This window comes from uncultured Holdemanella sp., from assembly GCF_934772795.1.
GTDB lineage: Bacteria > Bacillota_I > Bacilli_A > Erysipelotrichales > Erysipelotrichaceae > Holdemanella.
The window spans coordinates 1-44,861 of record NZ_CAKVMR010000010.1; the positions used below are offsets into that span (position 1 = coordinate 1).

Annotated in this window: 40 protein-coding genes; 30 read left to right on the top strand and 10 right to left on the bottom strand. The window is 29.7% G+C overall.

Annotated elements, in window-relative coordinates; genetic code table 11:
- Positions 1-99: 99 nt before the first annotated feature.
- Together Q0F04_RS03310 and Q0F04_RS03315 are read left to right on the top strand one after the other, a co-directional pair.
- On the top strand, positions 100-438 hold the full coding sequence (locus Q0F04_RS03310) for a hypothetical protein (RefSeq protein ID WP_295750137.1): 339 nt from the start codon (positions 100-102) through the stop codon (positions 436-438).
- 17 nt (positions 439-455) lie between these two features.
- A complete protein-coding gene (locus Q0F04_RS03315; protein WP_295750139.1) occupies positions 456-776 on the top strand; it encodes a hypothetical protein in 321 nt (106 codons plus the stop codon).
- A gap of 59 nt (positions 777-835) precedes the next feature.
- Here Q0F04_RS03315 and Q0F04_RS03320 read toward each other — a convergent pair whose 3' ends face one another.
- Positions 836-1,249 (bottom strand): hypothetical protein, encoded by a 414-nt coding sequence (locus Q0F04_RS03320; protein WP_295750141.1) that lies wholly within the window; start codon positions 1,247-1,249, stop codon positions 836-838.
- Between the two features lie 28 nt (positions 1,250-1,277).
- On the opposite strand from Q0F04_RS03320, the gene Q0F04_RS03325 reads away from it, so the two are divergent.
- Positions 1,278-1,595 (top strand): hypothetical protein, encoded by a 318-nt coding sequence (locus tag Q0F04_RS03325; protein ID WP_295750142.1) that lies wholly within the window; start codon positions 1,278-1,280, stop codon positions 1,593-1,595.
- A 52-nt stretch (positions 1,596-1,647) separates the two neighbouring features.
- Here the strand turns inward: Q0F04_RS03325 and Q0F04_RS03330 are convergent, their stop codons facing one another.
- Both Q0F04_RS03330 and Q0F04_RS03335 read right to left on the bottom strand, forming a co-directional pair.
- On the bottom strand, positions 1,648-2,952 hold the full coding sequence (locus Q0F04_RS03330; RefSeq protein WP_295750145.1) for a helix-turn-helix domain-containing protein: 1,305 nt from the start codon (positions 2,950-2,952) through the stop codon (positions 1,648-1,650).
- Between the two features lie 282 nt (positions 2,953-3,234).
- Positions 3,235-4,539 carry a helix-turn-helix transcriptional regulator gene (locus tag Q0F04_RS03335; RefSeq protein ID WP_295750148.1) on the bottom strand — a complete coding sequence of 435 codons (1,305 nt, stop codon included), beginning with the start codon at positions 4,537-4,539 and terminating at the stop codon, positions 3,235-3,237.
- A gap of 583 nt (positions 4,540-5,122) precedes the next feature.
- Between Q0F04_RS03335 and Q0F04_RS03340 the strand changes: the two genes are divergently transcribed.
- The 6 genes from Q0F04_RS03340 (at position 5,123) to Q0F04_RS03365 (ending at position 11,099) form a co-directional block, all read left to right on the top strand.
- On the top strand, positions 5,123-6,037 hold the full coding sequence (locus tag Q0F04_RS03340; RefSeq protein WP_295750150.1) for an ATP-binding cassette domain-containing protein: 915 nt from the start codon (positions 5,123-5,125) through the stop codon (positions 6,035-6,037).
- A gap of 1 nt (position 6,038) precedes the next feature.
- Entirely contained in the window at positions 6,039-6,824 is a 786-nt protein-coding gene (locus tag Q0F04_RS03345; RefSeq protein WP_295750153.1) for an ABC-2 family transporter protein, read from the top strand.
- 3 nt (positions 6,825-6,827) lie between these two features.
- Positions 6,828-7,619, top strand: coding sequence for an ABC-2 family transporter protein (locus Q0F04_RS03350; protein ID WP_295750156.1), 792 nt, complete (start codon positions 6,828-6,830; stop codon positions 7,617-7,619).
- Between the two features lie 137 nt (positions 7,620-7,756).
- The gene (locus Q0F04_RS03355; RefSeq protein ID WP_295750159.1) at positions 7,757-8,635 is read left to right on the top strand and encodes an ABC transporter ATP-binding protein; all 879 of its coding nucleotides are present in this window, start codon (positions 7,757-7,759) and stop codon (positions 8,633-8,635) included.
- A gap of 4 nt (positions 8,636-8,639) precedes the next feature.
- A complete protein-coding gene (locus tag Q0F04_RS03360) occupies positions 8,640-9,731 on the top strand; it encodes an ABC transporter permease subunit (RefSeq protein WP_295750161.1) in 1,092 nt (363 codons plus the stop codon).
- A gap of 12 nt (positions 9,732-9,743) precedes the next feature.
- Entirely contained in the window at positions 9,744-11,099 is a 1,356-nt protein-coding gene (locus tag Q0F04_RS03365) for an ABC transporter permease subunit (protein ID WP_295750163.1), read from the top strand.
- A 202-nt stretch (positions 11,100-11,301) separates the two neighbouring features.
- Here the strand turns inward: Q0F04_RS03365 and Q0F04_RS03370 are convergent, their stop codons facing one another.
- The gene (locus Q0F04_RS03370) at positions 11,302-12,951 is read right to left on the bottom strand and encodes an RNA-binding domain-containing protein (RefSeq protein ID WP_295750166.1); all 1,650 of its coding nucleotides are present in this window, start codon (positions 12,949-12,951) and stop codon (positions 11,302-11,304) included.
- Between the two features lie 399 nt (positions 12,952-13,350).
- On the bottom strand, positions 13,351-14,667 hold the full coding sequence (locus Q0F04_RS03375; RefSeq protein ID WP_295750168.1) for a helix-turn-helix transcriptional regulator: 1,317 nt from the start codon (positions 14,665-14,667) through the stop codon (positions 13,351-13,353).
- Positions 14,668-14,872: 205 nt separating this feature from the next.
- Here Q0F04_RS03375 and Q0F04_RS03380 point away from each other — a divergent pair, with 205 nt between their 5' ends.
- Both Q0F04_RS03380 and Q0F04_RS03385 read left to right on the top strand, forming a co-directional pair.
- On the top strand, positions 14,873-16,375 hold the full coding sequence (locus Q0F04_RS03380; RefSeq protein WP_295750170.1) for an ABC transporter ATP-binding protein: 1,503 nt from the start codon (positions 14,873-14,875) through the stop codon (positions 16,373-16,375).
- A 2-nt stretch (positions 16,376-16,377) separates the two neighbouring features.
- The gene (locus Q0F04_RS03385; protein WP_295750171.1) at positions 16,378-17,736 is read left to right on the top strand and encodes an ABC transporter ATP-binding protein; all 1,359 of its coding nucleotides are present in this window, start codon (positions 16,378-16,380) and stop codon (positions 17,734-17,736) included.
- Between the two features lie 517 nt (positions 17,737-18,253).
- On the opposite strand, the gene Q0F04_RS03390 is transcribed toward Q0F04_RS03385, so the two are convergent.
- Both Q0F04_RS03390 and Q0F04_RS03395 read right to left on the bottom strand, forming a co-directional pair.
- Complete coding sequence (locus Q0F04_RS03390; protein WP_295750173.1) at positions 18,254-19,651, bottom strand: ATP-binding protein; 1,398 nt, start codon at positions 19,649-19,651, stop codon at positions 18,254-18,256.
- Positions 19,652-20,106: 455 nt separating this feature from the next.
- The gene (locus tag Q0F04_RS03395) at positions 20,107-21,369 is read right to left on the bottom strand and encodes a hypothetical protein (RefSeq protein ID WP_295750174.1); all 1,263 of its coding nucleotides are present in this window, start codon (positions 21,367-21,369) and stop codon (positions 20,107-20,109) included.
- Positions 21,370-21,514: 145 nt separating this feature from the next.
- Between Q0F04_RS03395 and Q0F04_RS03400 the strand changes: the two genes are divergently transcribed.
- The 18 genes from Q0F04_RS03400 (at position 21,515) to Q0F04_RS03485 (ending at position 41,571) form a co-directional block, all read left to right on the top strand.
- Positions 21,515-23,146, top strand: coding sequence for an ABC transporter ATP-binding protein (locus Q0F04_RS03400; protein WP_295750176.1), 1,632 nt, complete (start codon positions 21,515-21,517; stop codon positions 23,144-23,146).
- 91 nt (positions 23,147-23,237) lie between these two features.
- Positions 23,238-24,335: a helix-turn-helix transcriptional regulator gene (locus Q0F04_RS03405; protein WP_295750178.1), complete on the top strand. Its 1,098-nt coding sequence runs from the start codon at positions 23,238-23,240 to the stop codon at positions 24,333-24,335.
- 133 nt (positions 24,336-24,468) lie between these two features.
- Positions 24,469-26,088, top strand: a complete 1,620-nt coding sequence (locus Q0F04_RS03410; protein WP_295750180.1) for an ABC transporter ATP-binding protein — start codon at positions 24,469-24,471, stop codon at positions 26,086-26,088.
- 929 nt (positions 26,089-27,017) lie between these two features.
- A complete protein-coding gene (locus Q0F04_RS03415; protein ID WP_295750181.1) occupies positions 27,018-28,736 on the top strand; it encodes a helix-turn-helix domain-containing protein in 1,719 nt (572 codons plus the stop codon).
- A gap of 113 nt (positions 28,737-28,849) precedes the next feature.
- Positions 28,850-30,325, top strand: a complete 1,476-nt coding sequence (locus tag Q0F04_RS03420) for a 6-phospho-beta-glucosidase (RefSeq protein ID WP_295750183.1) — start codon at positions 28,850-28,852, stop codon at positions 30,323-30,325.
- Between the two features lie 32 nt (positions 30,326-30,357).
- Positions 30,358-31,704, top strand: a complete 1,347-nt coding sequence (locus Q0F04_RS03425) for a PTS transporter subunit EIIC (RefSeq protein WP_295750185.1) — start codon at positions 30,358-30,360, stop codon at positions 31,702-31,704.
- A gap of 1 nt (position 31,705) precedes the next feature.
- The gene (locus tag Q0F04_RS03430; RefSeq protein ID WP_295750187.1) at positions 31,706-32,569 is read left to right on the top strand and encodes a Nif3-like dinuclear metal center hexameric protein; all 864 of its coding nucleotides are present in this window, start codon (positions 31,706-31,708) and stop codon (positions 32,567-32,569) included.
- A gap of 3 nt (positions 32,570-32,572) precedes the next feature.
- Positions 32,573-33,082 carry a glucose PTS transporter subunit IIA gene (locus Q0F04_RS03435; protein ID WP_295750188.1) on the top strand — a complete coding sequence of 170 codons (510 nt, stop codon included), beginning with the start codon at positions 32,573-32,575 and terminating at the stop codon, positions 33,080-33,082.
- 409 nt (positions 33,083-33,491) lie between these two features.
- Complete coding sequence (locus Q0F04_RS03440; RefSeq protein ID WP_295750189.1) at positions 33,492-34,166, top strand: LytTR family transcriptional regulator DNA-binding domain-containing protein; 675 nt, start codon at positions 33,492-33,494, stop codon at positions 34,164-34,166.
- The gene (locus tag Q0F04_RS03445; protein WP_295750191.1) at positions 34,163-34,303 is read left to right on the top strand and encodes a hypothetical protein; all 141 of its coding nucleotides are present in this window, start codon (positions 34,163-34,165) and stop codon (positions 34,301-34,303) included. The genes Q0F04_RS03440 and Q0F04_RS03445 overlap by 4 nt, the downstream gene beginning before the upstream one ends.
- Positions 34,293-34,409 carry a type II toxin-antitoxin system HicA family toxin gene (locus Q0F04_RS03450; RefSeq protein ID WP_295750217.1) on the top strand — a complete coding sequence of 39 codons (117 nt, stop codon included), beginning with the start codon at positions 34,293-34,295 and terminating at the stop codon, positions 34,407-34,409. Before Q0F04_RS03445 ends, Q0F04_RS03450 begins: the two co-directional genes overlap by 11 nt.
- Before the next feature lie 35 nt (positions 34,410-34,444).
- A complete protein-coding gene (locus Q0F04_RS03455; protein WP_295750193.1) occupies positions 34,445-34,846 on the top strand; it encodes a type II toxin-antitoxin system HicB family antitoxin in 402 nt (133 codons plus the stop codon).
- Positions 34,847-35,033: 187 nt separating this feature from the next.
- Positions 35,034-36,386 carry an AAA family ATPase gene (locus tag Q0F04_RS03460; protein WP_295750194.1) on the top strand — a complete coding sequence of 451 codons (1,353 nt, stop codon included), beginning with the start codon at positions 35,034-35,036 and terminating at the stop codon, positions 36,384-36,386.
- 124 nt (positions 36,387-36,510) lie between these two features.
- Complete coding sequence (locus Q0F04_RS03465) at positions 36,511-37,185, top strand: LytTR family transcriptional regulator DNA-binding domain-containing protein (RefSeq protein ID WP_295750196.1); 675 nt, start codon at positions 36,511-36,513, stop codon at positions 37,183-37,185.
- Positions 37,182-38,336 (top strand): hypothetical protein, encoded by a 1,155-nt coding sequence (locus tag Q0F04_RS03470; RefSeq protein ID WP_295750199.1) that lies wholly within the window; start codon positions 37,182-37,184, stop codon positions 38,334-38,336. Before Q0F04_RS03465 ends, Q0F04_RS03470 begins: the two co-directional genes overlap by 4 nt.
- A 100-nt stretch (positions 38,337-38,436) precedes the next feature.
- A complete protein-coding gene (locus Q0F04_RS03475; RefSeq protein ID WP_295750201.1) occupies positions 38,437-38,922 on the top strand; it encodes a hypothetical protein in 486 nt (161 codons plus the stop codon).
- 37 nt (positions 38,923-38,959) lie between these two features.
- The gene (locus Q0F04_RS03480; RefSeq protein WP_295750203.1) at positions 38,960-39,601 is read left to right on the top strand and encodes an ABC transporter ATP-binding protein; all 642 of its coding nucleotides are present in this window, start codon (positions 38,960-38,962) and stop codon (positions 39,599-39,601) included.
- Complete coding sequence (locus Q0F04_RS03485; protein WP_295750206.1) at positions 39,598-41,571, top strand: ABC transporter permease; 1,974 nt, start codon at positions 39,598-39,600, stop codon at positions 41,569-41,571. Before Q0F04_RS03480 ends, Q0F04_RS03485 begins: the two co-directional genes overlap by 4 nt.
- 81 nt (positions 41,572-41,652) lie before the next feature.
- On the opposite strand, the gene Q0F04_RS03490 is transcribed toward Q0F04_RS03485, so the two are convergent.
- Complete coding sequence (locus Q0F04_RS03490; RefSeq protein ID WP_295750208.1) at positions 41,653-42,687, bottom strand: PDDEXK nuclease domain-containing protein; 1,035 nt, start codon at positions 42,685-42,687, stop codon at positions 41,653-41,655.
- A gap of 459 nt (positions 42,688-43,146) precedes the next feature.
- On the opposite strand from Q0F04_RS03490, the gene Q0F04_RS03495 reads away from it, so the two are divergent.
- The gene (locus Q0F04_RS03495; protein ID WP_295750210.1) at positions 43,147-44,211 is read left to right on the top strand and encodes a Fic family protein; all 1,065 of its coding nucleotides are present in this window, start codon (positions 43,147-43,149) and stop codon (positions 44,209-44,211) included.
- A 41-nt stretch (positions 44,212-44,252) separates the two neighbouring features.
- On the opposite strand, the gene Q0F04_RS03500 is transcribed toward Q0F04_RS03495, so the two are convergent.
- Positions 44,253-44,558, bottom strand: coding sequence for a type II toxin-antitoxin system RelB/DinJ family antitoxin (locus Q0F04_RS03500; RefSeq protein ID WP_295750212.1), 306 nt, complete (start codon positions 44,556-44,558; stop codon positions 44,253-44,255).
- Positions 44,559-44,666: 108 nt separating this feature from the next.
- Positions 44,667-44,861 (bottom strand): helix-turn-helix transcriptional regulator (locus Q0F04_RS03505; RefSeq protein ID WP_295750215.1); only part of this gene is annotated, 195 nt, incomplete at its 5' end.

The window sequence follows — 44,861 nt, forward strand, 5'->3', positions numbered from 1 at the left end:
GAAACAACTTAAAGATAAATACAAATAAATCAAGGTAGTTGTATTTGTATCAAAATGTTGATTTTTGACACTACCAACAAAAGAAGGAGGAAAAGACTTATGAAAAAGAGAACGATGTATATTTTATGTTTATCTGCAGTTGTAGGAGTTTGTACCTTTAAAGCATTTGCAGCAAGTTATCATGAGCCTATCCAAGTAGAAAGTTCTACTATAGATGTTGATGCTGATTCAGAGGTACAGGCTCAACAATATGTGGATTTTAAATTTAAAGGATTGAAGAATAGTCAGCATATTATTCTAGTAAAAGGTGGTGGCTATTTGCTTAATGAAGATGGTTCTGATGTGGATAAATCTGATTTACAGGATGGGGATCGAATTATCACAGTTAAGCAGGCAAAAGAAATTGAAAAAGCATCATATTTAGAGAATGAAGATTAATGGATGGGGGTGAAACAATGAAAAAGATTCGACTATTGATTCCTTTGTTTATTGGTTTAGTTGCTGTTACAGCTTATCCAGCTTTCGCAAGATCGAGTGAAGAACCGGTCAATGTTGAAGAAGTGAATGAAACAAATGAGGATGTAGGCTATTTTCCTGGATGTGATGATGATGAAAAAGTGATTCCATTAGGGGATGGCTTTCTAGGTGGAGAAGCTTACTTACAAAATGGGGATGAAGAGCTCTACTTGAATAGTGAAACGGATTCAAGTGCAATTACTGTTAAAGAAGCAAAGGAAATCTTAAAAAGCCGACAGGCAGAGTCTGACAATCAATAATTTAGGCTAGCAATGTAAAATACCATACACATGATATGTATGGTATTTTTTTTGAATCCTTATTCGTTTTTGTCGTTAAGATTATTGATGTTACCTGTGATAACTGTGAATTTTTCTTCGGAGTTGTTTGATTCTTTTTCGTCATTCAATTTTTTTGTAGTGCTTTTACCTGTGTTTCCATCAATTCTTTTTCTGACGTTTCTCTGTATTTCTTGAATGAGATTGGGATCATATATTTGTGATTTCTTGTTTAAAGATTCTTCTTCTGAAATCAGGTGGTTTGAGCAATCGAAACATACGGATTGCATCTCATATAAATAGGAAATTAGATTGTCGCCAAGAGCATCATTATTCAACAATGTAAAAGTAACTTTAGGATGTATACATTCACTTTTGTTTTTAGAAGAACTATGACTCTTTTCAGCTTCCACCTGAAATGAAAGGCTGTCTATTTCAAATAGTTGGCTGATCATATTACCTATATCCGTGACTGTTAATGTTGTGTCAGGAATAGAATTGTATCCGTTTAGCCATTCAAAAGACACATTAGAAAAACTAGAATCCTATGTAGACTTACTAGATAAACAGATGAATGAATTACTGGTGCAAAGAAAGTATTTGTATTCCAGATCCTACAAAGAAAAGGATCTAATTGCCAAGGCAAAACTATCCGAAGAAGCAAAAGCACTAACGCCGGATATTAAAGAATTAAGAAGTCAGATCAAGAGTCTAGACTATATAAGAAAACGTTCATCAAAGTATAGAAAGTATAATAAACAGTTAGAAAAAAATCTGAATATGCATAAACAAAGAGCTTGAGTAAATGATGTTTTACCCAAGCTTTAATTAATGATAAATAAGTGCGATTTTCTTAACTTTGTGAAGTGGTAAAGAGTGTAGAACTTTTTAATGTTAAATCTTTATCGTTAAATGATTTGATGTCAATAAGGATTTTGATCATCATATCTTTATTGTTGGTTTCTGTATAGTAATCCAAAATAAAGTTTTGAATAAGTGGAATATCTTCGTATACATTGTTCTGCAAGAGTGACTGATAATACAAAATGATATTTTTTTCAAAATCAACATTTTGTTTTTGAATACGAGCACTAATAGCTTGCAAAAAAGGCTTATAAAAATCGTCTGCATATTCTAAATGAGATTCTATATAATCTAAACATTTTAGATACTCATTCTGTTTGTAATATGAATATGGTATGAAATAACATAAATCAGGAGATTTATCTCCAAATTTAGTAGACAAACTAGTTTCGATAATACACTCTTCAAATTGATTATTTAATAAGTAGCACCAAGCTAGACTGTGGTGTATTTTTGCAACATGTTCTTTGTTTGATTGATTGATATCACTTAATAATTCTTTTAATTTAGCTGTTGCAAAATCATATAATCCCATACTAATTAAGCAATTGCATTGTGAAAAATCAATGTAGAACAGAGTAGTATAGTTATTTAGTCGATTAAAGATATTTCTAGCTTTTTCACAATATGAATAAGCTAAAGCTACACGATTAGTACGAGCACATAAACTGATTAGTTGGAAAAGAGAATATGCATATACTTTAGAATTACTTGAAGACAGTTCTAAAGATTTGTTTAAGTAATTTTCAGCAATGAAAATGGAAACACTTTTTCGCTTGTAGTATATGCCTAGCAAACAGTAAAAGATGGATATGTTAGCTAGTGATAATGCGTCTAAATTTGATTCGACTAATTCTCTAATATATTCTATTTGTGTATTATTATTGCTAATACGCATATGATAGTGTAATTCTATGATTTTAAAAACAAAATAAGCACTAGAATTTTCATAGATATTAGTGTTTTCCACTGCTTTTTTTAAAATATCGGATTCTTCTGTCTGGTTAGCAAAAAATAAAGCTTTAAAGGCCTCGTTAAGAATATCACATGCTTCATCATACAGTTGTTGATTTTCATCGAATGAAATATCATAGAAATTACTTAATTGTTGTATAGTTCCATTTGGAAAATTTCTCTTCCCATTTTCTAGATCGCTTAAGAAACCTTTGTTCATCCGAATTGAATCTGCAACATATGCTAAAGATAGACCGTCATTTATTCTGTAGTTTCGAAAAAATCCACCAATATTATTTATTTTATGTTGTGACTTTGGAATTTGCTTGACAAATGGCATAAGATTATCACCTCATTGCAATAATAATATCATAAATATATGGTAGTAATGTTAGTTATTTATTTTTAAGATTAATTAAGTTTACGCAGTTAGCGATTATGCTTGTGATAATTGCTTTTTCGTCTAAATTTAAATTTTGTAATTCTTTTAAAGAACTATAGTTCTCTACGTATAGAGAGTATAATAAACAACTAGAACAGAAAAGGGATTTAGATAAACAAAGAGCTTGAGTAAATGAGGTTTTACTCAAGCTTTAATTAATGATAAATAAGTGCTGTTTTCTTAATTTGATGAATCAACAAAGAGTGTAGAACTTTTTAATGTTAAATCTTTATCATTAAATGATTTGATGTCAATAAGGATTTTGATCATCATATCTTTATTGTTGGTTTCTGTATAGTAATCCAAAATAAAGTTTTGAATAAGTGGAATATCTTCGTACACATTGTTCTGCAAGAGTGACTCATAATACAAAATGATATTTTTTTCAAAATCAACATTTTGTTTTTGAGTACGAGCACTTATAGCTAGTAAAAAAGGCTTGTAAAAATCGTCTGCATATTCTAGATGAGATTCTATATAATCTAAACATTTTAGATACTCATTCTGTTTGTAATATGAATAGGGTATGAAATAACATAAACCACAAGATGGATCTTTGTTTTCAATTGCTAGATTTGTGTATTTTATACATTCACTGTATTGACAGTTTAATAGATAGCACCAAGCTAAACTATGATAAATGGATGAAATATATTTATTACTCGATTGGTCAATATTGTTTAGTAATTCTGTTAGCTTTTGAATTGAGCTTTCATAGAGTCCTAAGTTTGTTAAACAATTACATTGAAAAAAATCAATAAAAAACATTGTTGTATAGTTTTGTAATCGATTGAAGATGCTTCTGGATTTCTCGCAATATGTATATGCTAACGCAGATCTGTTTGTTTCAGCATATATACTGATTAGTTCAAATGTGCAAAGTGCAGCAATGTCAGGAATATTTGAAGATAAAGAAAAACATTTTTTAAAGTACTTTTCAGCCACAAAATTTGTAGATGGATTTCTTTTATAATAAATACCTAAAATACAATAAAAGATTGATAGATCTTTGGAATTAATGGCATCTAAATTAGACTCGATTATTTTTTTTGTATCATTAATAAAGGTTTCATTACAATTAAATCGTATTAGATAAAAAAGATTTAAAAGATTAAATAAAAAAAATCCACTGCTATTTTCATATATGTCTCGTTTACTTAAAATTAATTCCAGTAATTGTTTCTCTTTAAAAGTGTTGGAATTACATAGAGCGTGAAATATTTCATCAATATTATTTTCTAATTCTATGTAAAATTTAAGAGAATCATCGAATTTTAAGTCATAAAAATCATTTAATTGGTTAATGGTTCCATCAGGGAAATTTCTTTTACCGTTTTCTAAATCACTTAAAAAACCCTTGTTCATAGAAATTGCATCGGCGACGTATGTTAATGAAAGTCCATCAATAATTCTTTGATGTCTAAAATATGCACCTGTCAAATTTAAATTTTCTGTATAAATTGGAATTTTATGTTTATATGGCATAAAAGCATCACCTCAGTGGATTAATAGTAACATAAAGTGATGTGTATTTCTTGTTTTATTTTTTTATTAAGTTTACTAAATTTACACAATTAGCGAGTATGGTTGAAATGATTGGTTTTCATCTAGTTCCAAATCGTTAAGCCCTTTTAAAATACTATAATTATCAATTATGATCTTCTCATATATATTAGAAGATTCAGGAGTACTTCTTATACTAGTTCGTCCTAATATAAAATCTGTAGAAACACTAAAGTAATCAGCTAGAAGACATAACTCATAAATATCAATGTCCTCTTGTTTCATTCTATTTTCCAAACGTAATTTTTAACGTTATTCTTCATATTATAATTTTAGTATTTTAAAACTTTTTATATACTCATTAATTGGGTTAGCACACATTTAGAATAGGTATTGATACACGTCTAAAGTGTAGCAATCATATAGTTAGTAAACATACGAAAGTTGAATTTAGAATAGTTGTTTATATAATATGGAAAGGTGATGATTGATGGAAAACATTATAGAAATTACGAATGTACGGAAAATATACCGCACATATCAGAAAAAGAGTGGGTTAAAAAATATGATTAAAAATATTATTTATCCTGACTTTAAAGATTTTATAGCTGTGGATGATATGAGTTTTTGTATACGTAAAGGTGATATTGTTGGCTATATTGGACCAAATGGTGCTGGAAAAAGTACCACAATAAAAATGTTAACAGGAATCTTGATGCCAACTAGTGGAATGATTAAAGTGTTTGGAAAAGATCCTTTAAAGTATAGAAAGGAAAATTCTAAACATATTGGAGTTGTTTTTGGTCAGAAGAGTCAGCTTTGGTGGGATATTCCAGCTATAGAAAGCTTAGAACTATTAAAAGAGATTTATAAAGTTCCTGATTGTGATTTTAAAGATAGAGTAGAAAAATATGCTGATATGTTGCAGGTAAAGGAATTTTTGAATTTGCCAGTAAGACAGATGAGTTTGGGTCAAAGAATGAAGTGTGATTTAATTGCGGCATTAATACATGATCCATCCATATTGTTTTTAGATGAACCAACTATTGGTTTGGATGTGGCAACAAAGGATAGGCTAAGAGAATTTATTTTGGAGTTAAATAGAACAAAGAAGGTAACTGTATTTTTGACAACACATGATATGCAGGATGTGGAAAAATTATGTAATCGAGTAATTTTAATCAATCATGGGCGAATGTTATATGATGGGAATTTAGAGAATGTAAAGGAAAAATATATACGGTATCGAAATTTAAAAGTTGTATTTAATAAGACGTATTCTATTGATGAATTAAAGTTTTTAGAAGACTTTCAAGATCTTCGTATACAGAATTTAGATGATAAAACTATGCTGATTCAATACAATTACAAACTTTATTCGGTTACAGATATTGTGAGTTGCTTATTAAAAAATACAGAGGTTGCAGACTTTTCAATCAAGGACCTAGAAATAGAAGATGTAATTAAAGAGGTATGTTAATATGTATCGTGTTTTATGGGCTTATTTAAAACAACAATATTCATCTTTAACAGCTTATAAATCTGCTTTTTGCATGACATTAGTCAATGTGTTTATACGAATCTATGCCTATGCAATGTTATGGATGACATTATATAAGCAGAATGCTTCTTTATTTGGAAATATTGATCTAAATCAAATGCTGCTTTATAGTATATTTTCAATATCTTTATCACAGGCATTTACTTGGTGGGATGGTCCACATATTTATGTGGAAGAAAATATAAAAAATGGAAGAATTATATGTGATTTACTCAAGCCAATGGAATTACAAACACAATTGTTTTTAAGAACTCTTTCTTCAACAGTGGTTAATCTTTGCATTTTCACAATTCCTTCTTTTTTAATATCAACTTGGTTTTTTAAACTAGAGCTAAATGTGAATTTAATTGGAGCTTTAATTACTTTCGTACTTGGCTTTTTATTGTTGTTTTCAATGAATTATATTTTATCTTTAATTTGTTTTTTAAGTCTTGATCTAGAAGGATATCTCTATATTTTTCATGCTCTGATTGCATTTTGTTCAGGACAAGTGGTTCCTTTATGGTTTTATCCGGATTTTCTTTTAAGAATAATAAACTGGTTACCTTTTAAATATGTATTTTACGAGCCATTGCTTCTTTTTATTCGAAATGGCAATCTCTTTCAAACCGTTTGTTTTCAAGTGATTTGGATTTTTATATTATCTTTGATTGGACGCTTTATGTGGAAATGTGTATCGAAGAAAATCGTTGTACAAGGAGGTTAGGGTATGGAAAGTGTTCAACTATATTTTGATCTAATAAAAGCGGGCTTAAAGCGGTTTGCTGAATATCGTTCAAGTTTTATTGCAGGATTCGTCGGGCTTATCATGATCAACGGTTCTTCTATTCTCTTGATCTGGGTCATGTTGAAAAACTTTCATACACTAAATGAATGGACTTTTTGGCAGATAGTCTTTAATTATTGTTTATTCTTATCTTGTTTAGGATTTCATAATACTTTTTTTAGACATATTAGTGATTTAGAAAATCATATTGTGAATGGAACATTTGACCGGTTCCTGCTAAGACCGGTGAGTCCTCTTTTACAATTAGCATCTGAAAAAATTAGTATTACAGATTTATGTGATTTCACAACGGGAATGATTGGAGCTTTATTTGCGGCAAAAATGTTACATATCCAAATTACATTTGGTTTTATGTTTGGATTTATAGTCTCGATTATAAATGGAGTGTATGTATTTACCGCAATTCTTTTTTCAGTAAGTTGTATATCTTTTTGGACCATGAAATCAAAATCTATTTTATATAGTACAAATGAAATACAGGAAAGTGTACAACATTATCCGATAAGTATATTTAATAAAGCATTTAAGTTTATTGTTACGGTACTATTACCGTATGGTTTGGTAAATTATTATCCATCTTTAATTCTGTTAAATAAAGTGAATGTGCATTGGGTGTATGTCATTATGATTGCTTTAGTCGACATGATTTATGGTGTGATAGGAGCCTTTTTATGGCGAAGAGGACTGAAAAGATATAATGGTTCAGGTTCTTAGAAAGTAGGTGATGAATATGGATGATAGATTAAATCATGAACAAAAAATGTTTTCAAAAACAAATTGGGAATTTACCAAAAAAATTGTGGAAAGTATTTGAATTTGTAATTTAAAAAATATACACAAAGGAGGTCGCAATGCTTTTAATGGTAAATGGATTGTTTAAATCAATAAACAAAGTAAATATTTTAAAAGATATCTCTTTCAATATTAATGAAAATGAAATACTAGGCTTGATTGGGCCTAACGGTTCAGGTAAATCTACCATAATGAAGTGTATTGCTGGTTTGTATCATCCAACTTCAGGTAAAATAATGATTAATGGATATGACATAGATAAAGATCGGGTAAATGCTTTATCTAACATAGGTGTCAGTATCGAATATCCAGCTCTTTATCCAAATCTTACAGGCAAAGATCATTTTAAAATGGTCGCAAAATGGAAAAAACTGGATAAAAGCAGAATTAAAGAAATGGAAGATTTTAGTGGACTAAATGATGGGTTGAGAAAAGAAGTTAGGCATTATTCCATGGGCATGAAGCAACGCTTGATTTTATCATTGGCAATGATGACAAAGCCAAAACTGCTTATCTTGGATGAGCCGACAAATGGATTGGATCCACAGGCTATTATTGATTTAAGAAAGAAACTTCTAGATATACGTAATGATGGTACAAGTATTCTTTTATCGAGTCATCAATTAAGTGAGGTAGATAAGTTAGTAGATCGAATTATTTTTATAAAAGATGGTCAGCTTATTGCACATAAGACAATAGATCAGCTTCATCAAAAACACATTTCGTGTATCAAAACTTCAGATAATCAATATGCACAAAAGATTTTAAAAGACTATATTGTAACGAACGAAAATGAATACATAAGATTAGAATGTGGTTCAGATAATGATTTTTCTAACGTAATCAACTTATTGGTTAGAAATAATATTTCTATTTATTCAATTGAAGACAAAGGAGAAGATTTAGAGAAATATTATCAAAACTTGTATCAAGGATAAGCATATGAAAACGTTGATTTATAATGAAATCTGTATTTTCTTTTCAAAAAGAAATAAAGGTATTTTTATCGTAGGATGTCTTTCTATGATTTTGCTTTTTTGCTTTTACTTTGTGCCAGAGCACAATAATTATATTTCGAGTCAAGTTCATTATTACGAGCAAATGGTGACTTCAGATGCAACCAGATTTAAGATAATAACAGAGCAGATCAATAGGATGAAAGAAATTGGTGAAGACACAGAGAAACTAGAAAAATCCAGGTATTTTTGGCAGGCAGATTTAGAAAATTGCAGATTGGTGTCTTATAATCTTGAACATGAAAATGCATCTAATATAGCTAAAGCAATGATAAAAAGAGATAAGTTTCTTCAAAAAGTGATTGATGAAGGTGGAGATCTTTCATCCTATTCAATCATGCTGCGTAATGATGAAAGAGATCTAAAAAATCGAATTAAACTTCAAGATATGTACATGAAAAATCAATTCTACGATTTTGTATACGAAAAAATGCCAACAGCATATTATATGTTATCTAATTTTTTTGTTTTTGGTGGGATCCCAATTATTGTAATACTTGCATGTGTAATATTATCTAATTTTGACTGCTGGTCTAAAGATTTTGAATCAAATACTTATAAGTTGCTATTCACAATGACGGGCTCAAGAGCGAAGATTTATTTAGCAAGAACAATTGTAACTACAATAGCTACAATGACTATGAGTTTGATGATGATTGGTATTTTATTTGTATTAGGATATTTCACTTATGGCTTAGGAGATGAAGTATTTGTTATAGTAAAAAACACATTCGTACCTATTAGCACGTGGTGTATGAATAATTTAATGATAACAATCGTATTACTAGCTTTTCTATCAACTATGATTCAAGTGCTTTCACTTCTTACAAAAAACAGTGGTATAAGTCTATTAGTTCCTTGTCTATGTCTGCTCGTTTTATTAACAGACATTAATTTATTTAGTTCTATCTTCTCAATAAATTCTTTGATTCTTTGGATTATTATTTTATTAATCGTAATCATTCATTTTTGTATGGTTAAATATTTAGAAAGAATCGATCTAAATGGGACAAACTAGGAGAAAAACGATATGAAATATGAGATGAAAAGTATTTTAAAGAGCAAGGCTAGCTTAGTGTGTTTACTGATCTTTTTGATTGTTAATATGTTTTCAATGAACTTTTTAAATCTAGCGAATGATGTAGAAAGTAATATCATTCATAATGAGCAATTGATCGTAGAAAGCCAAAGCTCAATTTCTCAAATTGATGTTATAAAAAAGCAATTGGGTGAAAAAATAAAACCTGAACAGGTTGAAGTGTTAAATAATTATAAAGAATATTTAAAATGGAAAAGCAAAAATGCAAATGAAGCAATTGATTGCTTAAAAAAAGAAGGAGTTAAAGGATTTGAAAATTATCCTGATATAAAGAAGTATGACTTGTGGAATCAAATGTTTGAAATGGATTGTTTTGCAAAAACGGATAAGCAGTTAAGTCAAGTGGTGTTTAAAGATGAACTTGCTAAAATAGGATATCCTGATATATCTTTTGATTCATCATTATTAAATGATATGCAAAAGTTCTTTAACCGAGACTATGAAGATGCATATCATCATACCTATATGAATCTTCAGAATGCGTTTCATGAAATAGCAACAGCAAACAATAAAAATATATTGAATATTGCGCAAGGTCCATGGACGTATTTGTGCCGCCAATTACGTTTAGGGAGTCTATTTTCATTAATGGTTATTCCAATAGGTGTTTTTTATACATTAATTGGAATTTGGCAGCAAAAGCAAAGTAAAAGTTTTGAGTTATCTTATTTGAATTCAAAAAGCTCAAACAGATTTTTACTATCAAGAATTATAGAAATAGGAATCAGTTATACCCTGATAATATTTATTTCTTTGTTTATTCCTGTTCTGATTCTAGGATTTCGACATGGATTTGATGGACTAAACTCATATATGTTGATTGACTGGAATAATTTTGTTGGCTTCAAAACAAATCTGACTTCTTACAATTATGGATATGCATATTCTATGTTTTATGAGCACCTTATTTCGATGGATAATTATATGCCTATTAATATGGAGAATACATATATTTTTATTCCTTTGATCCTTTCTTTAGGGTTAGGTATTATGAAAATAATATTTACAGTAACTCTAGGATTGTTGTGTTCTGTTAATATCAGAAAATCATGGATCAGTTATGCATTAGGATTGTTCATTGTGCTTATTCACATATATTCTCAACAAATAACATATTCAATCGAATTCTTTCCTATGTTAAATCCATTTAGCATTCTTGCCAGTCTAACTGTAATAGTAGGAAATGGAACACAGACATCACTAAATGCAATATTAATGTTAGTAGTATGGTCTATTCTAATGTATGGTGTAACCGTGGTGATATTTAATAAAAGTGATGTAAAATAGATGAAACAAAATGAATTATTACCCATTCTGCATATGACGGAAAAATGGTGCGCGTGTAGCGCACCATCGGTGTATCTGTAGCGGTCAATCGGTGTATGATCATAAAATCTAAGCTTTTATAAATATTATATAAATTTTAACTCGGCATTTAACTCGGCATTTAACTCGGCATTTAACTCGGCATGCCGAGTTAAATCATTCACTATTTTTTTACTAATTTATAATTAGCATATCTACCGGTTCTATCGTTTTGAATAATATTCTCTTTTTTTAATTTTTCAATTGTTCTTCGTGCTTGATTATCATTATAGCCACAAAGCTCTTGAATATTTGCACGAGTAATGTTTTCCTCTTTTTCTAAATACTCAATAATCAAACGTTTAGCCTTCAAATATTGAATTGTATGATCTTGTGTATACTCAATTCCGGATTTCAAAGAATCGTAAACACGTGCCGTTAACATATATTGATTTCCTACAGTTTCTAATAAGGAAAAATGTTGTAGACGATTCAAAGCATTTCGTGCTTCATCCTCTGTAACCTGAGTTAATTCAACCGCTTTTCTAAAAATAATACTCCTATTATCTTTTACAAAACGTAATATCATTAATTCTGCTAAGGAAAAAGCAATTTGTTTTGATTCTTGTTCTTTAATAATAAATTTTACAAAATCAATATCTTCTGTTGAACTGTAAATAGTCAATTGCACAGAATCATTATAATGCCTATATATAGGGTAAGGTTTTCCCATTGAAACCGTCTCTTTATAAATAATATCGACACCTTGTCCTGTTCGTTGAACATATTTTAATCTTTGAAGTGTTTCTGCAATTAGTTTATTTCTAGGTGAAGAAGCATGCGTAATTATATTATTTTCCGTTATACCATCTAGAAAGCCTCCTGGATTTTCGATTAGTATGTGACCTGGATATTGTTTTACATATATAGAAGCCATGCTTTCATAATCACGATGGCTAAGTGCATTTAAAAGTGCTTCTTGAAATACCTTTTCAGAATAATCGGCAACTTCCATTCGAAATAATCCAATTTGAATATTCAATATTTTATTATCATTTTGTATTTTTTCAGTTAATCTATCTAAGATAGTAATAATCGGTTGTTTTAAATCAAGGCGCGTATTGTATTCGATATCACTCTCATTTTTATACTTTAAATAAATAACTTCCGCTTGAGGTAAAAACTTTTTAATAGAAGTTTCTTTTCCAACGAACAACAATCCAGCGATAGTTAAATGAACAGTGCCTTCTTCATAAATGATTAAACCTAAATCCTTCAAAAAAGCCATATCATCCATGTCTGGTAATGTGGAAGTTCTATCTCTTAATCTTAGTTTTTCTTTAAGTTTATATATCTCCAACAGATCAATATCTAAATCACTACTTTCGGTAATTACTTTACTAGAAAAATCAGAATTATATTCAGTAGAATAACGATTACTAAGTTCTTCTGGATACCATGGCCTGTTATTCTTTCCAAGGCGTTTTAAACATCTTCCATCAGTAGTCGTATGAATTAAACCATCATTATCTACATGTAAAGCAATAACTTGTTTACCTTTATAAGGGATTTCTTCAGCTTCAACAAATAATGGAGGTCTAGTTTTATCGTAAACAGCATCTAAAATATTTTGGACGCTATAAGGACCAATACAACCTGTTACTTCTCCATCATCTTCAACTCCCAAATAAACTGTGCCACCTTTTGTGTTTGAAAATGCAACTAATTCAGGTGTCACTAAATTGATGCATTCTTTTATACCAGATGTTTTTATCCATGATTTAAATTCAACTGTTAAGCATTCGCCTTTGCTTAAATCAGATTCAAAATTCATGCTTCCACCCCCATTTATTATGATAATCAATAAAATATCTTATCCCTATTTTATCAATTATTGAAATCTATCACAATTAAATAATAAGAAACTGGGTCTTAGGTATATTCCCTAAATACTTGTCTTTTGTCCCCAAAAAAGACGATGCTTGCTACAAATGTAGACAATTATTTGACGCTTGCGTTGGAAAAATTTGATAAAGTAAAAAACACTCATACACATATGTGTATTGTTGAAGTGGCTCTCTTCGTGGATTTAGTGACTCCATTTTCATGGATTGGATGGCTCCGTCACCATGAAATACTCAGTTAGAACAAAAAAGGAATATGGATAAACAAAGAGCTTGAGTAAATGATGTTTTACCCAAGCTTTATTTAATGATAAATAAGTGCGATTTTCTTAACTTGATGAATCAACAAAGAGTGTAGAACTTTTTAATGTTAAATCTTTATCGTTAAATGATTTGATGTCAATAAGGATTTTGATCATCATATCTTTATTGTTGGTTTCTGTATAGTAATCCAAAATAAAGTTTTGAATAAGTGGAATATCTTCGTACACATTGTTCTGCAAGAGTGACTCATAATACAAAATGATATTTTTTTCAAAATCAACATTTTGTTTTTGAGTACGAGCACTTATAGCTAGTAAAAAAGGCTTGTAAAAATCGTCTGCATATTCTAGATGAGATTCTATATAATCTAAACATTTTAGATACTCATTCTGTTTGTAATATGAATAGGGTATGAAATAACATAAATCACAAGATGGATCTTTGTTTTCGATTGCCAAGTTTGTGTATTTTATACATTCATCATAATTCTTACTTAATAAAGCATTCCAAGCTAAGTTATGATAAATTTGGTTCGGTTTGTAATTTAAGTGATCGTTGTTTGACGAAGATAATATCTTTAATAATTTTTCTTTAGATTCATTGTAAATACCTAAATTAGTAAGTATTATACATTCGAACATATCAACGGTAATAATTCGACTATAGTTATTGTGTTGCTTTAGTAACGCTTTACTGGATATGCATTTTTCATATGCATGGGTTGGCTGGTTTAGTTCTGCATAAACACTGATTAATTGGAAAATATTCATAGAATAAACGATGGAGGAGGAATTACACATCATATTTGATTTTAAAAAACAATCAAGTGCTATATGGTTGGAGGCCACATCTCTTTTATAAAAAATTCCTAACAAAGAATAATAAATTGAGATTTCATCAGATTGTAAACAGTTTAAATTTTGATTTAATAAAGCTTCAATTTCAATTATTTTACTATTATTTTTTTCGATTCTTAAATAGTAAAATAATTGAATGATTTTAAAGGTAAAATAAGCATATGAATTTATTATGTTATTCTCAGATTCTTGAATTGTTTTATAAATATCTAAGATTGATTGTTGCCTTTCAAAGAAAAAGTTTTCAAATATTTCATATAGATATTTTCTTGAAAGAGTATATAAATCATAATTTGTATTAAAGTTTGTGTTCAAAATAGAATCCATTTGTTTACATAGGCCATCGGGGAAATGTCTTTTACCATTTTCTAAATCACTTAAAAATCCTTTGTTCATTCTTAATTCTTTTGCTAAACAAGAAAGAGAAATATTTTGCTTAGTACGCTGAATCCTATAATATGCACCGGCTAATCTTTCAATAGGAACAGAAAGATTGAGCGTATTTTGTTTTATTTGAAATGGCATAAATAAAAGACCTCCTTTTGGAAGCTATTATCACATGTAATGTGATTTGGTTCAAGAATTTAAAAATATTTTACTTTTGTATTTTTCGTATATATGTAGGAATGAAAAGTAAATTTGAAGAAAGCTACAGTTAGTAAACATGGGAACATTTACAGAGTTTTGGCTTAGTTTTATAATGAATTCTAAGATTTGAAAAGAGGTATGTATGATAGAGAAGAGAGATTATTTTCAGTTATTACTGCATTTTTTATTGATTGTTGTATTATCCTTAATTCAAATAATATACCCAATTTTTGTTTCAGAGATACTGACAGTTCAACCAACGGTGAATAGTATTTTTGTGATTGTATGTAGTTTGATTGTTGGAAAAATGATTGTTAATATATGTGATTTGATTTTAAGTGGATCTATGTATTGGGATTTTTTCAAAAGGTTAAGAATGAAATTGATACATAATCTGGTTTATATGGACTATGAGGATATTTTGAAGAGGAGTGTTGGTGAATTAACACAAACAGTAGAAAATGATAGTTCTCAAGTTATTGAATTTTATTTAGTGTTTCTAATGACTTTATTGAAAGATATTTTATTTCTTTTAGGGGTGGTATGTATCGCATTTATAAAGTCATGGGTAATCGGAGTATCACTAATTATTATGTTGATATTTCTGTTTGCTGTGTTTAGATGGATCAATAAAATTTCTGAAACTAAGTGGGCACGAACCAAACAAGCTTATCAAAATTTATTTGATATGTTTTCAACGTGTTATTTAATGATGGCAGAGCTGAAAAAAATTAATAGGGAATCTTATTTGGAAAAGAAGTTAAATACATTCCTTCAATTTGCTTTTAAATCAGATTTGATTTCTGGATTTATATCTTATCAATTGTGGATTTCTACGATTTTTAGTTTTGGTATGATTAAATTTATAGTTTTATTGATTGGATGTACACAAAATTTAAATCTAAGCTTTATCTATTTGTTTGTTTATTATATTGATTTATTAGATGACCCGATTTATGAATTGCGTACGCAAATGGAGAATATTCCATCTGCAAAGAAAGCGCAAGAAAGAGTATTCGCATTGTTGAAAATTAAGAGTAAGTTACATTTTGGAACAAAATTATTGAATGGTAATATTTGCTGTATTGATTTGAATCATGTTCATTTTGGATACAATGAGAATCTTGTTTTGAAGGATTGTTCACTGCATTTTGAAAATGGAAATATATATGGGTTAATTGGCCCTAGTGGTAGTGGTAAATCAACATTAATTAACTTAATTGCACATTTATACGAGCCGCAGTCAGGAACGATATACATAAACAATGTAGGATTGAATGAATATAAAGAAAAAGAAACGTTAAAGGAAATAGAGTATATTGGACAGAATGAAAAGAATGTGAATCCATATGAAATCGTAGATCCATATCATAGATATAGTCGAGAAAAGATTGAAAAAGACTTGGGCTATATATTGAATGATGAATTATCGAAAGGGCAATTACAGTATTTATACTTATATAAAGCTTTAAGAAGTGAAAAGTCAGTCATTATATTGGATGAAATTTTTAGTTATGTGGATATGGATAAGATAAAAAATGCATTTTCTAAATTTAAAGAAATGAAAAAAATCATAATTGTAGTTACGCATGAAAAAGAAGTAATGCAATTTTGTGATTCAACTATATCCATGGAGGATTTGTAAATATGATTGATGTTATTAAATCGAGTAAACTTTACTTTTTTCTTGATGTTGTGATTTGGTTTGTTGCACATAATCTTCCTATTTTGATTGGATTGTTGATTCAAACATACTTTGATGGGAATAATACGATCTTTATTGCTTGTTGCGTATGTGGTTTGGTGTTGATTCGAATAGTCTGTATTTTGATTGGTGCCAAAGTGGATATAACGGCTCAACATAAATGGGCAAACTTTATGTATAAAAAAGCTTATGTTGCTTTAGAACAATCTGAGATTGAAGCGAAACAGGGTGAATTTATAAATGCTTTGAATGAAGATGTGAACGAAATTGTTGGAACTATTTCATATATGATTGATACAGCATGCAACTTAATATATGGAATTATTGTGATTGTTATTTTAGGACGTATTGATATAAGTTTAGCTGCATTTGTTACTTTGTTTCCAATACTAGCGATTGGTTTAAATTCATTGATTAAAAAAAGAGTAGAGAAATACTCGATTCAATCAAAAGAATATAGTAATAGATTTTCTGAAGAATTGTTAAATTTATTAAACGATTCTAGAAGGATTCGTGTGAGCGGGAAAGAAGATGATTATTCGAATAACCTAGATGAAATTGTAAATCAACAAAAATATATTGGATTTAAATTTTCTGTATTTAAAGGCTTATTCTCTACCTTTTCAAGTGCTGTAACAGACTGTAATTTGATAGTTATTATTTTCTGGTATATGTATTTTAAAACATTATCGCCTGGTGCATATGTATTATTTATTACATATTCATTTGATTTATCCTCTTTAGCTACTTATATGAGTACATTGATAGTTTCATTACAAAGTACGAAAGTATATATCCAAGATTTCTATAAGAAAATTGAAAATAAAAAAAGAAAGAGAATTTCTATAGATGATTCTATATTGTCAAAAATAGAATATAATACAATCAATGTTCTGGTTGGAAAAAATGGATCAGGAAAAAGTATGAGCTTAGAATATATAAATACACAGTTGCCGGATTCTGTCATGTTACCAGAGAATTATCATTTAATGGATGTATCTAAAAAGGAAAATATTTGTTTAAACCAAGCTGTAGATTATGATAATTCATTTTTAGAAGACATTTTAAATGAACATGTTGGAAATGATAATTTGTCTGGAGGGCAACAGTTTAGAATGGTGTTAATGAGAACATTATTAACGGATGCAAAAATTATCTTAATAGATAATAATTTTATGAGTGTGGATTCTAAACTTATAGAAAAAATATTTGAATATCTAAAGAAATCTGGAAAGACAATTGTTTTTACAGATCATTTGTATCGAAACGAATATAAAGAGTTTAGTGTGATAGAAGTATAAATAAAAATAAGAGATAAACTTCCGGTATCATTAAGTTTATAAATGATAATCTAAATATGTACATAAATGATCATTTGAGAATGTACACTTCTGATTACGCTTTGATATAATCCTCGAGGTTTACAAGCAGATATATAAGTGTTAATCAACATAGAAGTAAACAATAATGTAGAAATACGTTACTTAAATGATCTTTTTATATTGGGACGATTGCAGGAGGTAGGCAGTATTAAAGTGAATAAATCAGAAATCGCAAGAGAACTTGGCACTTGATGATATAAGTTTGTACTCAATATGTACAAAAGATTTGGAATATAAAATATTACAGGAAATAATTGTATAAATGTCCAGATAATGTAGATGTATATGCTGTATGGATTTAAAAGTACACAAAACTGAGTTCAAGTGACAGGTTGCAATTAGCTAGATTCTATTTAAAAATTATTGCACATTCTTAAAATAACAAGCCCTTCTACATAGCGTGGAAGGGCTTGTTTGTACGATGATTGGTATTGTCTCATTTATTGTTAGTAGTGATGTATTTTTGGTTTCTACTATTTGGTTTATCTGGGATAGTCATCTTAAGCTGTCCTGATTGCATAAGTGGAGCAATGAAGTTTTGAGTAAAGTATTTTATATCTTTAAATCCACAAGCTGTTGTAATTTCTCTTTTTGTCTTGGGCTCAACACACAATTCTAATATTTGTTTAGAAATTTTAACTTGTGGGTTAACTTGTGGGGTGACTTGTAGGTTAACTTGTGGAGTATAGTTTAAATTTTGCAAAGTAACTTTAAAATCCATTGCAGTTGATGAAAATTTAGGTTTAAATTCAGCTTTATATCCTGGAAGCATTTCTGTTTCGCTAATAATCTTTTTTAAACCACTTCCGCGTCTTTCCATATACTTCATGCGATGAAATAAATCAGCAATTACGGGATTTCTTCGCATAGAACGTATATTATAAACATCGTATTCTTGAATTGTTCCACCTCCAAACATACCGCCTGGAGAAGCAATTTCTAAACGATCATCAAACATATCAATATGAATTTCACTGCCAAGCACTATATAATCACGGTGAATTAGCGCATTGACAATAGCCTCTGTTATAGCTCGTTCAGCGTAATCAGGTTTATCTACTCTGTATTGTGCTTCTTTAGCAAATCTGACTTTGGAATTGTTTTTAATAAAGTCAGTAGCGTTCTTTAATAGATATATTAAATTTCCTTCATATTCTTTATCATCTAGTGCATCATCGAAAATAGAACCTTTTTCTAAACCGTTCCATCTAGTGCAAAATATGCGGGAATTGTACACTATATGTTGATCGGCCATGAGTTTTCCAGCATTTGTTAAAAAGCCGTTTTTATCAGCTAAACCAAAAGAAATATAATCGGATGGTTCAAAATGAAGACCAGTTCTTTCTAAGTAAGTTGCTTCTAGGAGCGTGAAACTATAGTCCTTCTTTAAAGCATCTGTTAATAAAGTGTCAAATGATTGATTGGTTCCTTTTAGAATTAATTCGTTGACAATGTAATCTGGAGCAATTACGCTTTCATTTCCAACACGAACATAAGCTTCCATAACACCATCTGCTTTGTAATAATAAGGCGTAGAACGACCAGATGAAATTTCTATAGCTAACAGATTTTTATTATCTTCTACAAAGGGTTTTAAATTGAATTGAGGCAGTGGTGTTATACGTTCTTTAATTAAACGACTAATTGCTTCAGCATCACTTTGCACATCTGATAATCCAATTGGTTCTCTATCATCTGAAATACCAAAAAATAAAGTTCCACCAATACCATTAGAAAATGCACTAACACTTTTTAACCAACTTTTTGGTTTCTTTGTTTCAAGTGCAACTTTGAAATCGCATTCTGTCGCTTCGGCAATTAATTGTTCAATCATTATGATTCCTCTTCTTTCTAAATGTGTTTTGTTTGTCTATATTATACTTTGCTTCTGAGGCTGTTTCAATTTTCAAACCACTATTGTTTATCGTTCATTTACTCATTTATCTACTCACTTAATTATCTATTTGCATTTTATAATGACGTACTTAATAACGCGTGAAAACAGATTGGTTAAAAACACCTGTAAGCCACGGTTTACAAGTGTTTGAAACAGGCTATTTTATGTGCTCTTTTAGGCCTATATGCAAAAAAAAATTGCGAGCTCAAGCAGAGATAAAATGAATAAAAGTGCCATATATAAGGCGCTTTTTATGTGTTTATAGATTGTTTTGCTACCAAATTGATACCAATAATATAGAGAACATGTTCCCAATGAGAAATTGAATGTGTATTTTATATCAAATATTATTATTAGTTTGATAAATAATTACTCGTTCGATTTCCGCTTTTTCAAATTGGTAACATATCACTGGTTGAATCTAAATATGTTTTCAAGTCTTTATAACGCTTGGTTTGTTCGACAAGCATACTTAGTTCTTCATAAAAGAATTGTTTATATTTCCCCATAGTATTATCGATTATAATAGGTACTTTAGTCACTATAAAATAGGATAGTTCATCATTGTCAGTTTGATATTTATATTTCAAAATGAAGTAGTTCAAAAGATTTTCGTATTGGCTATCACCTTTGTAGATCCCTTTGGATTGTATAAAGGATTTAAGTTGATTGGTTTTATTTGTCTTTTGATAAGAAATGCATAAATCGATACCTACAATATTCGCATAAGGTGAATCCATAGCTATATATTGTTCAAGATAATTTATGGCTATATCGTACATATCAATTCTAAAGGCTTGTAGACCGATATTCTTTAGAAGTTGAGATATTTTAATTTTAGGTATGTTTGAATGGTGTGCTTCTACTGTATGATTTATTTGAGAAACTAGTTTTTCAAATTTTTCTTTTTCTGTATTTGAAAAGGCAAATCCTTTTAGAGAATAAATATCGAGAAGACGAATATAATTGTTTTTACTAGTATATTCTTCTTCTAAATCTTGACAATAATCAAGCATTTCAGACAATTTGGATTGATTATATAAAATCATCATATGGTTTCCACGATTAATCATGCTGTTTGAATTTTTAAAATCAAAATAGGAAAAATCATAAATACCACTAATTGTTCGTTTCTTAAAAACTAAATCCATCATGACTTCATAGAGGTCAGAATTGATAATGTTTTTTAGCAAGATAATATATTCAGTACTTTGAAGAGTCGGAAGTTCAAATGAGGAATAATAGGTGTAGATCCATTTGAAACACTCATAGTATTCATGAAAGAAAATGTATTCTTTGAATGGATTTAATTGTTTTATATAGGATTCAGAGATGGATATAAGCTTTTCTAAATTATAATAATCGCAGGCATTTAATAAATCAGAAAAAATGGAAGTTGGCAGGAATTCTTCAATACAATAATCCGTATTGAATTTTAGATTCATCTTTTTTAGTAATTCTTCATAAATAGAATCGTTTTTAATAATAACACCCTGTTCTATTTTACTAAGTGTTTGTCGAGTGCATATTGGCTCATTATACTCATTTAACAAAAAAGAGTTTTGTGATAGATGTTTAAATTGTTGAGTTCGATATACATGGATTAGGTATCCAATTTTCTTCTTATCGGAATCGTTGATTTTTAAATAATGCATAGTATTCCTCGCTTCATAATTCACTTAATTTTAACACTTTTCATATTTGTGTAGAAGAATCAATTGTTGTGGCAAATTGTTAAAAAAGAAAGATAATAGAATGCGATAGGTATATACTATTAAATTAAATAGGGGATGGATGAGAATGTATCGATATATATTGAGAAATAAAAAATATTTTATAGGTACACTGTGTACTAGTTTATTTTCGGGTGTTGTACCTTTGTTTTTGGCGTATGTAATCCAATTAATATCGGATGTTGCATTTAATAATCATTTTGAAAAAGCAGGTACATGTCTTTTTGCGAGTGTTTTATTTCTTGTATATACATTGATGACGACTTCTGTTAATTCAATAATGAAGTCAACTTATAGGAAAAAATTAAAAACAGATTTGGGTGTGGATCTCTATTCTAGCTTGATGAATCAATCGTATTCTACGTTTAAAAAAGAGAAGACAGGAAATCAGTTATCTCTATTTACTAATGATATAAAAATGGTAGATGAATATTACTTTTATCCAATATTAAGTATGATTGTCGATATTATTGTGTCTGTTATTATTTTAATATACATTCTTCGCATCCATGTATTTGTAGGATTCATGATGGTTGTGATTGCAGCAGCAACACTTTTGGTGCCGAAGATGATGGAAAAAAGATTGAAAAAGTATTCGAACCAATTGTCTTCTTATTCAGGTATATATAATTCAAAATTAAAGGAGATATTTCAAAATTTCGATATCATATTGGATTTGGGCGTTCTAAAACAGTTCGTGGATAAAGGAAAAGAATGGATTGAAAACATGGAATGCAAACAAAGAAATGTGAATATGGCAATATCTTTGACGGGAAACTGGGCTAATTGTATTGCAGCCACTTTTCAATTGATCTTCATGTTGGTGATTGGATTGATGATATTATATGGACATTTAAATATGATATATATGATGCCAATTGTAAATGTTTCTAATAATTTTATTTCGAATTTAAATGATATTTCAAGCAATCTTGCTGGATTTAAGTCGGTGTCGGACGTGAATTCGAAATTATTGAATATTATCGATTCTCATGGACAGGCAAATAAGTTCGAATCGAACTATGATGGAAATATCTGTTTGGAACATGTATCTTTTGGTTATACTGAAAGTAAGATGATCATTGATGATTTATCTTTCAAATTTGAAAAGGGAAAAAAATATGCGATTGTTGGTTCGAGTGGTTCCGGAAAATCTACAATTTTAAAATTGATTTTAGGATATTATCCAGCTCAAAAAGGAAATATAAGTGTTTTGGATTCTAAGAATGTTTCTATGATTCATCAGGAAAGTCATATATTTGATGACACGATCCGAAATAACTTGAATATGGAGCTTGTACAAACAGATGAAATGCTTTTAAAATGTTTGGAATTTGTAGATTTACCAGAATTTAAATTAGATCAGAATATTGGTGAGGATGGAAGTAATCTTTCTGGTGGGCAAGTTCAACGAATAGGGATTGCGCGTACAATCGCACATTTAAAAGAGGTACTTTTGTGTGATGAAATTACAGCAAGTCTAGATGCTCAGACGGCCATTGAAATTGAAAATCGAATATTGGATTTAAAAGATGAAACTGTATTATATGTAACACATAAATATTTTGACGAAACACTTAAGAAGTTTGATTGTATCCTTGTATTTAAACAAGGACGGATTGTTGAACAGGGATCGTTTGAAGAACTTATGAAAAATAAAGAGTACTTCTATGACTTAAAAAACAAGGGATGTATATAGAACCTGTTTTCACTTCAGTGATGAGATTCAATTCGTGATATAATTAGGAACAAATAATGAATTATTTCTTGAATTAGTAGGTGGGCAGTGCATGAATGATTACAGAGGATTATTGATTAAGAAAAAACGAAAAGAATTAGACATATCATTAGAAGCTTTATCACATGGGGTTTGTTCTCCTTCATATCTTTCTAAAATTGAAAATAATATCTTGGCCGCAAATGATGATATATACAATTTGTTGTTTAAGAAATTAGGGATTTGTACGATGGATACGATTAAAGAAGAAAGAATTAAACAAATGTTGGATCTTTTCTTTAAATACTATATGTCATCGGATTTAAAAATATTTAAGATAATTAATGAGCTTTTGGAATATAAAGATAAGGTTGTGTCATCCTGTTTGTTTGTTCAATATCAATTGTTTTTACTATTTGCTTCTGAATTGAATTCTCAAATCAATATATCACTTGCTGAAGTGGAAGCGTATTATTCGTACATGGATGATTCGCAAAAAGAATATTTTAATTTGTTTAGATTATCTTCTGGAAATATAGAACTATCTGATAATGAAGAATGGATATTTATAAGAAGATTGAAGGCCAAAGCCAATCTATATTCGTATCAAAAGAATGTTTTTGCGGCATACGATCTTTATAAAACATGTTTAAACTATGCGGTTGAATTAGGAAATAAGATGTTGATTGCGGAAATTCTTTGCTCATTAGGATGGCTTTGTCTTGATATAGATTTAAATCAAGCTGAAAAATATTACACAAGTGCCGCTCAGTATGACTCACAATATAAAATGTTGGCTTTTTACAATCTGGGAGCAACTATGATACAGCATAAGGATTGTATGGAAAAGGGAAATCAATATTTAAAGAAAGGATTAAAATCGTGTACGGATGACTTTTTTGCAGTCAAATATAAAGAAGCTTTATTTGTATATGCGATTCTAAAAGAGAATGTTGGAGATGAAAAAAGATTAATCAAAGAATTAGATGATTCTAAGTATATTGATGTTTTCTCTATGATGCTAGATAATGATTATCCATTAAATGTTGACTATCAGAATCGATTAAAAGAATTAAAGAATGATTCTTCTTTGTTTAAATTCTTATTCATAAAAAATTGTGAATACCTGCATAAATATAAAGAGATTTGTGTCGCAAATAATTTTATTTAATATTAGTTTTGTGCAAGATCACCTAATAAATTGAACTTAATATAGACAAGAAACCCATTTATTTCTCAATGACAGTTTCTTGTCTTTTCGTTTGACTTGAAAAATAATAACCCTAAGGAAAAGGGGGTTGTTTATGTTTAAACTTATTCAGAATCATAAAGTATTATACTTTATTACACTCATTCTCATTGTTTCATATTCAGTAGTGGATTTATTGAAATCAATCTTGATGAGCTATATATTTGATGATCATCTTCTGGATTCGATTTCAAACCTTATAGCGATCGTATTGGTATTTTTAGGTATCTATTTAATTGTTTCCACTTTGCAACAATATGTAGTGGAGGTGTTGAAGAATAAAATACGTTATAGTTTAAATAAAAATTTGTATCAATCGTATGCTTCCAGGAATATAGAATCGTTTCAAAAAAAGGATAGCAGTGAGATATTGAATGAATTTAATAATGAAGTGAATGTGGTGATTGATAATTATGTTTCTTCAAAATTAAATGTGTTCTCATTAACTGTTTCATTGATATTGGGAAGTCTATATATCGCAAATCTAAGTGTAGAAATATTAATATTTCTGCTCCTTTGTGCTTTCATAACGATTTTTATAAATAGTATTTTTAAGAATCGTTTAAAGAAGAATCAAATGAATTATTTGGATTCAATGAAGCAATGGCTTTGTTCTATTAAAAATCTGTGTCGTTGTTTTAGTGATATAAAGATTTTAAATTTGGAAAAAGTATTTTGTGACGGTCTGGACATTGAGAATAAGAATTTAGAACAAAGTACTCTAAAAAATAATGGATTTATAAAAATACTTACTTCTATAAATTCTTTTATTTCTCAAGCCATGTATTTTTTGACATTGCTCTTTGGAATTGTGTTAATACATTATAATCGATTAACAGTTGGACAATTATTAGGAATTGCACAAGCTAGTAATATGGTGATCCTGCCAATCGTTAATTATGCAAATCTTCGAAACATGATTCAATCTTCTAAGCCAGTACTACAAAAACTGTTGGATAATTCAATATGCTATGAAGAAAATGAACCTATTGTTTTTGATGAACAAATTCATGACATTAAGATTAAGCATTTAAGTTTTTCTTATGGTGCTCGTCAAATATTGGATTTAAATTATTTGGTAATAGATCAGGGGAAAAAGTATTTAGTCATTGGTAAAAGTGGAGATGGTAAGAGTACGTTTTTAGATATTTTAACAAAGCAGAAAAAAGCGGATGGCATTTATGTGAATGATACGGATTTGAAGGATATTCAATTTAGCACCTATGTCGATAAGTTTTCTTATGTGAATCAAAACAATGACTTATTACCATTTTCTTTTGAACAAAATATTACTTTAGGAAAGGAAATGAGTAAATATTCCTTGGATGAATTAGTCACTATATTTAATTTAGAATCGATATTTGATAAGGAAAGAGACAATCTTGATTTTGAACATTTGAATTTAAGTGGTGGAGAGAAGCAACGTATTTGTTTGGCAAGAGCAATGTACAGAAATAAAAAATGGCTTTTCTTGGATGAGGCTTTTTCTGCAATCGATAAAGCAAATTCAGATCGAATACATCAATTCATTTTATCCAATCCAGATCTTACAGTACTATCTATTGAACATAAAGTAACAAAAGAAACCGTTTCTTTATATGATAAAGTCTTATTATTTGAAAACAAAAAGATTGTAACTATGGATGTGGAAGAGTACTTAAATAGTAGCTTTTAAAAGAGAATACATGTGAAGTGATTTAAACCATATTTAAAATTGTTCGTAGGTATCTAGCTGTTACCTGAATATTCCATGTTAACGGAGCCACCCAATCCACGATATAGTTGTTACAAATTCATGTTACTAATAAAAAACATAAAATTAGCAAGAATGTAAAGGCGATTGCGTGGAAGGGGTAATGAATTCTAGAAAACTTGAAGTTTTGAATGTTAATGTATCTAGGTGCAAAATGACATTAAATATGGCTTTTAAGATAATTAAATGCATATAATTAGAAAAACGGGGCAAAATATCATAAATAAAAGCGGTAAAACGGGGCAAAAACCATAAAAATTAAATTAGTAATACAACAAAAGTAAGTTTTTTATGAATACTTTTGAATGTGGATATTATCTAAAATTGATGGAATACAAGAAATGTACTATTCAAAGAATAAGATTGTAAAAATTAAATGATGAGTGAGAATCAATAAATGATATGGGATGTAACCTTTGAAATTAAAACGTAGATTTGATACGATAGAAATCGTAAAGGGTGTTACATATGCAAATTTCAAGCAGTTTCAAAATGGCAATTCACATGTTTGCTTGTATAGATACATTAAAAGATATGAAGATGACCAGCAATTTTATGGCTAATAGTATTCGGTACGAATCATGTTAATATAGGAAAACTTTTGGGACTGCTTAATATAGCAGGACTTGTAGAAATTGCAAGAGGAACAAGTGGGAAACTATTACTCGGTCTCTAAAAGAAATCGCATTTTTCATAGAAATGTAGTCTGTTTGCTGGATGAAGAATTGTTAAAGATTACTCTAGAACAAGTAAAAGATGATATTTCCTTATGGATTGCACAAGATAGTAAAGTTTCAGATATATTGAGTCTGAAACTTTTTTGTGATAAATAATTTTGAAAGGAGAACAATATGAAATTAAGTAAGGAACAAAGAGATTTGTTGTTTTTTCTGACACAAGATGAATGGATCACAGGACAGCAGATCTCCTCATATTTCCAATGGGATAAAAAGAAAATCCATAAATTGATTGATGAACTTGCTTATAGATTAGAAAGTTATTGTGATATTATTTCGAAAACGAAAATGGGGTATAGCCTTGTTTGGAAATCAGAAGAGCATAAAAATCAATTTTTTTTAGAGTATAAACTAACAGACAATCAATATAATTTAAATGAGCGTACAGTCATATTAATATTAGAACTTCTTTTTTGCAATCATTACATAACAATGCAAGAACTTGCAGATCGGTTTTATTTTTCTAAAACAACTATTTATGATGAAACAACTCGAATAAAACGCTGGCTAGATAGAATGAATCATCTTAAGTTAGATGTTAATCCTAAACATGGTCTATGCATTTTAGGTAAAGAAGCTGAAAAACGTCGTGCGTGTGCGGTTTTATGTCAAACAGAATTCTTGAGAAAAACACACCTAAGTGAGGACAATATTGAATTTTACGAAAACATAAAATCACGTGTTAGAAATATCATGACTCCTTATTTTACTGAAAAAAAGATTTCTCTCTCAGGAGAGCGCTATCATGTTTTGACGCGGTATATTGCTATGTCTTTATTAAGACATAAACTGGGTTACATACTAGAAGAAGGTTATAGTTTTGAAATTGAGAAATTTGAAATTATAGAAATGGTTGAAAAAGAAATTGAGCATACATTTAATATTTGGGAACTCAGGGAAATTTATACATTTTTTCCTTTGGAATGCAGAGATGTTGATTTTTTACAGGATATTGTTTTTTTACGAGATAATTTAGAAAACAACATAGCTTTCAAATTACAAGTGAAAAAGGAAGAATTGTTTCAGTGCTTTTCCAATATAAGTCGATTTGATACTTTGTTCTTACCTTCTTCACGTGTTAATCACCAAACAAATTATTATGATAAAGAAATAATAAAAAATTTTCTTTATGAAATACATCTCGTTTATCAGGCATTACAAAAAATATGTATATGGAATCCATCCAGATCAGACTTATTAACACTTTCGGCAGGAATTGGATATGCTATATCAAATATCAAACTACAAAGTGGAATTTCTATCTTGCTTGTCGGAAATCAGGATTTCTATTTATTAGATGGCATTGGAATGTGCATATTAAATTATTGCAAATTCATTCCATCTGTTTTTGAAGTGCTACCTGTTTATGCATTCTATCAGAAGTCACAAGAAGAAATTGAAAAATATGACATATTATTTACAACAGAAAGGAATATAACATTAAAATACAAAAATGCTGTTTATATTTCGCCTATTTTAGAAAGACACGACTTTCGAAAACTAAGTGATGCAATCGAGAAATATTATCATCAATATATTACGAATATTGTAAATCAGATTGTTGATGAATATAGGCAATATGAAAAATATAATAAAATTACTTCAATTGAAGAAATTATTGATAAAGAAACATTTGGAAAATGCACACGTATTTATTCAAATCGTGTTCTCTATTTGATTGGAAATCTAGGTACTACTTTTATTAGAGATATTTCTATAGAAAATGAACTTATTGAAGAAAAAAGAAAAATAAAACGAATTCTTTTTGTTTCCTATGATGAAGTAATGTTTAAGCCAGAAATAGTTTCAGAATTATTACGTAAACTTATTTAATGTTTGTTCGACAAAAACCCTCCAATATTGGAGGGTTTTATTGAATGGATTGTTTTCTATTTTTCTACGATAATAAAAATGCAAAGATTAATCTTTTATCGAAAGGAGGAAAAATGAAAAATTTAGATTTAAAAAAAACGTTCCCTCAAAATTTCTTATGGGGCGGTGCGACAGCAGCAAATCAACTAGAAGGGGGATGGAATAAAGGTGGAAAGGGTTTATCAGTTTCAGATGTTTATACATTTGACTCATCAAGACCAAAAAGCGAATGGTTAAATCAATGGGTAGAAATGACACACTCTCAGGTTCAAGAAGCACTGGATCCAAATTCAAAGAAATACTATCCAAAGCGTGTTGGAAATGATTTTTATAATCACTACAAAGAAGATATCGCAATGTTTGGAGAAATGGGGTTTAAATGTTATCGAATGTCTATTGCATGGACACGAATTTTTCCGCGTGGAGATGAAGAAAATCCAAATGAAGAAGGATTAAAATTTTACGATAATATTTTTGATGAATGTTTAAAATACGGTATTGAACCAATGGTATCGTTATCCCATTATGAAATGCCATTAACTTTGGCTTTAGAATATGGAGGTTGGTATAATCGTAAATGTGTAGACTTCTATGTAAAATTTGTAGAAACATGTTTTAAACGATATAAAGATAAAGTTAAATATTGGCTTACATTCAATGAAATTAACTGTATTAAACACCATTTATTTGTTTCTGCTGGGATTATAGAAGAAGGGTTAGAAAATATCGAACAAAAACGATGGCAATCAGCACACCATCAATTTGTTGCGAGTGCCATTGCGACAAAACGCTGCCATGAAATTATTCCTGATTCTAAAGTGGGGTGCATGGTTTCTTATCAATTACTTGTACCGTATTCATGTAACCCCGATGATATTCAGCTTACAGTAGACGAACAAAGAATGAGCTTGTTCTTTACAGATGTGCAAGCACGTGGATATTATCCAGCCTATACGGCAAGATTTTTCGAAAAAAAAGGTGTAAAACTTCGAATCGAAGATGGTGATGAGGAAGTGATGAAGGAGAATCCAGTGGATTTCATTTCATTTAGTTACTACATGTCTTCGGCAGTAAGTGTTAATGCGAATCAATTAAAAGGTGCGGTTGGAAATATGCTGGGAAAAACAGTTGAAAATCCATATTTAGAGGCAAGTGACTGGGGTTGGCAAATTGATCCAAAAGGATTAAGAATTGCTTTGAATCAATTATATGATAGATACCAAAAACCATTGTTTATTGCTGAAAATGGATTAGGTGCTTACGATAAAATTGAAGAAGATGGAACTATACAAGACGATTATCGTATTGAATATTTAAGGAAACACATCGAACAAATGAAAGAAGCAATTAAAGATGGCGTTGAACTATTCGGTTACACAAGTTGGGGATGTATTGATATGATTTCTGCATCAACATCTCAAATATCAAAACGTTATGGTTACATTTATGTAGATCAAGATGATGATGGAAATGGAACTAGAAAGAGAATTAAGAAAAAATCATTTGACTGGTATAAGAATGTAATCAGAACGAATGGTGAAGAATTATAAAAAGAAATATGTTATAGAAAAGGAGAAATTGTATGAAAACAGATTTTAATCAACTCGCTGACAGTGTAATTGAACTTGTTGGCGGAGAAAGCAATATTATTGGATTAACACATTGCATTACTCGCTTAAGATTTACATTAAAGGATGAAAATGTAGCGAAAACAGAAGAAATTGAAAAAGTAAATGGAGTTATGAAGGTTATTCAAGCAGCAGGTCAATATCAAGTTGTTATTGGAAATGATGTTGTAAATGCATATAATGCTATTTTAAAAAAATATGATATCAAAACAGAAGAAGTATCCGATGTCAGCGAAGAAAAAACAAAAGGCTTAAAAGGAGTTTGGGATTCTTTCCTAGCTTATGTTACAGGAACAATGGTTCAAACATTACCAGCCTTAATTATCGCTGGGTTGACTTCTGTTATCCTAACAATGGCAACTACCTTGTTTAACGTGGATACTGCAAATCCTACATATCAATTAATAAATGTTGTTAAAGATGCTGGATTCTACTTCATGCCTGTATTCGTTGGATTTGCAGCTAGTAAAAAATTAAACTGTAATCCATTTATTGGGGCGATGATGGGAGCAATCTTAGTTCATCCAAATTATAATGCGCTAGTACAAGCAGGAACAACTGAATTATTTGGATTTTCATTTATGGCAATCACTTATTCTTCAACAGTTATTCCTATGTTACTTATTATCTATGTTGAATCGTTTATTGAAAAATTCTATAATAAAGTACTACCAGGTGCTGTAAAAGCAATGTTTGCTCCTTTATTTACAATTTTTACAATTTTACCAATCGCTTTATTTGCTTTAGGTCCTGTTGGTTACGTTATTGGTTCAGGAATTGTTAACTTCTTATTATGGGTATATAGCGTTTCTCCATTAATTGTAGTTCCATTGATTGGAGTATGCTGGCCACTACTTGTTATGGTTGGATCACATACTTTATTAGTACCTACAATGGTAGAATTAGTCACAACTGTTGGTTACGATGCAGTTGTTAAGCCAGGAGCATATGTGTCAAACTTTGCAATTTTAGGTGTTGTTTGTGCAATTGCATTAAAATACAAAAAACAAAGAGAAAATGCCATTCCAGCAGCAACTAGTGCAATCTTTGGCGTTTCTGAACCAGCATTATATGGAATTATCTTACCTATGAAAAAGACATTGTTATCAATGATTGTTGGAAGTGCAGCTGGTGGAGTTGTTAGTGCATTATTACATGTAAAAAGTTATGCACCTGCTGCTAATAGTATCTTAAGTATCATGCAATTTGGAGATACGATGATTTGGCAAATTATTGCTATTGTTGTTGGTTTCTCTGTAGCATTCGCAATGACGTGGATGATGAAATTGGATATCGAATAGAATGAAAATTAACGATATAATCAACAAACTAAAAAATGATTATCATGGACACTATTGGAATGAACGTTTGATTGATGAAGAAACAACACGTGATAAAGTGTTGTATGGTTCTACTGAATTAGAATGTACTGGAATTGTTACAACGTGCTTTTGCTCTATATATGTTATAGAGCAAGCACATAACCTTAATTGTAATTTGATCATTGCTCATGAAGGTATGTTTTACAATCATGGCGACAAAACTTCTCATCTAGTAGACAATGCAGTATTTTTGAAAAAGAAAAAATTACTTGATAGTTATGGTATTACGGTATGGAGAAATCATGATTATATTCATGCAGGAATTCCGTTAGAAGATGGAAAATTTGTAGATGGTATTTTTTACGGATTTACAGAAAAACTTGGCTGGCATAGCTTTGTGAATACTCCTTATCAGATAACAATGAATTACTTTTTCAAAGAAGGAATTAGACTGTTGGATCTTGCTAAATATATTACAGAAAAATTAGAAATTCAGGGAGTTAGAATAATCGGAAATGAAAATAGTATCATTCATACAGTTCGTACATCAATGCACATTCTTGGAAATGATAACCAAGAGATACAGTATATAGAGGAAAATGACATTGATTGTTTACTTACCATGGAAATGGTTGATTATACAGTTCAGGAATACGTTAGAGATGGTTATCTTGCAGGATTCAATAAATCTATTATTTCTATTGGTCATTTTAATGTTGAAGAACCAGGTATGGAATTCTTTGCGAATTGTTTAAAACGATTGTTTAAGAATATAAATATTTATTTTGTGAAATCACAAGATCCATTTAAATTTGTTACAACGCATAATTATATGGAGGATTAGTTTATGGGATTGTTCCAAAAATTATTAAAAAAAGAAAAACAAATTCAACCCCTACAACAAGTATCTGATGAGGATATTGTTGCTATGGCTTCAGGAATGGTTGTTGATGTTACAACACTTCCTGATCCATTATTTGCTGAATCTTTGATGGGTGAAACAATTGCATTTTCCTATACAGAAGATAAGATTACATTGTGTGCACCTGCAAATGGAAAACTTAGTGTTCTTTTTCCTACAGGTCATGCTTTTGGACTTGTTATGAACAATGGGGTGGAACTACTAGTTCATTGTGGTATTAATACAGTTCAAGAAAATGGGAACGGGTTTACTATACTTCAAAAGAAACAAGGAGATAGTGTTAATGCGGGGGATCCTATTATTGAAGTTGATATAAAAATACTTTCAAAAAAATATAATATGTCAACAATGCTAATAATCACAAATAAAAATAATTGTGATGTTCATTTTTCAGCAAATGGTATGGTATCGTTAGGAGATAAAATCAATATATAATCGATTTATACAATTAATTTGTTACGCAATATTTTCATTTCAGAAACTTCAGATTCTTGTTATCTGAAGTTTTTTAAGGTAAAAAACAATGTAATCATAGAAGTTACATTAATTGACTTGGATATGGCTGATTCTGGTTAATGGCATAAAGAAATAAACGGAGGAAAAAATGATTAGTGCAAAAAAAGTCTTAGCACTCGAAGAATAAATTCGCCTAACCTTATTTAAATAGAAATTCTCATTGTCTATGCTTTTTTGATTATTGTTATCTTATCGTGTTAGACTGATGTGAACTTTATGTATAAAATATACAAATAACATAATTCTATCCGATGTCACAAACCATAGATGAAGTTGGATCGTTTATGATGCTTTTGCCATTTACTGCATTAACCATTATAATTGACCTATGAGAATTGCAGTATTAGAAGATAGTTTGATTCAACAAGAAAGAATACGAAATCTATTGGATCTAAATCATAGACTTTGTTTTTTTCTTACAGTTGAAGAATATATGAAATCCAATTTCTATTTTGATTTATTGTTATTAGATATTGAATTAGAAAATCAAAATGGTATTGAATTCATTAAAAAACATCCAGACAAACAACACTTTATTGTATATGTAAGTAGTCATAGTGAAGCTATGGCCGATACATTTGATACAAATGTTTTAGGATTTGTTACGAAAGATCGAATAGAAGAAGCCTTAGTTGAAAAGGTAAATCAGGTAGAAAATCGTATTCATCAATTGGAGAAAATTGCACTGAGTTTACCGTATGAAACAAGATATGTATATAGAGATGATATACTGTATTTTCAAATTGACAATGGCATATTTGTTTTATTGAAAGATGGAACAAAATTATCTTTAGTGAACGAAACCCTAAAAGAGATAGAAACAACATTATCAGATTCTTTTGTTCGTGTAAATAATAATGTACTTATCAACTTTTCTAAAGTGGATCATTTGGATGTAAAGAATCATAAGATCATTATGTTAGATGGTACGGTTATTTCTGTGAGTGTTCGAAGATGGAAAAAGGTAAAGGAACACTATATTCAGATGAGGACAAGCATATGAATATTCTAATGAACAGTATGTATTATGTTTGTGAACAATGTTTCTATTTAAAAATAACGAAGAATTCACTATATCCAAAATGCATTCTTTCATTCTTATTAAATGGTTTATGTGTGTTTTTAACCGCTGAAGTTTAAATATCCAACTAAAAAAGGACGTACAACTGTAAAGCATCCAGACAAGGACATACCACCAAAAACTTTAGAGAGGATTGAGGAGCAATCGGGACTAATTTTTGATTAGTCCTCTCCCGTACTTAAAGAAGGAGAAAATTTTTTATGAAAAAAGTCGAACGTTATTTTTATCCAGCTGTTTTTACTTATGTTGAAGGGCAAGAAATCGCAGTGGATTTTCCGGATCTTCATGTAGCTACTAGTGGAAAAGATGAAGAAGATGCATTATTATCTGCTAGAGAATTACTAGGTGTCGTATTGGCTGGTATGGAGGAAGATGGAGAAACAATTCCAGAAGCAACACCATTGCATGAAGTAGTATTAGAATCGAACGAACGAGCTGTATTGGTGGATGTGTATATGCCTTCAATTCGATTCGCAAATATAAATAGAGCTGTCCATAGAACGGTTACTTTACCTGCATGGCTTAATTCAGCAGCGTTAGAAAAAAACATTAATTTTTCACAGGTGCTGCAAGAAGCGTTGAAAAAACAATTAAATTTATGAAAAAATGGATATGTCAGTACCGCTATTAGTGACTCATCTAAAATGTATGGTCTTTTATTTTGATATAACTGTATAAAAATATGCAAAATAACATATTTATACGTGTAAAAATATGTAAAATAACATAAAAATATATATAAATATATGAAAACGAAGATAAAATGCTATAATAATAGTGGTGATCAATATGAAAAGAGAAATTTTTAATCAACTCGAAGTTTGGAAAAAGAGCGAGAATAAGAAACCTTTAATTATTAAAGGTGCAAGGCAAGTTGGAAAGACTTATATTGTAAGGCATTTCGCAAAATATTCTTATAGTGAAATGGTAGAAGTGAATTTTGAAAAAGATTTAGAATTTCAACATGTATTTGAAAAAACACATAATCCAAAAGAAATATTAGATTATTTTCGTCTAAGATTTTCAGAATATAAATTCACAAATGACACGCTTTTGTTTATGGATGAAATACAGGCATGTCCTGATGCATTAACTACATTAAAGTTTATGGCTGAAGACTTTCCTTGCGATATAATTTGTTCTGGAAGTTTACTTGGTGTTGCAATTCAAAGAACGACTTCATATCCTGTTCGTTATGTAGATACAATAGATATGTTCCCAATGAGCTTTATGGAATTTTTAGAAGCAAAAACCAGTCAATTATCCATACGACAAAAGCTTACAGAATGTATTAAAAATAAAATTCCAATGCCAGATATTATTCATGAACAATTGAATCAGCTTTTTTCAATATATATGATTATAGGGGGGATGCCTGAAGTTGTGCAAACATACATAAATACAGAATCTATTTTAGAAGCAAAACGAATTCAAGAAGCGATTTTGGATGATTACATAAGAGATATGAGCAAATATGCGAGTGGTGCAGAATCAATCAAAATTAAAGAATGTTTTATGTCGATACCTTCTCAATTAGCTAAAGAAAATAAGAAGTTTCAATATAAATTGGTTAAACAAGGGTATAATGCACGATATTATGAAGAAAGTTTACGTTGGTTAGAAGATAGTGGTTTAATTCTAAAGGTTAATAGGTTAAACCATATTGATTACCCATTATCAGGTTGTGTTGAATTACCAATTTTTAAAATATATATGGCAGACATAGGGCTGTTTGTATCTCAATTAGAAGATGGAGATATTAGAGAATTGTTGTTAGGTGAAATGGGGATATATAAAGGCGCATTGTATGAAAGTGTTGTTGCTCAAATATTTAGAAAAAAGAAAAAGAAATGCTATTATTTTGAACCAAGTCAAAATTCAGAGATTGATTTTATTATTGAATATAACGGTTATATTTCGCCAGTAGAAGTAAAGTCAAGTAGAAATACAGTATCTAAATCTTTTCAAAATTATATACAAAAATACAATCCTAAATATTCTTTTCGGTTTTCTCAGAAGAATTTTGGATATGATTCAGAAAAAAATATTTACTACATTCCATTCTATGCGATTGAGGTACTATTAAATAATGAACCATCTCCATTTGAATCATTTGTTGGAGTGAAAATAAGCAATGAATGATTTTGCTTGGCTAGATTTATAAGATGTAAAAAAAAGTTCTTAAAATCTGACATTACACCGTAGATGCAGTTGACTTGACTAGGATGCTTTTGCCATTTACTACATTAACCATTATAATTGACCTATGAGAATTGCAGTATTAGAAGATAGTTTGATTCAACAAGAAAGAATACGAAATCTATTGGATCTAAATCATAGACTTTGTTTTTTTCTTACAGTTGAAGAATATATGAAATCCAATTTCTATTTTGATTTATTGTTATTAGATATTGAATTAGAAAATCAAAATGGTATTGAATTCATTAAAAAACATCCAGACAAACAACACTTTATTGTATATGTAAGTAGTCATAGTGAAGCTATGGCCGATACATTTGATACAAATGTTTTAGGATTTGTTACGAAAGATCGAATAGAAGAAGCCTTAGTTGAAAAGGTAAATCAGGTAGAAAATCGTATTCATCAATTGGAGAAAATTGCACTGAGTTTACCGTATGAAACAAGGTATGTGTATAGGGATGATATTCTATATTTTCAAATTGACAATGGCATATTCGTTTTATTGAAAGATGGAACGAAATTATCTTTAGTGAACGAAACACTAAAAGAGATAGAAGCAACATTATCAGACTCTTTTGTTCGTGTAAATAATAATGTACTTATCAACTTTTCTAAAGTGGATTATTTAGATGTAAAGAATCATAAGATCATTATGTTAGATGGTACGATTATTTCTGTGAGTGTTCGAAGATGGAAAAAGGTAAAAGAACACTATATTCAGATGAGGACAAACATATGAATATTCTAATGAACAGTATGTATTATGTATGCAAACAATGTTTCTATTTAAAAATAACGAAGAATTCACCAGATCCAAAATGTATTCTTTCATTCTTATTAAATGGTTTATGTGTATTTTTAACCGCTGAATATATACATATAAACTGGCTATCTGTATTTCTACAATTGTTGATTCCCATTCTATGTTTGAATATTTCTACAAAAGAACATCATGTATTAGAATCTGTTATTTCAAATTTGATTGTTGTCTTATTTCAAACGATGAACATCCTTCTATTCCGTTCTTTGACTTTAGAATATTATGCATTTTCAACAATACTCACAATCGGTGGATGCGCAATCTTTTATCAAATCTTTAAATATGAAAGTTTAGAATTTAGTCAGAATATGCAATATGGTGTTTCTATAATTCTATTTTTATTTAGCTATCTTTATATGTTGTTGATGACAGACTTGTTTTCTAGAACAGAATTTACATATATGTATTTTATAAAGAACAGCCAAATCTATGTGTTTGTGTTTACCATATCAGTTCTTGTGTTATTAAGTGTAGCCATCATTGTTTTTTCTAGAATACGCTCAAAATTAGAGATTGAGATGTATCGAAATTTTATTGAACTATCCAGTCATTACACAGAACAAATGATTCATGAACAGACGGGAATCAAAGAATTGATTCATGATATGCGAAATTCTTTGGACGATATAAAGCTTCTGTCGCAAAAGAAAGAATATGCGGCAATTGAAGAACAAATCAATCAAGAGTTAGTAAAATATGGAAAGTTATATCCCCATTCTATATGTATAAATCCATATGTGGATGTGATCCTACAAAGTTTTATTCAAGAACACAAATTGAATTATGATATACAGATACATGTTCCTAAAAGAATGGATTCTATGGATCCACAAGACTTAACAACACTACTTAAATGTGTATTAGATAGTAGCTTAGTTAAAGAAAATGAAGATTTTATGTTTCATATGAATCTAAAGGAAAAAGAGCTAATTTTACATGTTCAATATTCTTTGGACATAAAGAATATGACACCTTCAAATCAATCTATACTGAATATCATTTTGAATAAGTATCATGGAACAAAAATCGTGGATTCAAAGGATATGAAAATCATCTTATTTATCGAATAATCGAAATCAATTGACGGTTATTCGATTTTTTTAATGTTTCTTTTTCTTGTGTGTATTAATAAATTCGTGGATATCCCAAAAATCAGAAAGGAATTATATTATGAAAATCAAAAAAATATTTACGTGTGTGCTTAGTTCAATTTTATGTGTTATACCATTTACTTCTTGTATTCATGCAGAACAATCTGGTGAAATACCGGTTGTAGAGGAGTATTCTCCAGATAAGGAATATTCTTGTGATGAGATTGTTCAATATAACGAAAAAGAAGAAAAATTTGAAGTTGTTAACAAAGACGACGTAATTCAAACAAGAGCATCTTATACGAACAAGGGGTCTGTAAATATTAATGGACAAGTAATTTATGCTTATATTAGTGTTGATGCAAGTACTGGAAAAATTGTTTCAACAAGTATTTCACAACCACCAAAAGGTTCAGGAACAACAGCAAGATATAATATCTCATTCAATGCAGCAAGAACAATCGCATATTTTACTATTACATTATATTCCACAGCATATGGAGGATCTATTTATCACGCATTGGGTACTAAATATGTAACTGTATATTCTGGAGGTCCAATGTAGAATTAATAAGTTAATAAATATGAGAGAGGGCTTTACAATGGTTAAAATCCAGAATCTAAAGAAAACATATAAAGATTGTGTGGCACTCGATACGGTTTCTATGCATATAAGAAAAGGGGAATTTGTTGCGATTATTGGAGCAAGTGGAAGTGGGAAAACAACCTTACTAAATATTATTGGTGGTTTAGATACGGATTATATGGGAAGTTGTGTAGTTCGAAATAAAGAGATGTCTTCTTTATCGGATGTAGAGTGTTGTACATTCAGAAGTCGATATATTAGTTATGTATATCAATTTTTTAATCTTATTTCCTTTTTGACAGTGAAAGAAAATATGAGTTTGACAAGTCAAATTAAAGGAAAAAAAGTGGATGAAAAAGAGTTGGATCAAGTATTGAAATTGTTAGGGTTAGAGCATAAAAAAGATAGCTTTGCGAATGAATTATCTGGAGGTCAACAACAGCGTGTTGCGATTGGTAGAGCCATTCTTGCACATACAGATATCATATTGGCAGATGAGCCAACGGGGAATTTGGATGGTGAGAATGCTGAAAATGTGATGGATATTTTAAAAGTGTTGAACGGAAAAGGAAAGACAATTGTATTGGTTACGCATGATTTAAGAATCGCAAATTATGCAGATCGAATTATTCGTTTAGAACAAGGAAAGATTGTATGAATATAGTCAAGAAATATAGAAGTCGCAATAAGAAAAGCTATGCTTTATTATTGAGTATTTTGTTTTTATGCACATTTCTTTTAACTTCTCTTTTTGTAGTAAAAGACTCTTATGATCAATATCGAATCAATGCAGCCAAAAGTTTTTATGGGGATTATGATGTGAAATATACAACGTTTGCGTATACACAAAATAAAGAATATACAGATACATATTTAGAAAGTTTAAGTTATGAAACACCATTACCCTATATGTATAAAGGAACTTTTGATTCTTTGGTTTCGACTACAAATTTTAGCGTGTATCCAATACGTTTGATAGAAGGAGAATATCCTAAATCCAATGAGGTGTTGATCCATAAAAAGTATCAGAATAAATATAAGGTGGGGGACATAATAAAGCTATATGCTGATCAAGATTCTAAAGAATATAAGATTAGTGGTATCTATGAAAATCTAAATAATCAGCTGATCAATTATAGTTTTTATACAAGTACGCATTCAAAAAAGGATGCAATGTATGTTTATGCGAATTTAAAAGATAAATCGGCAATCGCAACACTACCCGTACAGGATTATGAATTAAATTCGGATATGGTGGTTGCCAAATATCATTTGAATGTAGAATATGAAAACATTTTTAAGTTTCTGATTCTGTTTATGAGTGGTTGTTGTTTCCTATTTGTGTATAGCGTTCTATCTGTACACCTAAAGAAAAAGAAGGCTTTTTATGATCAACTCTATATATTGGGGATGAATAAAAAGAACATTCGTTTGTCTATGATTAAGGAATATACCTTGCTCTTTGTAGGAATTGAGTGTATGGGAATTGGATTTACATTTGTATTGTGGGGCTTATTTTTAAAATGGATTCAAATGAATCTTCCATTTAGCTTAAATCTATCAAGATACCATCTCTGCATATTATTGTTGATTTTATTTGTACAATACGTATCTGCATTTGGATTGAGCTTAGTAAGACATAAACATTATTGCTTTAGAAAATTGCATATTTCCAATCTATCCATTATTGAAACAATGAGAAATGGGAATGGTTTATTTATTGCGATGATTGTTGCGATGAGTTCCATGTTTATGTGTGTGTCCATGCAGTCATTAACATCTTGGATTCAAACAAATCAACAAGAAGTGCAGTATGAGCATGATGTGAGTGCTACATTTAATATATTTGATCATACATTGATTCCTGAATTTATAGAGGAATCAAAAGAAATTCTTCAGTCGTATGAGCATGAATTTAACTATAATATTCAATGTGATGCGAATATAAATAATGAACAAATAGAAACCAAGATCACAGATGAATATAATGATTTTGTCTTAAGTAATTCATATGAAGATAATGTAAGATTGCATTTGTATAAACAAGGTGGAGAATTGATTGATGTACTTGATATACAGGTAGAAGAACATATACATAGTGGTGATAATAAAGTTTTGTATATTCCTGAATCAAAATTAATGGAATGGTTAAATGCATATCCAGATACATTTATTACGGGTGATTTGTGGGTAAATACAAAACAATCGGCATTATTAAAAAATAAACTTGATCATATCCAATTGTCTAGAAGAGATGATTTTTATGTGTTGGATAATAAAACAGACGCAAAGAATCTTGTTGAAATGATGAATATGTGTCAAAAAATTGTACAGTTTTATCAATTCATATTGATGATCACTTCGATCGTGATCGTATATATGCAGTTGTATCAATATTTCTATTCACATAAAAATGAGTATGATTTGTTGCATAGCATTGGCATGTCGTATAAAAGAATTCGTAGGATGTATATAGTAAAATTATTGGCCTTCATAACAATAATGGATGTTATTCTAGTATTGATTCTTAAGACAATTCAAATTGAAGTATTAGGTTTATATTTAATTGGCAGTCTAATACTCTGTACTTTATTTACCAAATTAATTTTCTATCGTATATACAAATAGTATATTTAAAAAAATTCAGTAAATGTCAAAAAGCCCTTGCTTAAGGGGCTTTTTGAGCTTGAGATAATTGTGCTTTTGTGTCTAGTCTTCTAGCTTTTCAAAATCATTTAAATTCAATTCTTTTTTAAGCTCTTCTTCTGTTGGTAAATAAGTAAAATATTTTGATGCGAATATTTGTGTGTTGTCTTCAGGTAATGTGTATTTAACAACAGAGTCGCTTTTATCTGCGCAAAGAACGATTCCAATAGGTTTTATATCTCCTTCATTCATTAACTCTCGCGTATAGTAATTCACGTACATTTGCATTTGGCCAAGATCTTGATGGGTTAATTTACCCATTTTTAAGTCGATAAGTACAAAGCACTTTAAGATGTAATTGTAAAATACAAGATCAATAAAGAAATCTTGTCCGTCCAAAGTGAATCTTTTTTGGCGCGCAACAAATGAGAAACCTCTGCCAAGTTCTAGTAGGAATTTCTGAAGATGATCAATTAATGCTTGTTCTAAATCTTCTTCATACACATGTGTATCAGGTTGAATTTGTAAAAACTCCATTACATAAGGATCTTTAATGAATTTTTCATATTCCGGTTTAGGTTCTGTTGTTTGAATTTCATTTCTGACAGACACTTTATCCTTACTTGCTAAAATTCTCTGGTAATACATGGTGTTAATTTGTCTTTCTAGTTGTCTAACACTCCAAGCTGATTTTACACATTCATTTGTATAGAATTGTCTTGCCTTTTCATCGTTAATGCGCATTAATAGTTGATAATGAGACCAACTCAATTCGCTCGACAGTGTCGAGCGTTTTTGATACACAGTGAAGAATTGGCGCATTTTGCGTAAATTCTGAATGCTGAATCCTTGACCAAATTCGTTGGTAAGAGCTTTAGAAATATCTTTTAATACTTGTTTTCCATATTCTGCACGGTCATTTTCACCACAGACCTCATAGATTTTCTTTCCTATGTTCCAGTACGCTTCAACCATTGCTGAATTAACAGATTTATATATTTCTTGTTTAGCACTAATGATGAAACATCGAATTTCTTTATATGTATCTTCGGTATTTATTGTTGATAGTTGGTTTTTATCGTTAGTAATTAAAGACATGATTACTCCTTTCGTGTGAGTGAAAAAAATAAGATTCTGCTTTTTATCATCAACCGAGAATCCCAGGTTGGTAGTTTGTGATTGTTTTACATTTGCCTACTTAAATTGTTTCTTTTAATAAATTATAACATTTTAGGTACATAAAAAAATGATATAAGCTAAAAATAGTTATGAACGGAATAACTGTTTTAATGGATATACTCGCCTAGAATAAATGATAAATGTATTTTAATTGTGTATATGTATATAAGTAATGGACTCAAAATGAATACATAATATACATAAAATCGAGTTCAAATAATTCAGTTAATATCAAAAAAGATAGAGAGGTTTACATTAAAAGGTTTAAGGGTTGATTTATTATTTTAATTAATGAGTTTTTTCTCCCAATTTATTCTTTTTCTCCCAAAACCAGTGTATAATTGGGGGAAAGAATATTCTCTTTGGGAGGAGAAGGAAATGCGGAATTTTGATTATAGTCATCTTAAAGATCGTACTTGGGATAATGAAATATTGTCTTATATTGCTAAAATTCATGAATTTAAAGGAAAACAAGAATTATATTTTCGACAAAAACCTGTAGAATTAGAGCGCTTGGCTGAAATAGCTAAAGTACAAAGTACAGAAAGTTCAAACCGTATTGAAGGGATTGTAACCACTAGATCCCGTCTTCAACAATTGGTTGAGGATAAGACAACGCCTAGAAATCGTGATGAAAAAGAAATCTTAGGATATCGGAATGTTTTAAGTTTAACTCATGAAAACTATCAATATATTCCGTTAAAGTCAAATTATATACTACAGTTGCATCGAGATTTGCTTCAATATACAGAATTATCCTATGGTGGAAAATACAAAACGTCTCCAAATGAAATAGATGCTGTTTTACCAAATGGTGAAAAAAGAATATTATTCAAACCATTAGAACCTTATGAAACACCGGATGCCATTGAACAAATTTGTAGTAGCTATCAACAAGCTTTAGATTGTGAAATTGTAGATTCACTGATATTAATTCCCTGTGTAATATTAGACTTTCTTTGTGTTCATCCTTTTAATGATGGAAATGGCAGAATGAGTCGATTACTAACGTTGCTCCTTTTATATCGTAATGATTATGTAGTTGGTAAATATATCAGTATAGAAAAAGAAATAGCGGATACGAAAGAAGCCTATTATCAGGCTTTAGCGCAAGCAGATTTAGGTTGGCATGAAGGGACAAATGATCCAAAACCATTTATAAAATATATGCTTGGTATTATTTTAAAATGTTACCGTGAATTTGAAGAAAGATTAACAATCAGTGAGAAAAGCGGAAAAAGAAGCAACTCTTATGACATTGTTAAAACATATGTAAATAGTACAATGGGTACCTTTACGAAAAGAGATGCTATGGAAAATTGTCCAAGTTTAGGAAGTTCTTCTGTGGAATCCGCACTAAAAAAATTAGTTGAAGATGGTACTATTATTCGTAAAGGTCAAGGCCGTGCATCCCATTATATTCGAAAAGACGCAATTGAATAATTACAACATACTAAAGAAATATGACGAGTGATTTATGCTCGTCATTTTTGTATGCAGTTCAACATTTTCTTAGCTTCTTCTTCAGAATAAGATTCAGTACATTTTATACCAATTTCTAATTCTTTCATGAGTTTAATTAAAGCTTTGGCTTTCATGTTTTCAGCATTATTTTCAGTTACAGAAAATGGAAAGCCTCCAGTATTTAATGCTTGTTGAAAAAATACATTAACGGCATCCGTTAATGTTAAACCATTTTTCGCGAAAACTTCTTCTAATTCATTCTTTATTTCTGAATTTATACGAATTCTAAATACATCATCTTTTTGATCATTGATTACGTTACGCATAATTAACACTTCCTGGTATTTATAGTATAGGGATATTTTAATAAAATAACAATAAATGTAGTAATGGTGTGTCCACATCCAATCCCTAAATATAAAAAGAGCCAGAAACTAGCTCTTTTCATCGTCTTTTACATACTCCAATATATCACCAGGTTGACAATCTAATACTTCGCAAATAGCTTCTAAAGTCGAGAAACGTATCGCAGAAATCTTACCCGTTTTCATCTTTGATAAGTTGACATTGCTGACGCCAACTTTTTCAGACAACTCTTTTAAACTCATTTTTCGATCGGCCATGACACG

Excerpts from the sequence above, each read along its gene's own strand:
- Q0F04_RS03425 (WP_295750185.1), top strand. The coding sequence starts at position 30,358 with ATGAAAACAGATTTTAATCAACTCGCTGACAGTGTAATTGAACTTGTT.
- Q0F04_RS03405 (WP_295750178.1), top strand. The coding sequence starts at position 23,238 with ATGAATGATTACAGAGGATTATTGATTAAGAAAAAACGAAAAGAATTA.
- Q0F04_RS03485 (WP_295750206.1), top strand. The coding sequence starts at position 39,598 with ATGAATATAGTCAAGAAATATAGAAGTCGCAATAAGAAAAGCTATGCT.
- Q0F04_RS03360 (WP_295750161.1), top strand. The coding sequence starts at position 8,640 with ATGAAAACGTTGATTTATAATGAAATCTGTATTTTCTTTTCAAAAAGA.
- Q0F04_RS03395 (WP_295750174.1), bottom strand. The coding sequence starts at position 21,369 with ATGCATTATTTAAAAATCAACGATTCCGATAAGAAGAAAATTGGATAC.
- Q0F04_RS03430 (WP_295750187.1), top strand. The coding sequence starts at position 31,706 with ATGAAAATTAACGATATAATCAACAAACTAAAAAATGATTATCATGGA.
- Q0F04_RS03470 (WP_295750199.1), top strand. The coding sequence starts at position 37,182 with ATGAATATTCTAATGAACAGTATGTATTATGTATGCAAACAATGTTTC.
- Q0F04_RS03500 (WP_295750212.1), bottom strand. The coding sequence starts at position 44,558 with ATGCGTAACGTAATCAATGATCAAAAAGATGATGTATTTAGAATTCGT.
- Q0F04_RS03385 (WP_295750171.1), top strand. The coding sequence starts at position 16,378 with ATGATTGATGTTATTAAATCGAGTAAACTTTACTTTTTTCTTGATGTT.
- Q0F04_RS03375 (WP_295750168.1), bottom strand. The coding sequence starts at position 14,667 with ATGCCATTTCAAATAAAACAAAATACGCTCAATCTTTCTGTTCCTATT.
- Q0F04_RS03310 (WP_295750137.1), top strand. The coding sequence starts at position 100 with ATGAAAAAGAGAACGATGTATATTTTATGTTTATCTGCAGTTGTAGGA.
- Q0F04_RS03495 (WP_295750210.1), top strand. The coding sequence starts at position 43,147 with ATGCGGAATTTTGATTATAGTCATCTTAAAGATCGTACTTGGGATAAT.
- Q0F04_RS03415 (WP_295750181.1), top strand. The coding sequence starts at position 27,018 with ATGAAATTAAGTAAGGAACAAAGAGATTTGTTGTTTTTTCTGACACAA.
- Q0F04_RS03340 (WP_295750150.1), top strand. The coding sequence starts at position 5,123 with ATGATTAAAAATATTATTTATCCTGACTTTAAAGATTTTATAGCTGTG.
- Q0F04_RS03435 (WP_295750188.1), top strand. The coding sequence starts at position 32,573 with ATGGGATTGTTCCAAAAATTATTAAAAAAAGAAAAACAAATTCAACCC.
- Q0F04_RS03320 (WP_295750141.1), bottom strand. The coding sequence starts at position 1,249 with ATGATCAGCCAACTATTTGAAATAGACAGCCTTTCATTTCAGGTGGAA.
- Q0F04_RS03390 (WP_295750173.1), bottom strand. The coding sequence starts at position 19,651 with ATGATTGAACAATTAATTGCCGAAGCGACAGAATGCGATTTCAAAGTT.
- Q0F04_RS03330 (WP_295750145.1), bottom strand. The coding sequence starts at position 2,952 with ATGCCATTTGTCAAGCAAATTCCAAAGTCACAACATAAAATAAATAAT.
- Q0F04_RS03315 (WP_295750139.1), top strand. The coding sequence starts at position 456 with ATGAAAAAGATTCGACTATTGATTCCTTTGTTTATTGGTTTAGTTGCT.
- Q0F04_RS03365 (WP_295750163.1), top strand. The coding sequence starts at position 9,744 with ATGAAATATGAGATGAAAAGTATTTTAAAGAGCAAGGCTAGCTTAGTG.
- Q0F04_RS03355 (WP_295750159.1), top strand. The coding sequence starts at position 7,757 with ATGCTTTTAATGGTAAATGGATTGTTTAAATCAATAAACAAAGTAAAT.
- Q0F04_RS03370 (WP_295750166.1), bottom strand. The coding sequence starts at position 12,951 with ATGAATTTTGAATCTGATTTAAGCAAAGGCGAATGCTTAACAGTTGAA.
- Q0F04_RS03420 (WP_295750183.1), top strand. The coding sequence starts at position 28,850 with ATGAAAAATTTAGATTTAAAAAAAACGTTCCCTCAAAATTTCTTATGG.
- Q0F04_RS03345 (WP_295750153.1), top strand. The coding sequence starts at position 6,039 with ATGTATCGTGTTTTATGGGCTTATTTAAAACAACAATATTCATCTTTA.
- Q0F04_RS03465 (WP_295750196.1), top strand. The coding sequence starts at position 36,511 with ATGAGAATTGCAGTATTAGAAGATAGTTTGATTCAACAAGAAAGAATA.
- Q0F04_RS03490 (WP_295750208.1), bottom strand. The coding sequence starts at position 42,687 with ATGTCTTTAATTACTAACGATAAAAACCAACTATCAACAATAAATACC.
- Q0F04_RS03475 (WP_295750201.1), top strand. The coding sequence starts at position 38,437 with ATGAAAATCAAAAAAATATTTACGTGTGTGCTTAGTTCAATTTTATGT.
- Q0F04_RS03480 (WP_295750203.1), top strand. The coding sequence starts at position 38,960 with ATGGTTAAAATCCAGAATCTAAAGAAAACATATAAAGATTGTGTGGCA.
- Q0F04_RS03460 (WP_295750194.1), top strand. The coding sequence starts at position 35,034 with ATGAAAAGAGAAATTTTTAATCAACTCGAAGTTTGGAAAAAGAGCGAG.
- Q0F04_RS03440 (WP_295750189.1), top strand. The coding sequence starts at position 33,492 with ATGAGAATTGCAGTATTAGAAGATAGTTTGATTCAACAAGAAAGAATA.
- Q0F04_RS03380 (WP_295750170.1), top strand. The coding sequence starts at position 14,873 with ATGATAGAGAAGAGAGATTATTTTCAGTTATTACTGCATTTTTTATTG.
- Q0F04_RS03335 (WP_295750148.1), bottom strand. The coding sequence starts at position 4,539 with ATGCCATATAAACATAAAATTCCAATTTATACAGAAAATTTAAATTTG.
- Q0F04_RS03455 (WP_295750193.1), top strand. The coding sequence starts at position 34,445 with ATGAAAAAAGTCGAACGTTATTTTTATCCAGCTGTTTTTACTTATGTT.
- Q0F04_RS03400 (WP_295750176.1), top strand. The coding sequence starts at position 21,515 with ATGTATCGATATATATTGAGAAATAAAAAATATTTTATAGGTACACTG.
- Q0F04_RS03410 (WP_295750180.1), top strand. The coding sequence starts at position 24,469 with ATGTTTAAACTTATTCAGAATCATAAAGTATTATACTTTATTACACTC.
- Q0F04_RS03445 (WP_295750191.1), top strand. The coding sequence starts at position 34,163 with ATGAATATTCTAATGAACAGTATGTATTATGTTTGTGAACAATGTTTC.
- Q0F04_RS03350 (WP_295750156.1), top strand. The coding sequence starts at position 6,828 with ATGGAAAGTGTTCAACTATATTTTGATCTAATAAAAGCGGGCTTAAAG.